The sequence below is a fragment of the uncultured Draconibacterium sp. genome (assembly GCF_913063105.1).
Classification (GTDB): Bacteria; Bacteroidota; Bacteroidia; order Bacteroidales; family Prolixibacteraceae; genus Draconibacterium.
In genome coordinates this window covers 173,015-230,685 of the sequence record NZ_CAJXYQ010000003.1, presented here as the reverse complement: position 1 = coordinate 230,685, position 57,671 = coordinate 173,015, and the positions used below count along the sequence as shown (strand labels likewise).

The 57,671-nt window shown below is 41.0% G+C and carries 48 protein-coding genes and 2 pseudogenes (2 of these 50 running past the window's edge); 28 read left to right on the top strand and 22 right to left on the bottom strand.

The genetic code is table 11. The annotated features are described in order from the left end of the window. The 6 genes and pseudogenes from QZ574_RS04265 to serS form a co-directional block, all read left to right on the top strand. Window positions 1-27 carry the 3' end of a hypothetical protein gene (locus tag QZ574_RS04265; RefSeq protein ID WP_297087128.1) on the top strand. It extends 699 nt beyond the left edge of the window, so the window shows 27 of its 726 coding nt (coding positions 700-726); the start codon falls outside the window, past its left edge; it ends in the stop codon at window positions 25-27. Window positions 28-160: 133 nt separating this feature from the next. Continuing rightward, window positions 161-346 (top strand): hypothetical protein, encoded by a 186-nt coding sequence (locus QZ574_RS04260; RefSeq protein ID WP_297087126.1) that lies wholly within the window; start codon window positions 161-163, stop codon window positions 344-346. Window positions 347-621: 275 nt separating this feature from the next. Further along, window positions 622-933, top strand: a complete 312-nt coding sequence (gene rplU, locus QZ574_RS04255) for a 50S ribosomal protein L21 (protein ID WP_297087124.1) — start codon at window positions 622-624, stop codon at window positions 931-933. Between the two features lie 19 nt (window positions 934-952). Further along, window positions 953-1,213, top strand: a pseudogene (gene rpmA, locus QZ574_RS04250) (50S ribosomal protein L27); the annotation flags it as partial. A 117-nt stretch (window positions 1,214-1,330) separates the two neighbouring features. Beyond that, window positions 1,331-1,510 (top strand): annotated as a pseudogene (locus QZ574_RS04245) (helix-hairpin-helix domain-containing protein); the annotation flags it as partial. Window positions 1,511-1,696: 186 nt separating this feature from the next. Further along, window positions 1,697-2,971, top strand: a complete 1,275-nt coding sequence (serS, locus tag QZ574_RS04240) for a serine--tRNA ligase (protein WP_297087122.1) — start codon at window positions 1,697-1,699, stop codon at window positions 2,969-2,971. A 72-nt stretch (window positions 2,972-3,043) separates the two neighbouring features. Here the strand turns inward: serS and QZ574_RS04235 are convergent, their stop codons facing one another. The 3 genes from QZ574_RS04235 to QZ574_RS04225 form a co-directional block, all read right to left on the bottom strand. Further along, a complete protein-coding gene (locus QZ574_RS04235) occupies window positions 3,044-4,654 on the bottom strand; it encodes a sodium/solute symporter (protein ID WP_297087119.1) in 1,611 nt (536 codons plus the stop codon). A gap of 79 nt (window positions 4,655-4,733) precedes the next feature. Then, entirely contained in the window at window positions 4,734-5,981 is a 1,248-nt protein-coding gene (locus QZ574_RS04230) for a uroporphyrinogen decarboxylase family protein (protein ID WP_297087117.1), read from the bottom strand. 29 nt (window positions 5,982-6,010) lie between these two features. Beyond that, window positions 6,011-6,976 carry a substrate-binding domain-containing protein gene (locus QZ574_RS04225; protein WP_297087115.1) on the bottom strand — a complete coding sequence of 322 codons (966 nt, stop codon included), beginning with the start codon at window positions 6,974-6,976 and terminating at the stop codon, window positions 6,011-6,013. A 190-nt stretch (window positions 6,977-7,166) separates the two neighbouring features. Between QZ574_RS04225 and QZ574_RS04220 the strand changes: the two genes are divergently transcribed. Further along, window positions 7,167-8,063: an AraC family transcriptional regulator gene (locus tag QZ574_RS04220; protein WP_297087113.1), complete on the top strand. Its 897-nt coding sequence runs from the start codon at window positions 7,167-7,169 to the stop codon at window positions 8,061-8,063. A gap of 54 nt (window positions 8,064-8,117) precedes the next feature. Here the strand turns inward: QZ574_RS04220 and QZ574_RS04215 are convergent, their stop codons facing one another. After that, window positions 8,118-9,128: an aspartate-semialdehyde dehydrogenase gene (locus tag QZ574_RS04215; RefSeq protein ID WP_297087111.1), complete on the bottom strand. Its 1,011-nt coding sequence runs from the start codon at window positions 9,126-9,128 to the stop codon at window positions 8,118-8,120. An 81-nt stretch (window positions 9,129-9,209) separates the two neighbouring features. Here QZ574_RS04215 and QZ574_RS04210 point away from each other — a divergent pair, with 81 nt between their 5' ends. The 8 genes from QZ574_RS04210 (at window position 9,210) to arsC (ending at window position 17,874) form a co-directional block, all read left to right on the top strand. Continuing rightward, window positions 9,210-10,649, top strand: a complete 1,440-nt coding sequence (locus QZ574_RS04210) for a lamin tail domain-containing protein (RefSeq protein WP_297087109.1) — start codon at window positions 9,210-9,212, stop codon at window positions 10,647-10,649. A 79-nt stretch (window positions 10,650-10,728) separates the two neighbouring features. Continuing rightward, window positions 10,729-12,195 carry a DUF5687 family protein gene (locus QZ574_RS04205; RefSeq protein WP_297087107.1) on the top strand — a complete coding sequence of 489 codons (1,467 nt, stop codon included), beginning with the start codon at window positions 10,729-10,731 and terminating at the stop codon, window positions 12,193-12,195. A gap of 170 nt (window positions 12,196-12,365) precedes the next feature. Further along, window positions 12,366-13,088 carry an ABC transporter ATP-binding protein gene (locus QZ574_RS04200; RefSeq protein WP_297087105.1) on the top strand — a complete coding sequence of 241 codons (723 nt, stop codon included), beginning with the start codon at window positions 12,366-12,368 and terminating at the stop codon, window positions 13,086-13,088. A 103-nt stretch (window positions 13,089-13,191) separates the two neighbouring features. Continuing rightward, on the top strand, window positions 13,192-13,662 hold the full coding sequence (locus QZ574_RS04195; RefSeq protein ID WP_297087103.1) for a regulatory protein RecX: 471 nt from the start codon (window positions 13,192-13,194) through the stop codon (window positions 13,660-13,662). Between the two features lie 92 nt (window positions 13,663-13,754). Continuing rightward, the gene (locus QZ574_RS04190; protein WP_297087101.1) at window positions 13,755-14,153 is read left to right on the top strand and encodes a hypothetical protein; all 399 of its coding nucleotides are present in this window, start codon (window positions 13,755-13,757) and stop codon (window positions 14,151-14,153) included. Between the two features lie 92 nt (window positions 14,154-14,245). After that, window positions 14,246-15,335 (top strand): peptide chain release factor 2 gene (prfB, locus tag QZ574_RS04185; protein WP_297087099.1). Its coding sequence is split into 2 segments (ribosomal slippage): window positions 14,246-14,308 and window positions 14,310-15,335, totalling 1,089 coding nucleotides; the frame shifts between segments, so codons are not numbered across the junction. 99 nt (window positions 15,336-15,434) lie between these two features. After that, window positions 15,435-17,495: a polyphosphate kinase 1 gene (ppk1, locus tag QZ574_RS04180; RefSeq protein WP_297087098.1), complete on the top strand. Its 2,061-nt coding sequence runs from the start codon at window positions 15,435-15,437 to the stop codon at window positions 17,493-17,495. Between the two features lie 40 nt (window positions 17,496-17,535). Continuing rightward, on the top strand, window positions 17,536-17,874 hold the full coding sequence (arsC, locus tag QZ574_RS04175) for an arsenate reductase (glutaredoxin) (protein WP_297087096.1): 339 nt from the start codon (window positions 17,536-17,538) through the stop codon (window positions 17,872-17,874). Window positions 17,875-17,989: 115 nt separating this feature from the next. Here arsC and sucD read toward each other — a convergent pair whose 3' ends face one another. Together sucD and sucC are read right to left on the bottom strand one after the other, a co-directional pair. Next, entirely contained in the window at window positions 17,990-18,862 is an 873-nt protein-coding gene (gene sucD, locus QZ574_RS04170; RefSeq protein WP_297087094.1) for a succinate--CoA ligase subunit alpha, read from the bottom strand. Between the two features lie 25 nt (window positions 18,863-18,887). Beyond that, on the bottom strand, window positions 18,888-20,021 hold the full coding sequence (gene sucC, locus QZ574_RS04165) for an ADP-forming succinate--CoA ligase subunit beta (RefSeq protein ID WP_297087092.1): 1,134 nt from the start codon (window positions 20,019-20,021) through the stop codon (window positions 18,888-18,890). 287 nt (window positions 20,022-20,308) lie between these two features. Between sucC and QZ574_RS04160 the strand changes: the two genes are divergently transcribed. From QZ574_RS04160 to QZ574_RS04150, 3 genes are all read left to right on the top strand, one after another. Next, entirely contained in the window at window positions 20,309-20,932 is a 624-nt protein-coding gene (locus tag QZ574_RS04160) for an SIS domain-containing protein (protein ID WP_297087090.1), read from the top strand. Between the two features lie 65 nt (window positions 20,933-20,997). Continuing rightward, window positions 20,998-21,540, top strand: coding sequence for an isochorismatase family protein (locus QZ574_RS04155; RefSeq protein ID WP_297087088.1), 543 nt, complete (start codon window positions 20,998-21,000; stop codon window positions 21,538-21,540). Between the two features lie 52 nt (window positions 21,541-21,592). Beyond that, complete coding sequence (locus QZ574_RS04150) at window positions 21,593-22,354, top strand: MBL fold metallo-hydrolase (protein ID WP_297087086.1); 762 nt, start codon at window positions 21,593-21,595, stop codon at window positions 22,352-22,354. A 62-nt stretch (window positions 22,355-22,416) separates the two neighbouring features. On the opposite strand, the gene QZ574_RS04145 is transcribed toward QZ574_RS04150, so the two are convergent. Next, window positions 22,417-23,733 (bottom strand): aspartate kinase, encoded by a 1,317-nt coding sequence (locus tag QZ574_RS04145; protein ID WP_297087084.1) that lies wholly within the window; start codon window positions 23,731-23,733, stop codon window positions 22,417-22,419. Window positions 23,734-23,931: 198 nt separating this feature from the next. Between QZ574_RS04145 and QZ574_RS04140 the strand changes: the two genes are divergently transcribed. Further along, window positions 23,932-24,819: a hypothetical protein gene (locus tag QZ574_RS04140; RefSeq protein ID WP_297087082.1), complete on the top strand. Its 888-nt coding sequence runs from the start codon at window positions 23,932-23,934 to the stop codon at window positions 24,817-24,819. On the opposite strand, the gene QZ574_RS04135 is transcribed toward QZ574_RS04140, so the two are convergent. The 3 genes from QZ574_RS04135 to QZ574_RS04125 all read right to left on the bottom strand — a co-directional run bounded on the left by QZ574_RS04135 (window position 24,809) and on the right by QZ574_RS04125 (window position 27,000). After that, a complete protein-coding gene (locus QZ574_RS04135; RefSeq protein ID WP_297087079.1) occupies window positions 24,809-25,711 on the bottom strand; it encodes an alpha/beta hydrolase in 903 nt (300 codons plus the stop codon). The two genes, QZ574_RS04140 and QZ574_RS04135, sit on opposite strands and share 11 nt — an antisense overlap. 58 nt (window positions 25,712-25,769) lie before the next feature. Beyond that, window positions 25,770-26,138 carry a DUF423 domain-containing protein gene (locus QZ574_RS04130; protein ID WP_297087078.1) on the bottom strand — a complete coding sequence of 123 codons (369 nt, stop codon included), beginning with the start codon at window positions 26,136-26,138 and terminating at the stop codon, window positions 25,770-25,772. Window positions 26,139-26,211: 73 nt separating this feature from the next. Then, on the bottom strand, window positions 26,212-27,000 hold the full coding sequence (locus tag QZ574_RS04125; RefSeq protein WP_297087075.1) for a M23 family metallopeptidase: 789 nt from the start codon (window positions 26,998-27,000) through the stop codon (window positions 26,212-26,214). A 196-nt stretch (window positions 27,001-27,196) separates the two neighbouring features. Between QZ574_RS04125 and QZ574_RS04120 the strand changes: the two genes are divergently transcribed. Beyond that, complete coding sequence (locus QZ574_RS04120; RefSeq protein ID WP_297087073.1) at window positions 27,197-27,859, top strand: transaldolase family protein; 663 nt, start codon at window positions 27,197-27,199, stop codon at window positions 27,857-27,859. A gap of 20 nt (window positions 27,860-27,879) precedes the next feature. Here the strand turns inward: QZ574_RS04120 and QZ574_RS04115 are convergent, their stop codons facing one another. From QZ574_RS04115 to hpt, 11 genes are all read right to left on the bottom strand, one after another. Continuing rightward, on the bottom strand, window positions 27,880-31,155 hold the full coding sequence (locus QZ574_RS04115) for a sensor histidine kinase (protein ID WP_297087071.1): 3,276 nt from the start codon (window positions 31,153-31,155) through the stop codon (window positions 27,880-27,882). A gap of 164 nt (window positions 31,156-31,319) precedes the next feature. Further along, window positions 31,320-33,764, bottom strand: coding sequence for a helix-turn-helix domain-containing protein (locus tag QZ574_RS04110; protein ID WP_297087069.1), 2,445 nt, complete (start codon window positions 33,762-33,764; stop codon window positions 31,320-31,322). An 80-nt stretch (window positions 33,765-33,844) separates the two neighbouring features. Next, window positions 33,845-35,482 (bottom strand): thiamine pyrophosphate-binding protein, encoded by a 1,638-nt coding sequence (locus QZ574_RS04105; protein ID WP_297087067.1) that lies wholly within the window; start codon window positions 35,480-35,482, stop codon window positions 33,845-33,847. A gap of 80 nt (window positions 35,483-35,562) precedes the next feature. Continuing rightward, window positions 35,563-36,060: a shikimate kinase gene (locus QZ574_RS04100; RefSeq protein ID WP_297087065.1), complete on the bottom strand. Its 498-nt coding sequence runs from the start codon at window positions 36,058-36,060 to the stop codon at window positions 35,563-35,565. Window positions 36,061-36,096: 36 nt separating this feature from the next. After that, window positions 36,097-38,766: a DNA gyrase/topoisomerase IV subunit A gene (locus tag QZ574_RS04095; RefSeq protein ID WP_297087063.1), complete on the bottom strand. Its 2,670-nt coding sequence runs from the start codon at window positions 38,764-38,766 to the stop codon at window positions 36,097-36,099. Between the two features lie 44 nt (window positions 38,767-38,810). Continuing rightward, a complete protein-coding gene (locus QZ574_RS04090) occupies window positions 38,811-40,646 on the bottom strand; it encodes a DNA topoisomerase IV subunit B (RefSeq protein ID WP_297087061.1) in 1,836 nt (611 codons plus the stop codon). Between the two features lie 279 nt (window positions 40,647-40,925). Further along, complete coding sequence (locus tag QZ574_RS04085; RefSeq protein ID WP_297087058.1) at window positions 40,926-42,704, bottom strand: hypothetical protein; 1,779 nt, start codon at window positions 42,702-42,704, stop codon at window positions 40,926-40,928. Further along, the gene (locus tag QZ574_RS04080) at window positions 42,705-43,397 is read right to left on the bottom strand and encodes a phosphatase PAP2 family protein (protein ID WP_297087056.1); all 693 of its coding nucleotides are present in this window, start codon (window positions 43,395-43,397) and stop codon (window positions 42,705-42,707) included. It lies immediately after the preceding gene. Next, on the bottom strand, window positions 43,397-44,386 hold the full coding sequence (gene obgE, locus QZ574_RS04075; RefSeq protein WP_297087053.1) for a GTPase ObgE: 990 nt from the start codon (window positions 44,384-44,386) through the stop codon (window positions 43,397-43,399). Before obgE ends, QZ574_RS04080 begins: the two co-directional genes overlap by 1 nt. 69 nt (window positions 44,387-44,455) lie before the next feature. Continuing rightward, window positions 44,456-45,028, bottom strand: coding sequence for an adenylate kinase (locus QZ574_RS04070; RefSeq protein WP_297087052.1), 573 nt, complete (start codon window positions 45,026-45,028; stop codon window positions 44,456-44,458). Between the two features lie 16 nt (window positions 45,029-45,044). Then, window positions 45,045-45,584, bottom strand: coding sequence for a hypoxanthine phosphoribosyltransferase (hpt, locus tag QZ574_RS04065; protein ID WP_297087049.1), 540 nt, complete (start codon window positions 45,582-45,584; stop codon window positions 45,045-45,047). An 87-nt stretch (window positions 45,585-45,671) separates the two neighbouring features. Between hpt and purE the strand changes: the two genes are divergently transcribed. From purE to QZ574_RS04040, 5 genes are read left to right on the top strand one after another with little or no spacing between them, the layout of a single operon-like run. Then, window positions 45,672-46,178, top strand: a complete 507-nt coding sequence (purE, locus tag QZ574_RS04060; RefSeq protein ID WP_297087046.1) for a 5-(carboxyamino)imidazole ribonucleotide mutase — start codon at window positions 45,672-45,674, stop codon at window positions 46,176-46,178. Between the two features lie 59 nt (window positions 46,179-46,237). Further along, a complete protein-coding gene (locus QZ574_RS04055) occupies window positions 46,238-47,056 on the top strand; it encodes a hypothetical protein (RefSeq protein ID WP_297087044.1) in 819 nt (272 codons plus the stop codon). Further along, window positions 47,053-49,095 carry a helix-hairpin-helix domain-containing protein gene (locus tag QZ574_RS04050; protein ID WP_297087041.1) on the top strand — a complete coding sequence of 681 codons (2,043 nt, stop codon included), beginning with the start codon at window positions 47,053-47,055 and terminating at the stop codon, window positions 49,093-49,095. Before QZ574_RS04055 ends, QZ574_RS04050 begins: the two co-directional genes overlap by 4 nt. A gap of 38 nt (window positions 49,096-49,133) precedes the next feature. Continuing rightward, window positions 49,134-50,276, top strand: coding sequence for a 1-acyl-sn-glycerol-3-phosphate acyltransferase (locus QZ574_RS04045; protein ID WP_297087040.1), 1,143 nt, complete (start codon window positions 49,134-49,136; stop codon window positions 50,274-50,276). A 1-nt stretch (window position 50,277) separates the two neighbouring features. Then, complete coding sequence (locus QZ574_RS04040; RefSeq protein ID WP_297087038.1) at window positions 50,278-50,910, top strand: HAD hydrolase-like protein; 633 nt, start codon at window positions 50,278-50,280, stop codon at window positions 50,908-50,910. Here QZ574_RS04040 and recJ read toward each other — a convergent pair. Then, window positions 50,907-52,634 (bottom strand): single-stranded-DNA-specific exonuclease RecJ, encoded by a 1,728-nt coding sequence (recJ, locus tag QZ574_RS04035; RefSeq protein WP_297087036.1) that lies wholly within the window; start codon window positions 52,632-52,634, stop codon window positions 50,907-50,909. The two genes, QZ574_RS04040 and recJ, sit on opposite strands and share 4 nt — an antisense overlap. Before the next feature lie 248 nt (window positions 52,635-52,882). Between recJ and lysS the strand changes: the two genes are divergently transcribed. The 3 genes from lysS to QZ574_RS04020 all read left to right on the top strand — a co-directional run. Further along, the gene (gene lysS, locus QZ574_RS04030) at window positions 52,883-54,589 is read left to right on the top strand and encodes a lysine--tRNA ligase (RefSeq protein ID WP_297087033.1); all 1,707 of its coding nucleotides are present in this window, start codon (window positions 52,883-52,885) and stop codon (window positions 54,587-54,589) included. Between the two features lie 399 nt (window positions 54,590-54,988). Further along, window positions 54,989-55,462 carry a hypothetical protein gene (locus QZ574_RS04025; protein ID WP_297087031.1) on the top strand — a complete coding sequence of 158 codons (474 nt, stop codon included), beginning with the start codon at window positions 54,989-54,991 and terminating at the stop codon, window positions 55,460-55,462. A gap of 983 nt (window positions 55,463-56,445) precedes the next feature. Then, on the top strand, window positions 56,446-57,671 hold the 5' portion of the coding sequence (locus QZ574_RS04020; protein WP_297087029.1) for a FlgD immunoglobulin-like domain containing protein. It continues 553 nt past the right edge of the window; only the first 1,226 of its 1,779 coding nucleotides appear in the window; it begins with the start codon at window positions 56,446-56,448; the stop codon falls past the right edge of the window.

Below are 57,671 nucleotides of genomic sequence, written 5' to 3'. Positions count from 1 at the left end.
CTCCTTGTGATTTTAGTAAAGCTTTAATCAAACAGTCGATATCAGCTAAGTGGCCTGCATCAGAAAAAATCATCAAAATCTGTAAAGAAATTGATGCAGGCCCTTATAAAAGTTAAACCTACAACAGCACTCAAAGTTAGGTAACCAAAAATCGGCAACCATGAAATACAAAATACACCATTTCGAGTTAAACATGAAGGAAGACCAGTTAAAACTCGAACAGTTTTTAAACCGTTTGCACGGTGACGTAGTCTCAATCGTTCCCAATGTAAAGCCCATATTCAGGCCGATGGGGGCAACCGCCAAGGTTGACTTTTTGTTTATTGTAGAGAAGATTATGAATTAAATTCTGATCCTACAGAAGCCTGTTCAAACCCCTTGACTAAAAATCAAAAGCAAAGCATAAATTCTTCAGCGAATGTTTTAAAATATTGCTTTATTTTGTGGTTCGGATTTCCCTCCAGATAAAAGAAATAAAACAATCCCAAATAAAACCCTTCATTATTTGCTAATTATCTAAAAATAACTACTTTTGCAGTCCGAATTTTGAATCGTTCAGGCTCAGATAAGTGAAATCCATTAGGAAATCCGCCTGACGGTGTAAACATTAAAAGTGAAATTATGTACGCGATTGTTGAAATTGCAGGACAGCAATTCAAAGTAGAAAAAGACAAAAAACTTTTCGTACATCACCTGGATGCAGAAGAAGGAGCATCGGTTGATTTCGACAAAGTTTTACTGGTTGATAACGATGGCACAGTTGCCGTTGGAACACCAACCGTAGAAGGTGCAAAAGTTACAGCCAAGGTGCTGGAACATGTGAAAGGCGAGAAAGTGATTGTTTTCAAAAAGAAACGCCGTAAGGGTTACAAAAAGAAAAATGGTCACCGTCAGCAGTTTACTCAAATTCAAGTAGAAACCATAGTTGGATAACGAATAAAAAAAATTTACCATGGCTCACAAAAAAGGTGTAGGTAGTTCGAAAAACGGACGCGAATCGGAAAGTAAACGACTGGGAGTAAAAATTTACGGAGGTCAGTTTGCAAAAGCTGGTAATATTTTAGTACGCCAGCGTGGTACTCAACATTTTGCAGGCGACAATGTAGGTATGGGTAAAGACCATACATTATTTGCATTGATCGACGGAACTGTTGTTTTCAGAAAAAGAAGAAATAACCGCTCTTATGTATCGGTAGCTCCGGTTGTTGATGCAGATGTTGCAGTTGCAGAAGCTCCTGTAAAAGCAGCTCCTAAAAAAGAAGCAGCTCCGGTTGTTGAAGAAGTAAAAGAAGAAGCGCCAAAAGCTGAAGCTAAAGGCGACGATCTTACTAAATTAACAGGTGTAGGTCCTAAACTAGCTGAAGTATTGGTTGAAGGTGGTTTTACCACTTACGCTGAAGTTGCTGCCGCTTCGGTTGAAGCAATTCAGAAAGTACTTGAAGCTGCAGGAAGCCGTTACGCTTCAAAAGATCCACAACCATGGATTGAAGAAGCTAAAGGTTTGGCTTAAGATATTGATAGACCAGAGGGTTTGCCCCTCAAAAAAAATAGGAAAGCTCCTGTCGGTTTCGGCAGGAGTTTTTTTGTTCTTTCAACTTTTCTTTAAACTTTAAAGGCCTTACTTCAAACTCTGAACCCGAATCATAAAAGTTTAAACTTTTACTATTACATTTGCGCTGCATAAAAACAGAAAGCTATGCTCAACTTAAAATTTATACAAGACAACCCGGAGTTAGTAGTTGAAAAACTAAAACGTAAAAATTTCGATGCTTCGGAAATTGTTTCAAACATCATAGATCTTTACGCTCAGAAAAACAAACTGCAAGGCGAAGCTGATTCGGCAAAAGCTGAGATGAATAAAATTTCGAAAGAAATAGGCCAGCTTTTCCGCGAAGGCAAACACGAAGAAGCCAATGCTGCCAAGGCCCGTACTGCCGAGCTAAAAGAAAGCATTAAAAACTTTGATACTGATTTTGCAGCTATTGAAGAAAAAGTTTACGATTTGCAGGTACAACTGCCCAACCTGCCGCACGAATTGGTTCCGGCCGGGAAAGGCGAAGAAGATAACGAAGTAATAAAATCGGTTGGCGAGATTCCTGAAATGGGCGACAAAGCATTGCCACACTGGGAACTGGCAGCCAAATACAACCTGATTGATTTTGAATTAGGCGTAAAACTTACCGGAGCAGGATTTCCGGTTTACCGTGGAAAAGGAGCGCAATTGCAGCGTGCCCTTATCAATTTCTTTTTGGCCGAAGCGTCAAAAGCCGGTTACGAAGAAATTCAGCCTCCGTTAGCCGTTAACGAAGCATCAGGTTTTGGCACCGGACAATTGCCTGACAAAGAGGGGCAGATGTACCACATTACCGAAGATAATTTATACCTGATTCCAACAGCCGAGGTTCCGGTAACCAATATTTACCGCGATGTAATTTTGGACGCCAAAGACCTGCCCTATAAAAACACTGCCTATAGTGCCTGTTTCCGTCGCGAAGCCGGTTCGTACGGTAAAGATGTTCGCGGTTTGAACCGCCTGCACCAGTTCGACAAAGTGGAAATTGTACAAATTGCACATCCCGAAAAATCGTACGGAATTTTAGACGAAATGGTAGCCCATGTTGAGGGCTTGGTTGCAAAATTAGGCTTACCTTATCGCATCCTTCGTTTGTGCGGTGGCGATATTAGTTTTACATCGGCTTTAACCTACGATTTTGAAGTATTCTCGGCTGCCCAGGAGAAATGGCTGGAGGTTAGTTCTGTTTCTAATTTTGAATCGTTCCAGGCCAACCGCTTAAAATTACGTTTCCGTGAAGAAGGGGTGAAAAAACCGCAAATTGCGCATACATTAAACGGTAGTGCCCTTGCACTGCCACGTATTGTGGCGGCCTTGCTGGAAAACAATCAAACTCCCGAAGGAATTAAAATTCCGGAGGTTTTGGTTCCGTACACGGGTTTCGATATTATTGATTAAATCTCAACATTATCATAAAACAAAAAACGCTGCTCTTACCCAGAGCAGCGTTTTTTTATGCGCATTATTTTGTTACCTGAAAAAATAATAAAGCGCAATCATAACCAGTGCCAGTATGCCGGCCATAATCCGGGGGTCGGTTATTCCTGTAATTTTGCCGTCGGTTAAGAATGACAATGGTTTTTTCATGGTCATTTTTTCCAACACTTCGGGGCTGGCCGCCGGGGTAAAAAAGCTCACTGTAAAATAAAATACTGTACACAATATAAACAGGTAGAAAGCCTTCATCATAAAATGAATGCCCCAAACATCGGTAATGATTCGTTGCCCGGCAATCATTTCAAAATCGAGGCAGAAAGCGATTAATGCCAAAGTCAGGCCAAATACCAAGGTGTAATGTCCGGCTTTGGGCGTGCCTCGTTTCGACATAATTCCGAAAATAAAAACAACAGAAATTGGCGGCGAGAACACGGCCAGCAAATCGTTAATGGCCTCGAAAATACTTGGAAATTTGGCAATTAAGGGCGACCAGGCAATGGCAATTACTATTACCAGCAAGATGGTAATTCGCCCGATATACAACAAGCGTTTATCTGAGAAGTCGGGCCGATGCTGTTTTACAATATCCATCGACACCAGCGTACCGGCACTGTTTAGTGCCGATGCAATTGTACTCATTAACGCGGCCAGCAACGCTGCCGACATTAAACCTTTTAAGCCAACCGGCAGTACATTCAGTATTAAAACCGGCAGCGTATGGTCTGCATCAGCAATTTTATCTTTTAAAATGATGTAGGCAAAAATCCCCGGGAAAATCATTATGAAAACAGGAAGGATTTTAATAAAACCCGCAAAGATTGGCCCGTTCTGTGCATCTTTTAATGTTTTGGCTCCCAATACTTTCTGCACTATGGTTTGGTCGGCGCACCAGTAATTTAGTCCTAACACCGGTATTCCCAGCCAAAACGCCCACCAGGGAAGCGGTGAGGCTTCGTGCGAATGAATCATACTTAACTGCCCGGGTTTTAAAGCAGCTTTTAGTTCAGTAAAATTGCTTACGCCATGCTCAGGTAGTGCCATCATAGCCAGAATAGTCATAATGCCGGCTCCGATAATCAGGATGCCCGATTGCAGCGCTTCGGTTAAAACAACAGCTTTTAATCCACCAATAATTGAGTAAATAAGCGTTGCACCTGCAATGACCACGATGGCGGTATATTTTTCAATCCCAAAAAAGTTTTCGAAAACCAAAGCCCCGGCAAATAAACTAACGCCAATGTGCATAAACAAGGCTGTAAAAAGAGAAATTACAGCCAGCATTGTTCTTGTTGACCGGTCGTAGCGGCGCTCTAAAAATTCAGGCAAGGTTGAAATGTGCGTTTTAAAATAAAAGGGGGCAAAAATTAAACCCAGCACAATTAACAGGAATGGTGCCGACCATTCAAAGTTCCCCCAAACCAGTCCATCGGAAAAGCCTTGTCCGGCCAATCCCACCATGTGGATGGTTGAGATATTTGCTGCAAAAAGAGCAGTTCCAATCAGTGGCCATTTTAGTGAACGGCCTGCCAGGAAGAAGCCTTCGCTCGATTTGGTTTTTCGTTTCATTCCTGAAAAAACGCCAATGCCCACAATTATTAGCATGTAGCCAATTAGGATGATGTAGTCTATGGTTGAAAGATTCATGATTCTAAAAAAGTAGGAAGACAGGAGACGGAAGACCGGGAAAAACAGCCAACCGAGAACTGTACTTCATGGTTAATATTTATTTTTCTCCGTTAAATTCTTTTACTGCATTAAACATGGCCACAATATTTTCGGGTGGAACATCGGGCATAATATTGTGCACGGTATTAAAAACATAACCGCCTCCTTTCGAGAGCAATTCAAGTCGTGTTAATACTTCAGCCCGTACCTCATCGGTACTTTTTGCATTCAACGTTCCAACGGTTTCAATGCCGCCACCCCAAAAAGTTACTTCTTTCCCAAATTCCTTTTTTAATTTCTCGGGTTGCATATCGGTGCACTGCGTTTGCATCGGGTTCAGAATGTCGTATCCCGCATCAATTAAATCGGGAATAAGCTGGTAAATTGAGCCACACGAATGCAGGAACGTTTTCATGTTACTGTTCTTTTTTGTGTAGTCGCAGAGTTGTTTGTGGCGTGGTTTAAATAACTGGCGGTAAATTTCGGGGTCCATAAACGGGCCGTTCATTGCTCCCAAATCGTCGCCAAAACGAATAATATCTGCTACATCACCAACCGCCTCACAAACTTTTGCCAGCGTTTCCATGTGGCGCTCCATTAAAGCATCCAGCAGCCTTTCAACATTGTGTGGCTCCAGGTACAAATCCATCATAAAATTATCCATTCGGCGGATAAAAGTGCCCCATTCAAACAGGTTGCAGCCTACCACAATCATTAGTGCTTTGTCGGAAGTTTCTTTTAAACTAACGGCGCGTTTTCGGAGTTCCTCCCAAAAGCCGGGCATAGCGGAATTGTCCCAGGGGCTGTGAGTAAACGCTGCCCAAAGTACTTTCGACATGGCATCGTCGAGCGAACTAAAATCATCGGGATAAGCATCTACCCACGGAAAATGAATTTGGTCGAAAAAGGTTGCACCGCCCGGCATTTTTGCAATGGGTAATCCCGAGGAATGGTTGGCAATCCAGTCGCCTGCTTCATTTTGCCGAGGATTAAACCACTTTGGGTAATAAGCTTCGTTGCCGTTTGCCAAAGTAGTTGGGTGCCAGTGCGCAGGTGTTTCGTTAAACGTGCGGCCAATATCCAGTACATCAATACCAAATAAATCAAGTACTTCGTTGTGTGGTTGTGCCAGTTGCTGCACCACATCGTAAACCTGCACGGGCAAATGTTCCTTCCCTAAATATTTTAACAAATTGGAATAGGCAATGGCTGAAATTCCGGAACTTGGGTTGCTCCCCAAATCAACCGGTACTTTTGTGGGCTCTTTATGAGCGATTGCCGTTAGTACTCTTTCTCTTGAATTCATATGTTTTGTATGGTTTAGTATCTTCTTACTTATCTGTAACCTTCGTGAATCAGCTTTTCTACTTTATCCACATTGTTTTTGTCGACAAAAGAAGCGCCGATTTCGTTGTTGCTGGGTACAATTCCAAAGCGGATGTAATGCGTTAGTTGAACAACCGGTAAAAATCCCTGCATGTATGGTTGTTGGTCGATGGTAAAAGCCAGGTGCCCTTTTTTTATATGATGAAGAACTGTTGGCGAAAGGTCGAAACCCGCGGCTACCAGATTTTTGGTTTCATCCTCTTTTTCAATGGCTATTCCGGCTCCTTCGGTATCAGCCAATCCTGTACACAAAATTGCTTTGGCATCAGGATTTTCTTTTAAAGCATCGGCAATTACAAGCGCCGATTCTTCTCCAAAAATTCCGGTAATTGGTTCAATCCATTTAATATTTTTATGCTGAAGTGCTTTCTTAATTCCATCGCGGCGGTCTTCCAAAGCCGAAATTCCTTCAGAGTGCATGGTAAGGATTACGGTACTGTTTTCCGGGATTTTATCGGCAACTTTTTTTCCCAATTCTTCGCCTGCTACAAATAAATTCTGGCAAACGCGGCTTAATCGGGCATTGGGCGTTTTGTTATCGTCAACATTAAAAGCAACCACCGGAACGCCTGCGGCAATGGCATCTTCAACCACTTTATCAAACGCAATTGGATCAATTATATTAAGAGCAATTCCGTCAACTCCATTTTTAACTGCATGCGTTACCATGGCAGCCTGTGCTTCGGCGTCAACATCTTCGGTGCCAGTAAAGCTGCATTCAACATTCATTAGTTCTGCGGCTTCGGCCATACCTTTTTTTAATGGTTTAAAAAAATCTTCGTGTACACAGGTGGTTATAAAAACAAGTTTTAGCGGTTTCTCTGTTGTGTTTTTACTTTGTGTAAATGCCCAATTTGGAAGAAAAACAAAAAGTAGAAACAAAACAGGTATTACGTTTTGATTTCGTTTTTGCATGGTTTAAATGTTAGTGAGAATCCGGCTTTACATACAAGTCTGAATCCGAAAACCCTGGTCTATTATGATTGTATGCAAAAATAACAGCTGACACGCTGATAAATAATAGCCAAATTTATAAATATGATGGATTATTTTATACTTTTAAAAATGCACTAAAATCATACTGATTGTATTTATAGAACTTATTATGAAAGACAAAAAGGGAATAGACTACGTAATAGATGGATTTATCGGTCAACGAATGGTGTATCTTCCCGGAATTGTAAAAAAGAAAATTTTAAAAGATCCACGGGTGTATGATTTATATATTACGCACATTGGAATCTTTCCGAAGGCACTGGGACATTTAAGAAATCGTCCCACCGGAAGCAGTCAGTACATTCTTATATATTGTGTTGACGGAGAAGGCTGGGTAGAAATAAAAGGCCAGCGAAAAATTTTAAGGGCCAATCAGTTGATAATAATTCCGCGTAAAACAGCATGTAAATATGGAGCTGGCACCGAGCGGCCATGGACAAATTACTGGCTGCATTACACCGGAAAACATGCCGGATTGTATTCTCCGCCCCTGGGGCAGGTTATTGAAATACCGCCAACAAATAACTCGAGAATTGAAGAACGACTTGTGCTTTTTGAAGAGATGCTACAAAACCTGGAGGACTATTTTCAACCCGAGAAAGTAGTCTACGCAAATATTTGCCTGAAACAGTTTTTAAGCTCGGTAAAATACCTGGAAGTCTATCGATCGGTAAAAACCCATGTTGAAAATGATGTATTAAAAAAAGTAATTGGATACATGAAAAATAACCTGAGCAACAATATAAGAATGGCTGACCTGGCAACGATTTGCAATTGCTCATCATCGAATATCTACAAGTTGTTTAAACAAAACCTTGACAGTGCCCCGCAGGATTTTTTCATTCATCTGAAAATGGAACGGGCCCGGAAATACCTGATGCAAACCAATTTAAAAGTAAAAGAAATTGCTGCCCGTCTGGGCTACGACGACCCTTATTATTTTTCACGAATTTTCAGAAAACATATTGGACTGTCGCCGGCAAATTACCGAAAAGAAGAAAAATAAAAAACCCGACAGAATTCATTCCATCGGGCTTTTAATTATAATCTTCTCTCTATTTTATTTTACTTCTCCGTTGGCTACCAGCCACTCAGCAATCTGAACTGCGTTAAGTGCGGCACCTTTTTTAATCTGATCGCCAACACACCAGAAAGTAATGCTATTCGGATCGGTAACATCCTGGCGGATACGGCCTACGTAAACATCATCTTTACCCGATACGAACAAAGGCATTGGGTATTCGTTTTTGGCCGGGTTATCAATTACTGTTAAACCTTCAAATTCTTCAAAAGCTTTTGTTACAGCCTCTGCAGAAAGTGGTCCTTCAGTTTCTACCCAAATGGCTTCAGAGTGTGCCCGGGCAACCGGAATACGCACACAAGTTGCACTCACCTCTGCATCGGTGTGCATTATTTTTTTGGTTTCCCAGTTCATTTTCATCTCTTCCTTGGTGTAATCGTTATCCAAGAAAACATCAATGTGCGGGATAATATTCATGGCCAACTGGTGTGCAAATTTATTTACAGTAACCGGCTTACCTTCAACAACTTCTTTGGTTTGCTCTTCCAGTTCGGCAATTCCCTGCGCCCCGGCACCACTAGCCGCCTGGTAAGTGGCAACGCGCACACGCTTAATCTTCGACATGTCTTCAATTGGCTTTAGTGCCACTACCATTTGTATGGTTGAACAGTTTGGGTTGGCAATAATATTGCGCGGACGATTTTTTGAATCCGCTGCATTTACCTCAGGCACAACCAATGGTACATCATCATCGTAACGAAATGCGCTTGAGTTATCAATCATAATTGCACCGTGTTTGGTAATGGTTTCGGCATATTCTTTCGAAACGCCTGCCCCTGCAGATGTTAATGCAATATCAATATCTTTAAAATCGTCGCCATGTTTAAGCTCCTTAACTGTTAGCTGTTTACCCTTAAATTCGTAAGTTTTGCCCGCACTACGTGCCGAACCAAAAATTACCAACTCGTCCATAGGAAAATCTCTCTCGGCCAACACTTTCAGGAACTCTTGCCCAACAGCGCCGCTCACGCCAACAATTGCAACTTTCATCTTTGAATTTTTAAAAAATTTATAGTCTTTTCTGTCTAAATGTGCGCCAAAGTTAGTATTTTGCTTCTAATTGTAAACGCGATGAAACCCAATCTTCTAAAATTATTAACATACTCTTTTATCCTGTTTTTTAGCCCGGTACTCGCACAGGAAATCTGGCACGAAAGTTTTTCTGTTCCCGACAAAGGCGTTTGGGGTACTGGTGATGAAAACGTCATTTTTTCTGACTTTGAGGGCATCAGCAACTGGTCGTTAAATTATGAACAGGTGATGCTCGATAACGAAGACGATTATGCCAAAACGGTTTCAACATCAGGCGGACGGTTTGAATGCCGCGACATTAATGGCGAAGTGATCTGGCAATCAGAGGTGATTGATATTTCAGCTTACAAAAATATTACTATTCAACTTGATGCTAACGAAACCGGAAGCGGTGCCAACGAAACCACCAAATACCTGAAAGCATTTTATGTGCTCGATAATGGCGAAGAACAAGCTTTTGAAACCAATGGCGATAATCGGGGAAACTGGGGGCAGGCTGTTGCCCAACAATCCGGGATTAACGGAACAACCCTTCAAATTGTAGTTTATTTAAATAACCATTACGCCTCCGATAAGGTAATTCTTGACGAAGTGATTGTTTCGGGTGAAGAGAAAAACCCGGTAATTATCAAACCTGGAGACCTTGTTTTGAACGAGGTACTTTTTAACCCGGTACCGGATGGTGAAGATTATGTGGAAATTTATAACAATTCGGAAAAAGAAATACCGCTGAACAAACTTTACCTTGCCTCGCGCGACAACGACATGGAACTTACGCAAGTGTATGCGCTCACCAGCGAACGGAAAAAACTCCCTCCAAACAAATACCTGGCGCTTACCAAAGATACGCTTGGTGTTTTTCCGTGGTTCGAGATAAAGTGCCCGGAATGTTTTCTGCAAATGGAAAAATTTCCATCGTTCAATAACGATGATGATTACGTGGTTCTGCTATACAGCGATATGGAAATTATAGATGAATTTTACTACTACGAAAAAATGCATTCACCTATTTTTTACGATCGCGAGGGGATTGCGCTCGAACGTATTTCATTTACACAGCCAACAAACGAAGCACAGAACTGGCATTCGGCATCAACACAATCGGGTTACGGAACACCCGGTTACCAGAACTCACAAATCATGAATGAGGAAGCACAAAAAATATCAGTTACTTTTCAGCCGGAGGCTTTTTCGCCGAACAATGATGGTTACAACGATACATACTCTATCGATTTGTTAATGGATAGCCCCGGGTATTTTTGTAACATTTTGATTTTTGATACCGCCGGACGACGCCTGTGTAAATTGGCTGACAATTCGGTTTTGGGAACGCACGAACAAATCTCATGGAATGGAGAAGATGACGCAGGAAACAGCTTGCCAATCGGCCCCTATATTGTTATGGTTGAAGTTTTTAATACCGACGGAACAGTGGAGCGTTTTAAAGACGGAGTGGTTTTAACCGATCGATTTGAATAATAATCTGTAACTTTTTCACCTTTAACCTTACCAACAAAACAAAAACAACATTCAACTAGTAAATACATAATTGTGCTGTATGAAAAAAAACTTCTTCTACTTTGGCTGGCGCGAATTTCTGCGGTCGGCATCGAAAAACAAGAACATGGCCACCAAGGGCATTTTGATCTTTTTTGCCATTTACTTTTCGCTGGTGGCTTTTTTTATGGGCTTCCAGCTTACCGAAAAACTAAAAGACCTCGAAAATCCGATTCAGGCTTTTAACGCCTTGCTACTGGTGTACTTCGGTTTCGAGCTGGTTTTGCGAATCATGATCCAAAACCTGCCCACCTTTGGGTTTCAGCCCTTTTTACTGTTGCCGGTAAAACGCAAACGTATTGCGCGATACATGCTTAATAAATCGTTGCTGCACTTTTTTAATGTACTACCATTAATACTTGGGCTGCCATTTGTTATCCGTATTGCAGCACCAACATTGGCACCTCCCGTATTTTGGGCCTGGCTGGCAGCGCTATTTTTTATGATCTTTGTAAATCATTTTCTGGCACTTTACATTAAATGGCGCACCAACGAATCGGACATCCTGTTTTACAGTTTCCTGGGATTAGCTGCCGGTTTAACTGCCATTGATTATTTTAATGTTGTTGACCTGACAGGAGGCTTTGGCAAGATCTTCCATTTTATTGTGGCAAATCCATACGCCGCTGTGATTTTCCCATTAGCAATAGTTGCACTATACTTTTTAAACCAATCGTATATCAACAGCCGTTTTTACCTCGACGAACTCAGCAAAAAGAAAAAAGAAGGCTCGACACACGATTTTTCGTGGCTAAATAATGTTGGCGACTATGGTAAAATGTTGTCCTTAGAGGTAAAAATGATTATGCGCAACAAACGGTCAAAAAATACAGCCATGATGTCGGTGCTCTTCCTTTTTTACGGACTTTTAATTTATAAACCCAACGGCGATGAAGCAGTGCCTGAGTTTATTATTGTTCTAGGAGGCATGTTTATGACCGGAATTTTCAGTATGATGTACGGTCAGTTCTTCCCGGCATGGCACGGAAAATATTACCCTTTGCTAATGGCACAAAACGTGCGGATGAAACAGGTTATTCAATCGGCCTTCTTCTTAATGGCGGTAACAAATGTAATTTTCTACCTGCTCTCGTTAGGTTACATGTACATTTCGCCAAAAGTGCTTTACATTCATTTTGTGGTAATGCTTTATAATATTGGTGTAAACTCGTGGGTAATTTTTGCGCTTGGCCTCAACAGCAAAAAAGCCATCGAGCTCAATCAAAGGGCAGCATTTAACTATCAGGGTGTTGGAGCTACACAGTGGCTAATGTCCTTCCCCGTAATTTTTGGCCCGCTGGCATTTTTCGGGCTACTTTCGTGGGCATTTGGTAATACCGTTGCCTACATCGTTCTGGCATCTTTAGGTTTAATCGGAATCATTCTACACCCTCGTTTAATCGACTATTTTACCGGTCAGTACCTAAAACGAAAACATAAAATGATATACAATTATAAGTCAAGCTAAAAATTAATTGCACGCAGATGCCGCTGATTTCGCAAAGTAAACTTAGAATTAAAAATCTGCGACTATCCGCGCAATCGGCGAGAAAACAATCCGAGTTAGAAAAAAAATAACCATATGCCGGAAGCACGAATCTTCCAACTTCGTTCTTCCAGCTTCAAACTTTTAAAATCATGATACAAGTAAATAGCTTACAAAAAATATACAACGGAACAACAGTTCTGAATTTAAACGAACTGAACATTGCCAAAGGCGAAGTATTTGGCTTGGTTGGTAACAACGGAGCCGGAAAAACAACTTTCTTTTCATTGGTTCTCGACCTGATTCGGGCCAGCAAAGGAGAAGTAGTTATCAACGGAATCCAGGTTTCGAAAACTGAAGAGTGGAAAGAGCTGGTAGCTGCATACATCGACGAAAGTTTTACGATTGGCTACCTCACCCCCGATGAGTATTTCGAATTTATTGGCGAACTCAGAGGAATGAATGCAAAAGATGTTACCAATTTTCTGGAAGATTACACCGACTTCTTTAAGGACGAAATTTTGGGTAAAAAGAAATTTATTCGCGACCTGTCGAAAGGAAACCAGAAAAAAGTTGGTGTGGTTGGGGCACTGATGGGAAACCCCGAAGTGATTGTTCTGGACGAACCTTTTGCTAATCTCGACCCATCATCGCAATACCAACTGCGGAATATTATTAAAGCCTATGCCGAGCAAAAAGAAAAAACATTACTGATTTCGAGCCACGACCTGGACCACGTTGCCGATGTTTGCTCGCGCATTGTAATTTTAGATAAAGGTGAAATTGTTCGCGATGTGGAACGAACCGATTCAACACTGGCCGAACTGGAAGAGTTTTTTACCGGTGTACGAAAAGAAGAATCGCTTCCGGAATAAAAGCCATCTTCCAGAAAACCCGAATTTAGTAGCATTGAAAAGGAGTATAGGAATACGCGATATTTTTCACTATTTTTATTTTCCTTTTTTAATGCTACAACGAATGGAAAATCAAAATCAACAAATCGAACAGGCTTATTCAAAAATGGCTCAATTGTGCAGCCGTTCAGAGCAGTGTTCTTCCGACATCCGTAAAAAAATACTAACCTACGAAATTGTAGACGAGATTGTAGATGAAATCATCGAAAAACTGATTGCTGAAAAATACATTGACGATGAACGATACGCCAAAGCATATGTGAACGACAAATTCAAGTTTAACAAATGGGGCCGCGTAAAAATTCGTCATTACCTGCGCCAAAAAGGACTTTCGGATACTACCATTGAAAAAGGACTTGAAAAAATTGACGAAGAACAATACATTAAGGTGCTGGTAAAAACCATGAAAGACAAAGCCAAAACAATTAAAAAGAAAGACAAATTCACAAAAATGGGACAAATAATCAGGTACACACAAGGTCGTGGGTTCGAGCCTGAACTGATTCACCGACACATGAATCTCGTTCTCGATTAATCACCAGCAACCCTTTTACCAAAACTCAAAACAAGCCTGCCACATACGCAACCCCTGCATCCTGAACTGCATCTAAATACAAACAAAACACAATGTATAAATATTTTATGGCGGCATGCCTTTTATTGCTGATAAGTTTTTCGTGCGTTGATGACTCTCCTGAAGCAAACGATATAATGGGTAGCTGGAACTGGCTAAGCAGCACCGGAGGAATTGCAGGAATTACATTTACACCTGAAGACACAGGAGAAAACATTGTTTTTGAGTTTACCACCGATTCGGTTTTCAGGCAGTACCGAAACGACACATTGGTTTCCGATACAAATTTTAGCATCATAACCTCAACATCAATTTACAATCACGAACAAACAAAAATGATTGAAATCAGCGGTAGTTTCAGGCGTTCTTTCTCATTTTCAACGTCTGGCGAACTTATTCTGTCCGACGAAGTTTACGATGGTTATATCAGCAGGTATAAACGCATTAGATAATTTTTTTTGGCATAAGCATCGGGTGGTGTTTACAAAAAGCTGCGCCCAAAAAAATCTTGTTAACTTTGCCGTCCGTACAAAAACAATTACAAATGATTTTAAAGGAACAGGTAAAAGACCTTGTTGAGCGCCGGGATGCGCTGAGGAGGCATCTTTGACTACGATGCAAAACTGGTAGAACTTGAAGAAGAAGAACTAAAAACCCAGGATCCTGAATTTTGGAATAACCCAAAAGACGCCGAGGCCCAAATGAAACTTATCCGCACCATAAAAGTGTGGACCGACGGTTTTAAGAAAGTACATGGAGCTACCGAAGATTTTTTGGTGCTTTACGAGTTTTTTGAAATGGAAGAAGCCAGCGAAGAAGAAGTGGATACTGCTTTTGCTGAAACCCTTCAACTAATTGAAGACCTGGAAACCCAAAACATGCTTCGCAACGAAGAAGACCGACTGGGAGCAGTACTGCGGATTAATGCAGGAGCAGGCGGAACGGAAAGTAACGACTGGGCCGATATGCTGTTTAGGATGTATACCCGCTGGATTGAAAAGCAAGGCTATAAAATGAAAATAGCCGACATGCAGGCCGGCGACGAAGTTGGGGTAAAAAGCTGCACTATTGAGATTGAAGGCGAGTTTGCCTACGGTTACCTAAAAAGCGAAAACGGCGTACACCGCCTGGTTCGTTTGTCGCCGTTTAATGCACAAAATAAACGAATGACATCTTTTACCTCGGTATATGTTTCGCCACTGGTTGACGACACCATCGAAGTGGAAATTAATCCGGCAGATATTAGCTGGGACACTTTCAGAAGTGGTGGTGCCGGCGGACAAAATGTAAATAAAGTAGAAACCGGTGTTCGTTTGCGCCACGCCCCCACCGGAATTACCATTGAAAATACGGAAAGCCGCTCGCAACTGGGCAATAAAGAAAATGCACTTCGGCTATTAAAGTCGCAACTTTACGAATTGGAATTGCGCAAACGCTACGAAAAAACGGCTGAAATTGAGTCGCAGAAAAAGAAAATTGAGTGGGGATCGCAAATCAGGTCGTATGTATTGCAACCCTACAAGATGGTGAAAGACCTGCGTACTGGCTTTGAAACCGGAAATGTTAATGCCGTTCTGGATGGCGAACTCGATGGCTTTATAAAAGCGTACCTTATGGAATTTGGAGGACAATAATTAACAGAATTGCCCGCTTTTATCTTGCAATTTTCACCGGCTTTTTACATCTTGTAAGAGTTGATAATTTAATTTCTAACACTACAATATTGCGCACTCATGTATTCAAAAGAAAAATTTATAAATCGGGAAATAAGTTGGTTGTCGTTTAACGAGCGGGTGCTGCAGGAAGCACAGGATCCGAACACACCCCTGTTCGAACGAATTCGTTTCATTGGAATTTTTTCCAATAACCTCGATGAATTTTTCAGGGTAAGAGTTGCTGCTGTGCGCCGGATGGTTTCATTGGGAAAAGACGAAGAAAACCTTCTCGGCCAATTGACTCCCGGGGAGCTGCATAACAACATCCAGAAAATAGTTAACGAACAACAAAACAAAGTACAGGAAATTTATTCAGGCATATTAACCGAGCTTGAAGAAAATAACATTTTCATTATAAACGAAAAAGACCTAAGCGAAAAGCAAGGTGCTTTTGTACGTAGCTATTTTTACGAAAAAGTTTTGCCCAACCTGGTTCCTATTATGTTGAGCAAAAAAAATAAATTTCCGTACCTGCGCGACCGTTCGGTTTACCTGGCAGTTAAACTGTGGAGCAGCAATGACCCAACAGAATTTGCCTATTCGCTTATTCGAATACCCGGACGCTCGGTTCCGCGTTTTTTAGTATTGCCATCAGAAGGAGAAAAACAATTCGTCATCTTTCTTGACGACATCATTCGTTTCTGTATGAACGATATCTTTTTCTATTTTGATTATGACGTGCATGAAGCTTACACCATAAAAATTACCCGCGATGCCGAACTCGACTTGGATGATGACATTTCGAAAAGTTTTGTAGAAAAGATGAGTCAAAGTTTGAAAAAACGTAAAAAAGGGAAACCGGTTCGTTTAATTTACGACCGGGAAATGCCCGATGACTTGTTAAAATTTCTGCTAAAAAAAATGAAAATGGCAGAAGGGAGCGATGCTGTTCCCGGCGGGCGTTACCACAACCATAAAGATTTTATGAACTTCCCGGAGATTGGGAAAAAGGAACATTTTTACCCCAAACTTCCGCCTTTCCGCCACAAGGATTTGCCACCTTTTACCAGTATAATGAAAATGATGCGACAAAAAGACATTATGCTTCATTATCCGTACCAAACATTTAACCACCTAATTGATTTTATACGCGAAGCTGCTATCGATCCGTCGGTTAAAGAAATTGGACTAACCATTTACCGGGTGGCACCGGCCTCAAAAGTGGTTAATGCCCTTTTAAATGCCGTGCGCAACGGGAAAAAAGTTACAGTTGTTGTTGAACTTCAGGCAAGGTTCGACGAGGAAGCCAATATTTTTTGGTCGAACAAATTGCAGGAAGAAGGAGCCGACGTTATTAACGGAGTGCCTGGAATGAAAGTACACAGTAAGCTGGCCTGGGTGCAACGAAAAGAAGAAGGAGGTATGCGCAATTACGCCTACATTGGCACCGGAAATTTTCATGAAGGAACTGCACGTGTTTATGCCGATGACGGATTACTTACCGCTGATGCCCGACTTGCCAATGAAGTAGAAAAAGTGTTTGAATTTTTTAAACAAAACTACCAACACTTCGATTACAAACACCTTGTTGTAAGCCCGTTTAATATGCGAAAACAGTGGGAAAAAAACATTGACCATGAAATAGAACTGGCTAAACAGGGCAAACCCGCATGGATGATATTGAAAATGAACAGCCTGATAGATCCGAAAATGATGAAAAAAGTGTACCAGGCAGCTCAAGCCGGGGTAAAAACAAAACTCATTGTCAGAGGTATCTTTGGCTTACAAATTGGGCTAAATGGTTTTAGCGAAAATATTCAGGCAATTAGTATTGTTGACAAGTACCTCGAACATTCACGCATTTTTCTGTTTGGAGCCGGTGGAGAAGAAAAAATGTACATCTCATCGGCCGATTGGATGCCGCGCAACCTGAACCGGAGGGTAGAAGTGGCTTGCCCTATTTACGATGAGAGTATAAAAAACGAATTAAAACAAATGCTGGAGATTCAGCTAAAAGACAATACCAGGGCCCGAATTCTTGATCCGGAGTTGAGTAATAATTACGCAAAACATAACGGAGAAAAAAACTACAGGGCACAGGAAGATTATTACAATTATATTAAGTCGATTACCAGTTAAAGCATTAATACAGAAAGCATAAACCAGAATTATTAGAAATATGAAAATATACCATAATCCACGATGCTCGAAAAGCCGTAAAGGCTTGCAATACCTTGAAGATAAAGGCTGCAAAGTTGAAGTTATAAAATACCTTGCTGATGGTTTAAGCCAGGAAGAGCTTACAGAAATAATTGCTAAGACCGGCAAAAAACCTTTCGACTTTGTTCGGCAACATGAACAAGATTACAAAGAACAGTACAAAGGGAAAATTTTAAGCGATGAGGAATGGATAAAGGTATTGGTTGAAAACCCCAAATTGCTGCACCGACCAATTGTGGTAAATGGCGACAAAGCCGTTTTGGGCAATCCGCCTGAAAATATTGATGACATTCTATAAATAACAAAGCCGGGCGTTACGTGTTTCGCGTTTAACACCGCTTAAGGCATTAGGCAAAAAAAAGAGGCTGTACAAAAATTTGCACAGCCTCTTTTTTATATTTTCAAACCCGATTTTACAATCCTAATTTTTCTTTTACCAATCCCGGAATTTCGCGTGGTTCTTTAGCCACCGGAACATTGGCAGCTTTAAAAGCTTTTATTTTTTCTTCAGCAGTACCCGATCCACTCGAAATAATTGCTCCGGCATGCCCCATCCGTTTTCCCGGAGGTGCCGATTGGCCGGCAATAAATGCCACCACAGGTTTTGTCATCTTCTCTTTAATAAAACGGGCTGCCTGCTCTTCTGCATCGCCGCCAATTTCGCCAATTACAACCACCGCTTCTGTTGCCGGATCATTTTCATACATTTCCAGTAAGTCGATAAAATACAGACCTGAAACGGCATCGCCACCAATACCCACACAAGTTGTTTGGCCAAGCCCGCTTTCGCTAAGCATATTAACCACCTCGTATGTTAATGTACCCGAACGCGAAATTAAACCTACATTTCCTTTTTTAAAGATCATTGCAGGCAAAATACCAATCAAACATTCATCAGGGGTTATTAATCCCGGACAGTTGGCTCCAACCAGTTTTGTTCCGTTTTTTTGTAATACCGGTGTAACACGAATCATATCCTGAACCGGTACATGCTCGGTAATACAAACAACTAACTTTACCCCGGCGTAACTGGCTTCCATAATGGCGTCCGCCGCAAACGGCGCCGGAACAAAAATTACCGACGCATCGGCACCGGTGGCTTTCACTGCATCTTCAACGGTGTTAAAAACCGGAACTCCTTCAACCTGTTGCCCGGCCTTTCCGGGCGAAGTACCACCCACTACCTGGGTACCATAAGCTTTCATTTTGGCCGTATGAAATGCACCGTCGCGGCCGGTAATCCCCTGAACGATTACTTTTGTATCTTTATTTATTAGTATGCTCATTTTCTTCCTCTTTAAACGTTTACGCCTATTTTTTACTTAACTCGATGGCTTTTTGTGCTGCTTCGCGCATGGTTTTTACAACCGGCAAACCTGTTTGTTCAATAATTTCAAGTCCTTCTTTGGCATTGGTCCCCGAGAGGCGAATTACAATGGGCACATCAGTATTTATCTGGTCTAGTGCTGCAACCAATCCACGGGCAACATCATCGCAACGGGTAATTCCACCAAAAATATTTATCATTACTGAGTTTACATTTTTGTCGCTAAGCAATATATTCATGGCATCGATAACCTTCTGCGGATTCGACGAACCACCAATATCAAGGAAATTGGCAGGTTCTCCACCGTAAAGTTTTATCATATCCATGGTTGCCATTGCTAAACCGGCCCCATTTACCATGCAACCAATATTGCCATCCAACTTAATATACGACAGGCCCTTGGCATTGGCTTCAATCTCCTTTTGTTCATCTTTATCCGCTTCACGCATGGCAATAATATCTTTCTGGCGGAATAAAGCATTATCATCAAAATTCATTTTACCGTCAATGGCCAGCACTTGCTTATCGGGAGTAAGAACCAGCGGATTTATTTCAGCCAGCGACGAATCTGTTTCGATGTACAATTGATATAATTTTACCAGAATATCAGCACATTGGCGAATTTGCTTCGGATCGCTAAATAACTGCAAGGAGATTTTCCGTGCTTGCCAGGGCATCAGTCCCATAGCCGGGTCGATGGTCAATTTTATAATTTTTTCAGGCGATACTTTTGCAACTTCCTCAATTTCAACACCACCTTCGGCACTGGCCATTAGTGTAACGGATTTGGTATTGCGGTCGTTAATCAGCCCCACATAAAACTCTTTTTCAATGTCAACAGCATCGGCAACCAGTATTTTTTCTACAGTAATTCCTTTAATGTCCATTCCCAGAATCTGCTTTGCCTTTTCAATTGCTTCGGCTTTTGTGGTGGCTAGCTTTACTCCACCTGCTTTACCTCTACCGCCTACATGTACCTGGGCTTTTACCACACGCAGCTTGTCTTTGTCCGATACTTTCTTTTTTACTTCATCAACCGAATGGCACACAACACCTTCCGGCACAGGAATCCCGTACTTCCTGAATAAATTTCGGGCTTGATATTCGTGAATCTTCATCTTATTAATTGTTTACAGCTAACAGCCGGATAAAGTTTGGCCACAGCAGAATGACAATTTTACTGCAGTTAGTTTACTTTCGACTTTCAGCTTTTTTTAAAAATTATCGTTAAATGTAACGAATATTTAACCGTTGAGCCCCGCATTTTGTTCTGAAAATTTTATGACCTACAACACATTTTTTGTGTAACAGAAATCACTTGATTGTAAAAATCTGCTAAAACAGACATCAGGCACAGAGCCACTTCATTTTTTTAACTTAGATTTGCACCACCAAGACAGTTATAATGAAAGAGACCATAAAACAAGTTATTGCACACGAAGCACAGGCAATACTGAATATTCCTGTTGAAGACGGCATGTTAGAGGCCATTGAATTAATTCACCGCCAGGTACATTTAAAGAAAGGCAAACTGGTTACCAGCGGAATGGGAAAAGCCGGGCAAATCGCCCTTAATATTGCCACCACATTCAGTTCAACCGGAACTCCTGCAGTATTTCTGCATCCGAGCGAATCGCAACACGGCGATCTTGGCGTGGTGCAGGAAAACGATGTTTTACTGGTTATCTCGAACTCGGGGAAAACGCGTGAAATTATTGAACTTATTGATTTGGCTGAAAATTTATATGCCGGACTTCCGTTAATTGTAATTTCGAGCAACCCGAAGGGGGTTTTGGCCCAAAATGCCGATGCTTTTATTTACACCGGTAACCCAAAAGAGGTGTGCCCCCTTGGCTTATCGCCCACAACATCAACAACCGTAATGACTGTAATTGGCGATGCCCTGGTTGTTTCGATGATGAACAAGATTGGTTTTACCAACGACGACTATGCCAAACGCCACCATGGTGGATACCTGGGAAGCAAATCGCGCTTACAAGCCAAAAACGACACAAAAAACAACCATTAGAACAAGTTAAACTAAACACTGAACTACCTTGTTACCTGCAACTTTTAACGATTAAAAACTGAAAAATGAGAATTACAAAAAAAAACACGGTAGGATTAATTATTGACATTCAGGAGCGTTTAATCGCTGCCATGCACAACAAAGACGAACTACTAAAAAATTGCGAGGTGCTAACCCAGGGATTGAAAGAACTAGAAGTTCCAATGCTGGTATCGCAACAATATACAAAAGGCCTTGGCGAGACTGTATCTGAAATTCAGGCAGCATTTGATGCGTTTTCTTACTTTGAGAAAAAAGATTTCAGCTGTTTTGACGTACCCGAAATTGCGGCAAAGCTAAAAGAAACTGGCGCCAAAAACATTATTATTAGCGGAATAGAATCGCATGTTTGCGTTTTACAAACTGCCATCGACCTAAAAGCAGCAGGTTTAAACCCGATTGTGGTAATTGACTGTGTATCGTCGAGAACACCTGCCAATATTGAATTAGCAAAAGAACGTCTTCGTTTTGAAGAAATTATGATGACATCCTATGAATCCATCCTTTTTGAACTAACGCGTTCGGCTGGAGATCATGCGTTCCGGGCTATTTCAAAACTGGTAAAATAAATCAACTAACCATTGCCTGATCATGTTGGGCAATGGCTTTTAACCTTGTTCTATGCTCGAAATTTGCGCCATAGCTTCAGGAAGTAACGGAAATTGTTATTATATCGGTAACGAAACCTCGGCCATACTAATTGATGCGGGTATTTCTACCAAACAAATCCTGCTACGGATGCAGGAACGCGGCCTCGATGCAAGCAAAGTAAAAGCCGTTTTTATTACACACGAACACAGCGACCATTTGCGTGGCGCCCGCGTGTTTGGGAAACGCTTACAGGTGCCAATTTACATGAGTGCCAAAACATTTGACGGCGCCTACAAAAACCTTCGTCCCTATTCTCCACGATTCTTTAACCACGAGGAAAATATTCCGATTGACGATTTTACTGTATACCCGGTATCCAAAAGCCACGATGCTGCCGATCCGTATTCGTTTAGAATTAAATACAACAACCTAAATATTGGTGTTTTTACCGATATTGGAGAAGCCTGCGAACAGGTAAAAGATCACATCAGTTATTGCCACGCTTTATTTCTTGAATCGAACTACGATGAAAAAATGCTTTGGGAAGGCGCTTATCCTTATTTTCTTAAGCAAAGGGTGGCCTCTAATGTCGGACACCTCTCAAACGACCAGGCTTTTGAGCTGCTCGACCAGCACACCAATGGCAACCTGGAGTGTGTTTTTCTGAGTCATATTTCGAAGGACAACAATACACCGGGAAAAGCCCTTGCCCGAATGGAAAGCCTTAAAACACGTTTCGACCTTAAAATTGCACCACGCTACGAAGCCAGCGAAGTGGTAAAAATTGGATAAAAAAAAGGATGCCAACCTTGCAAATGTTACCATCCTTTCTCCCTAATTATCAGTAGTGTTTTCTAATGATTCAGCAATTTACTGCTTAAGGTTTGTAAGGTCTCCTTTTTATTAACAGTTGGCACCAACACCGAAATATTATGCCGGCTGCCACCGTACGAAATCATACGGATTGGAATACCATCCAGCGCGTTAAATACCTTCGAGGCAAATCCCTTTTCCTCTTCAATAATATCGCCAACAATGCATACAATCGACATATCCTCATCAACCTCTACGGTACCAAACTTACCCAGGTCTTCTTTTATCTTGTTTAAATTGAGTGTATTATCAATGGTTAGCGAAACTGCGACCTCTGATGTCGAAATCATATCGATTGGAGTGCGGTACTTTTCAAAAACCTCAAAAATATTTTTCAGGAAACCATAGGCCATAAGCATTCGGCCTGACCTGATTTTTACTGCAGTAATACCGTCTTTTGCAGCTACCGCCTTAATTCCGCGTCCGTCTGAATCAGAAGTAATCAGCGTTCCTCCATCAGTTGGGTTCATGGTATTTTTTAAACGAACCGGAATATTTTGTATACGTGCAGGCAATACGGTTTGTGGATGTAGAATTTTTGCCCCGAAATAGGCCAGCTCGGCCGCTTCATTAAACGAAAGCTGCTCAATTTTTTGAGTATTTTCCACATATCGCGGATCGTTATTATGGAAACCATCAATATCTGTCCAAATTTGTATCTCGTCGGCATCAATGGCAGCTCCTATTAACGATGCTGTATAATCGCTTCCACCGCGTTGCAAGTTATTAATTTCGCCATTGGCATCTTTGCAAATAAAACCTTGTGTAATGTAATAATCAGCTTCGCCAATTTTCTGAAACACGGCTTTAATATTATCGCGAATAAAATGAAGATCAGCTGCTTTGTCTTCATCAATTTTCATAAAATCAAGCGCCGGCAAAAGCTTGGTGCGGTGGCCATTTTCGTTCATTAACAGGGTTACCAGGTTGGTTGAAATTAGCTCACCCTGCGCAAGTATTGTATTTTCGCCCACCAGGTTGAAGGTTCCTGAAGTAAATGACTTTATGGTAGTAAAGGCTTCATGAACCACTTGCAAACCTTTCTTCTTATTATCATCGGAGGTAAAGAGTTCTTCAACTACCTGTTTGTATTTGTCTTCGAGCTTCCCAATAAAAATACGTGCTGTATCCTTGTTCTTTTTATACAAATAGTTAGCTATGTCAACCAACGAATTTGTAGTTCCCGACATGGCTGATAGTACCACAATCTTTTGCTCGCCATCGGTTACCAGGTTCATTACAGCCCGCATATTTTCGGGTGAGCCTACCGATGTTCCTCCGAATTTTAAAACTTTCATTCTCTTTTTATTTCAAAAATTTAGTGGTGCAAATATGAAGATTTTTTAACTGATAAGAAAAGCTTTTTCACTGATTTGTATATTTATTCATTTCTTTTGAATATATATTAACATTCAGGCTATGATATGTATCATAGCCAGGCCATTGAGCAAGCAAGAGGCAAAGGTTACATTTACGCGAAATAAAATCAGAATAGAATGAAACCAATAAGTATCCTAATCAGTATCCTTCTTTTATCTTTTTCGTTGGCATTTGCACAGGAAGAACCTGCATATCTTCTTATTAGCAAAAAGAATGAAACCCTGTCCGATGCAATTCATCGTACAAAATCGGCTCTTAGCGAATCAGGTTTTACCATTATCGGGGAGTACGCACCTGCCCAATCGGAAAATTTGGCCGTGGTATGCTATACACATCCCGAACTGGAAAAAATTGCACTTGGATTTAACGACCGAGGCGCTTTAGCTGCAACACTAAAAATTGGCTTTAAAAAAGAAAACGAGGCGCTGCAAATAAGCATGCTTAATCCGATGTATTTGTTCTATGCCTATTTCGTTAAGGATATAAACCAACAGGAAGATGCATTACGCAAAATTTCGGATGCTGCACTTGAGGCCATGCAAAATGTTGGACCTTTGAATCAGGTTTTTGGTGGCACACTCGACAAGAAAAAGTTGCAGAAGTACCATTATAAAGTTATGATGCCCTACTTTACTGATGCTGAAGAACTGAAAGTTTTTAATTCATTTGAAGATGGACTTGCTACTATCCAAAAGAATCTACAGGCAGGAAAAAGTGAAACACAACAGGTTTATGAGTTGATTTACAAAGAAAAGGAAGTAGCTGTTTGGGGCGTTGCACTAAATAGCAGCAACGATGGCGAAGCCCACTTTTTGCCAATTATTGGCGATAACCATGTGGCGGCTATGCCTTATGAAATTATTCTGCAGGGAAATACGGCCTCCATCCTGCCCGGAAAATACAGAATTGCACTGCACTGGCCAGAACTTACCATGGGAACTTTTATGAAAATTATGAGCACTCCGGGCGACATTAAAAAGACGATGGAGCAACTCACCGAATAATTTCTGCTGGCTTCTGCCTAAGCTTTTCAATAAAAAACTCCACCACATCTTTTCCTGACGGGTTGGCAATACCAAGGGCCGGAGCATACACAAATGCTTCGGCGCCAACATCATCGGCTCTGTCTTTTAGTGCTTTGGCATGAAGCGGATGATGGTGAAGTTCATCTTCGTTGGCAGGAATGCCCCCTTCATAATGATTAAAAACAAAAAAAGGTGGCGCATCTGATGACATTTTAGCCAAAAAATCGAGCTCACTTCGGATTTGTTTTTGGGCATACACATCAATGCCTTCTGCCGATTTGAAACCAAAGACCCGCGCAATGGAAAGCAACTGTTCTTCTCCCTGATAAGGCGGAAAATGCAATAGTCCGGGCCACTGCAGAATGTCGTAGGTTGATTGTGTTGAAAATGCAGCAGCACATGCAATGCGAGTTGATTCGCGCAAAACAGGATCATCGTTTTCTGCATCGGCCATATCAGCTGAAAAAGCCAGCCACAAAGAGGTACCTGCACCTGCCGACCCCCCACAACAAGCAATACGTTTTTTATCGATATTGTAGCGCTTAGCCTGGCGTTTAATGTATTGCAAACAACGTTTCGAGTCGTTCATACTTCCCAAAATGCCATACGGAGGTTCGTTCATAAAACGGTAATTTATGCTTGCAACCGATATGCCGGCATCCAATAAACGTCCCCAGTCTTGCGAATCATAATACCGGCTTTTGTCTCCCCCAACAAAACCACCTCCATGAATATAAATTACCAAAGGCGTTGGTTCAACGGCATCTGCCAACCAAATATCGAAAGTATTCCGTTCATGTGCTCCATAGCGTTCGTTGGCGAAACTGGCCGGGGCTCCCTTGCAGTTGATTGCTTCAGGTAGTTCGTTCATTTTGATGTTTTAATTATTGGGCAAGGGCAAAGATAAGGGTTCAAATCTGTTCAGAAAATTATATTTTTTTAGCCGCCAAAAATAAAAGTATCCACCCGGCAATAAAACTAACACCGCCGAGCGGTGTTACAGCCCCTAACCATTTTATTCCCGAAATTGCCATAACATACAAACTTCCCGAAAATAGAACAATTCCTGTGGTAAGCAGTATTCCCGACCATTTTAAATAAACACCAGGCTTGTGCAAAGCAAAAACTCCAACCAGCAACAGTCCCAGTGCATGATAAAAATGATATTCGACTCCGGTTTTGTACACCTCCATCAATTCTGATGAAAGATGCGGTTTTAAGCCATGGGCTCCAAAAGCGCCAACACTTACCGCTATGGCCAGTAATACTGCGGCAATCAAAATTATTGTTCTTCCCATTTTTGTTAAACTAAGCTATCAGTCAACAACAAAATAAATTGCCTGATGTTCTCTCTGCATAACACACCGGCATTTAATACATACGCAGTGGTTGCCCTATTCGCAAGGTTGAACTCTCAGAAATTCGGTTTAACCTGCAAATTTCATTAATTGAAGTTTTAAACCTTCGAGAAATGGTCCACAACGAATCGCCCGAGCGTACTTTGTAATACTCCGGAACAGCTACATTGGTAGAGTAACCTTTAGGTTTTAGTTTTTTGTGCAGAGCCATTAAACTTTCCATTTCAGCTGCCTCGTCGCGAATTTTTTCTTCTTTAAAATCAAAAACCAACTCAGGGTCAAAAGGCTGTCCGTTTTCACGCATTTCAAAATGTAAATGTGCACCACGGGCCCGTCCGGTACTTCCGGCCAAAGCAATGGGCTCTCCTTTTTCAACGTGTTCGCCTTTCTTTTTTAAGAATTTAGACAGGTGTGCATAATAGGTTTGAATATTATTTCGGTGCTGGACAATGATTAAATTCCCAAAACCATATCCCCAGTTCGACCGGGCAATTATACCACTTTGCGAAGCAACTACCGTATCGCCTTTATACATTTTTATATCCGTACCGTAATGCATTCTTCCCGATCGGGGGCCAAAACGACTGATGATATAACCATCGTTTCCGGGAATTAAAAATTGTCCGAGATAGCCTTCAAGCGTATGCTCCGGAAAACTGTCGAGGGCAGTGCGGTACCCCGAGATACTGATTTCTTTATATACCTCGGGGAATGCGGTAATTTTTTTGCTCACAACCTGCCCTGTTGCCTGCCCCATTACAAAAACAATTGCTGTAAAAATAAATATGCAGTGTTTAAACATCCCACAAAAAAAGTCAAAAGATTTGAATATGTAAACGCCTAATCAGAGAAGAAATTACCTGCACGTGCAATTTCATGTTAACAAATGACTGAAACAATTAAAAAAAAAGGTAGCAGAAAAAAGCTTCTTTATCTTTGCAAAACACTACAGAACCAACAACAGCTTAAGCTTTTTCATTCATCAAAAAACAAAAAAAATGATTTATCTGGCAGATACTGCTGACATTGAGGCATTAAAGCAATTGTACGATTTTTTCCCTCTGGAGGGTGTTACAACCAATCCTACTATTTTAAAGCAATCGGGATTAAAACTTTCGGAAGCCATTAACACCATTGCTGAAATTGTAGGGAAAGGTACTATTCACGTACAGGTAATGTCGGCCAATGCTGATGAGATGGTTAAAGAAGCGAAAAGGTATAAAGAGTATTTTGATCTTGGAAATAACTTTTATGCAAAAATTCCGGTTTCGGTTGAGGGCTACAAAGCCATGCGTATGTTAAAAGAAGCAGGCATAAATGTAACAGCCACAGCTATTTTCACCCAACAGCAGGCACTTGTGGCATCGCGTGCCGGAGCGGATTTTGTTGCGCCTTACGTTAGCCGCCTCGACAATATTTCGTCGCATGGTATTGAAGTGGTTTCTGATATTGTTAAGAATACCAAAGAATTTAACCTGCCTACAAAAGTTTTGGCAGCAAGTTTTAAAACTGTCGATCAAATTCATCGGGTAAGTATGAACGGTGCACAATCGGCAACGATAAGCCCCGATTTGCTATTCCAGTTAATTAAGCACCCAATGACCGACATTAGTATTGCGCAATTTGAAGAGGACGGCAAAGAACTTTACGATATTTTATAAAACACAAATCATCGGGTGAATTAATTCTCATCCGGTGATTTTCTCTTTTTTACCATTGCTTGCTGAATTGGCAGGGTAAACGTGAACTCACTCCCTTTTCCCGGCTCACTTTTTAAACTGATTTCACCCCTGTGTTTTTCAATAAATTCTTTGCAAATTATTAAACCCAAACCGGTACCTTTTTCGCCCCGCGTACCTTTGCTGCCCACGTTGCTATCAAGCTGAAAGATTTTTTGCTGATTTTCTTTAGTAATGCCTATTCCATTGTCTTTAACCTTTACTACACAACAATTATTTTCGCGTAATACCGTTACCGAAATCTCTCCATCAACATGTGTAAATTTAATGGCATTGGCAAGCAGGTTTCGGATAATGGTTGCAAACATATTTTCATCAACACAAGCCTCCAGTTCTTCCCTGGCAAAAACTTCAATTAGTATATTTTTTTTAAGCGCAGCCTCTTCATGAAAACGCAGCAAATCCCTGATTTTATGCGGAATATTAATTTTTTCGGGCTGAAAAACAATCACATTTCGCTGCAAACGCGCCCAGGTTAGCAAATTGCCCAAAAGGTCGTTAGCCAGAACCGAAGACTTGTAAATATTAGCAATGTGATGCTCCTGCCGGAGTGGATCCATCTTTTTAAAACTTAGCAGCAGGTTTTCGGAAAAGCCAATAATTATATTAAAATGGTTGCGCAAATCGTGCCCAATAATGGAGAAAAATTTATCCTTGGCGCGGTTTAGCTCGTTTAGTTCGTTATTTTTTGCCCTGATAACCTGGTTCTGTTTCTCAATCTGAATGGTACGCTCCAGCACCTTTTTCTCCAGCTTTACCTTATCGAGCTGCAATCTCCTTTCTCGGAAATAAATAAACACCCAAACCACGAGCATTAAAATAAAAAAGTAAGCCAGATAGGCATACCTACTGGTATACCATGGTGGAAGAATTGAAATAGCTAAGCTTATTCCGTTTTCGTTCCACGTTCCGTCGTTATTTGACCCTTTAACCGCAAATGTATAATCGCCCAGAGGCAGGGCAAAAAAGGGCACAAACTTTCGGTTTCCTATTTCAATCCACTCGTCAGCAACGCCTTCCATTTTATAGGCGTATCTGTTTTTTTGCGGGTTGGTAAATTCAAGTGCGGCAAACTCAATGGTAAACGACTGCACCTTGTGGGACAGTACAATTTTCGTGGTTGTTGCAATATTTTCTTCTTTCTGTATGGCTCCTGTATTGGTTCGAAAAGCAGTAAAAACCATGTTTGGCAAATACGGATTTCCTCTCAACGAATCGGGGTAAAAAGTATTAAATCCATTCATCCCGCCAAATAACAATTCACCATCGTTGGCACAATAAGCGGCACGCAGGTTAAATTCAGGGCTTTGCAAACCATCTTCAGAAGTAAAAGTTTGAAGGCGCTTTTCATCAAGCAGAAAACGGCATAAACCATTCCCCGTTGCCAGCCACAAATCGTTGTTTTTGTCTTCAATAATGGCGTAAATATAATTGCTGGGCAAACCGTCTTTTTCATCAAAGTAACTGAATTTCTGATTTTGCTTATCAAAAATATTTATGGCTGCATTGGTGCCAATCCATATCCTGTTTAGGCTGTCTTCGCATAACGAAATTACAAAATCACTACTCAAGCCACCAACAGTTTTCCGGTAATGCTTCAGTTCATTGGTTTCGGGATTGTATAAATCCAGGCCACCGATAGTGGCAATCCATATTAAGCCATCTGAATCTTCAAGCAGACTGTAAACCAGATTAGAGCCAATTTGCCTTTTATCGGGGCCGTGCTGGTTAAAATGGATGAACTCTCCGGTTTTAGGATTAACATTGAAAAGTCCATTTGAAGTGCCTATCCAAAACTGTTCTTTTTTATCCTGAATGATGTGATAAATGCGGGTGTTTGTAAAAGCAGGCCAATTTGGCCGCTTAAAAATATCGCGCCAGTCTTCAAACCGTTCGTTTCCTTCGTCCCAGATAAAAATACCATTGCGGGTACCTAACCAAATTCTTTCGGAGTTATCTTTAAAAATTACGTGAACAAAATCATTAGACAAATGGTGGTTTCCCGGGTGTTGCGACGAATAATGAACCACCTCGTTGGTTTCGGGATCTACAATATTTAATCCTTGCCCCCAGTTACCAATCCATAATTTACCATCGGAATTTTTTAACATACCGGCAATAACATTTCCCATTAAGTTAACCGAGGCTGGCGAGTTGCTGTTACGGTATAGCCGGAATTTATCACGTTTTAAATCGGCTTTACTAACGCCCGACAAAGTACCCACCCACAGATTCTCCGAGCTATCGATAAGCAAACTTTGTACAATATTATGTGCCAAACCACTGTTGTCAGAAGTAAAATTTTGAATGGCATACCTGTTTTCAGCAAGTTCGGTTAGCAGAAAAATCCCCTCACCCTCAGTACCAACAATCAGTTGATTGTGTTTCGTTTCAACCAAGCTTCGTATACAGCTTGAAAATTTAAAAGCCTCCCCATTTTCCAGTTGAAACTGGTGTTCTTCAAAACACTGTGATTTAGGGTTGAAGCTAAACAGTCCGTTTGTACATCCTACCCAAATTCGGTATTTATTATCCTGAAACAAGGCGGTTACGTTTGCCGTTGCGAGGGTATCGCCAGGTTTTCGAACAAAATTATAACATTCAAAACCGCTGTGCGGCCCCTCCCAGCCACCAATTCCGTTTGTGCATCCTGCCCATATTTTTCCGGTGTGGTCTTGCAAAACGGGTTGTTTTACATCTTTAACCGCCGGATCAAAAGGGGCCTGACTTTGGTAGTGAGAAAACTCGTTTGAGTTATTATTAAAAATGGAAATTACCGGCGGCGTATGAATAAGCATACGTCCATCGTTAAGCTGCAGGTTGTCGTAACTGTGCAAAGTAATATCAGACGGATAATTGGTTTGATAACAAATGCGCACAAAACGATTATCGGCTACCACATATTTATTTAATCCACCTTTTGTGCCTATCCAAAGGTTACCGTCCTTATCTTCCGAGATGGCATAAATCCAGTTATTTGAAATAGAGGCAGAATCATTTGGCTGAAAACGAAACACCTTAAAAGACTCCCCGTCGAAGCGATTTAATCCGTTTTGCGTGCCCAACCAGATAAAGCCCTGCGAATCCTGAAAGAGGCAATTTACCACACTTTGCGACAAGCCTTCGGTAATGGAATAATTACTAAAAGTGAATTGCTGCGGGAAGGCAACAAACAGCAGCGCAAAGTTAATAATCAGCAAACAGCACAATCGTTTCATGGTAAGTTTTGTATAATAACTATTCAAATTAACCAGCGCAATGCGAAGTTGGTGATAAGTTCGGTTATATCAAAATTTGTCTTTGTTCGCAACAAATCATTACAAAACGATCTCCCGCTTAGTATTTGGGTGGAAAATAAGGTGCCTTTTCTGCTGTATTTCTGCTACTGATTTTTAGACTCAAAATAACTCAATCCGATACGCAACTCTCCGTAGCTGACCTCATTTCCGAAATGACCTTTGGCGGTTCCGAACGATTTGTCGTCAGTTTTTTCAAAATAAGCAGCTATTTTTTTTAATTTTTGCTCGTCAACCAATTGTGTTGCATCCAGTTCTCCGAGCTTAATGTAGTGGGCTAAATGCCCTTCAATTGTATTGGCTGACAATGCACGTTCCTTTGCGATATCATCAATGGATTTCCCGGCAACAAACAGTTCGTAACTCAGCAGCTTAGTATCTTTTTTTTCTTTCTTCTCCTGTTTTGGTTCCTGCAGCGGAATCTCCCCTTTTTCAATATTATTTTCAGCGCAGTAATGTTGGATTATCCCTGAAATATCGGCACCAAACTGGGTAATCTTTCGTGGCCCCAAACCATTAATCAGTTTTAAAGATGCTGTGTTGGTTGGCAGGTAAGTAACCAGGGCATACAATACTTTTTGCGAGAAAATCATGAAGGGAGGAATTGCAAGCTCACTGGCTTTTTCAGTTCGATAGTTGCGCAACTGTTCAAACAATTCCGGATGAGGAATATTCTCGAAATCAGTAATCTCTTTTGCTTTTTGTTGCCCTGAAGATTTGCTTTGTTTTACCAGCGTTTTGGCGCGCGAATCCATCAACCGTTTAACGTCAAATCCCTCCATGCACGACTCAAACGCTGTTAATTTTAATTGAACATCTTCTCTCAAATCGCTTACATATCGTTTCAACTGGCGTTTTATCTCCTTATTATCAATATCCAAATCGGCCTTTTTAATTCCATCGGCCATAATGTGCTGTACTTTCTCGCCAAAATAGGCAGCAGCTTTTTTTACCCGTTCCTGCAAATTATCGTTCTTGTAAACATCAGGCTGTTGCCGCAATAAGTCAGTAATTTGCTTATGAAATCTGGCCGCCACTTCAACAATCTCACTTTCATGGCTGTTTCGTAATTTTTCCAGCTGCGCAATGGTTACTTCCGGGAAACTCCCTTTATTTTCGTTAACCAGTTTTGCTATGTTTCGCAACAAGTGTTCCGAGCGGTAAAAGCGAAAAACCTCGGCAAGTTGTTCTTTCTGAAAAGCCAATCGGGCAGCATTCAATTCCTGTTCTCCTGGCTGGTTTTCTTCTACCTCGCGAATAAAACTGCTAACAGTTTGATCATTTACAATGCTTCTGCCGGCAATTGGTGTAGACAGCACCATTCCTTCGAGCGACTTGCACCGGCTTAAAGCCACATAAACCTGTCCGTGGGCAAACGACGCCTCTGCATCAATAATTGCCTTATCAAAAGTTAAGCCCTGGCTTTTATGAATGGTTATTGCCCAGGCCAGTTTCAAAGGTATCTGGGTATAAACGCCTTCAATTTCCTCACGTATCTCTCCGGTTTCTTTATCAATAGAATACTTGTAGTTTTCCCAGTTTTGTGCTTCTACTTCTATTTCTTCATCCTCGCCGGGGCAAAGCACAAAAATCTGGTTGCCGTTAATAGTTTGAATTTGCCCGATTTTGCCGTTAAAAAAACGTTTTTCAGGATTCGAATCGTTTTTCACAAACATAACCTGCGCACCAACTTTTAATTCCAAATCAAAATCAGTAGGATATGAATATTCGGGAAACTTACCTTCTACTTTTGCGGTAAACACTTGTTTCTTTCCAGCCAATGCATGCAGTTTAGATTCGTTAATACGCTGTGCATTAACGTTATGCGTACAAAGCGTAATATAACCTTCCTCGTCGCCGGGTTTAAAATCGGGCTGATGACGGGCATTTAAAACGCTACGTGCCTCATCATCAAGCTTATTCTCGCGAACTTTGTTTAAAATAGAAATAAACTTTTCATCTTGCTGCCGAAACACTTCGGTAAGTTCAATACTCACATGCGGGAATTCTTTGAGTGCCTTGCTGCTAAAAAAATAGGGCGTATCGTATTCGCGACGCAACAAACCCCACTCCTCGTTTCTTACCACAGGTGCCAATTGCTGCAAATCGCCAATCATTAAAAGCTGTGCGCCCCCAAAGGGCTTTCGTCTGTTTTTAAAACGTCGCATTGTTCGGTCAATAGCATCAAGAATATCGGCCCTCACCATACTTATCTCATCAATGATAAGTAAATCAAGGCTACGCATAATATTAATTTTCTCTTTTGAGAAACGCTGCTCTCCACTGTGTTTACTTTCCTGACCGATCTGGGGTGCAAACGACAGCTGAAAGAATGAATGAATGGTAACACCGCCGGCATTTATAGCTGCAACTCCTGTAGGCGCTACTACCACCATCCGTTTAGGCGAGCGTATTTTCAGGTTGCGTAAAAAGGTAGTTTTTCCGGTACCGGCTTTCCCGGTTAGAAAAATATTTTGCCCGGTGTATTGTACAAAGTCAAAGGCTAATTGAAGTTGTTTGTTGGTTTTCATTTGTCTCAGATTGATTGTATTCAAAATAGCCAGAAATTATTAATTATCAGTGGCAGTATTATTACGACGATTAAATATAATCAGAATTTTTTATTTGCACACAGCAACAATTCATCGTAGGCCTGGCCGTCAACCACAGCTTCAATCACCACCGGCCCATTTTGGTTAAAAGCTTCATTTAATGCATTAACGTAGGCTGTTTTATTCATTGCTCGAATTACAGGTACTCCAAAATAATGGTTTGTTGCCTGTTCTGTCCGAATTTCCAAATCTGTTCCGTAAGCGGCATTAAAACCTTTTTTTTGTTGTTTTATACGAATTAACGACAAGCTATTGTCATAAATTACCACAAAAACAATTTTAAGCTTGAGGCGTTTTGCGCTTGCCAATTCTCCGGCCATCATTGCAAAACCTCCGTCGCCCATTAATGCAACCACCGGCAAATCGGGCTTGCACAACTTTGCAGCCAGAGCCGCCGGAATGGCAAATCCCATGCTCGACCATCCGTTGGTCATCAGTAAATTCTCTGGTTTAGGCGTACGCCACAGCTGCCCCACCAGGTGTAAATGAGCGCCTACATCAACGGTTAAAATTCCTTCGTCGGGTAAAATTTTGCGCAATTCATTAACCACTGCCAGCGGCCCAAAACAGTCTGGTTCAGGCCTCAGCTTTTCGAAAATTTGTCGTTTATTCTCCTGCACAAACTTTACATCCCAATGTTTTGGTTCAATTTCCAGTTGAAGCAATTCATTCAGTGCAACATCAAGAGCTCCAAGCACATTACATACCTCCCGAATTTGTCCGGAAGCCACATCGGCTTCTATGCAATCGATATGAATTAAGGGGACTTCGGGCATCCAGTCTTCGTAATTAAACTCAACCGGATCGTAACCTATGCCAATAACCAAATCGGCCTGTCCATATACCTCAGCAACTGCATCTGATAAAGCATGAAAAAGCACGCCGGCATACAAAGGATGATCTTCGGGAAACAGTCCCTTTGCCATTGGAGTTAACACCACCGGCACCTGAAACTTTTGGGAAAGTGCAACAAGTTGTTCACCAACCTGCGCGTGCACGGCTGACAAGCCAACAGCCAGAACCGGTTTTTTACTTGTTTGAATAAGCTTCTCAACTTTAGCCAATTGCTCGGCAAGCAATGGCGCCCATCGTTTTTTCTCCAGGCGCAGGTAATCTACTTCCGATTTGGTTTTCGGCACCGGGTTTTGCCCTATTCCAGCCGGAATTCCTATGTGCACAGCACCAGGCGTTTTGTCGCTTGCAATGCCTGCCCCTTTTAATATAATTTCCTCAAGGTTATGTTGGTTAAGGCGGGTTGTCCATTTGGTTATGGGAAAAAACAGCTGTTGTTGGTTGATGTTCATTTGCACGGTTCGAGCGAGCAGCTTATCAGGCATTTCATCGGTAAAGGCCAAAAGCGGAAACCTATCGAGCTGTGCACCACCGACCCCCGTGCTTAAGTTGGTTGCCCCCGGGCCAAAAGTAGCAAAACACACACCCGGAACTCCTGTTAGTTTGCCACAAACACCTGCCATAAAAGCTGCAGTAGCTTCGTGTCCTACCAAAACAAATTCAATTCCCTCTTCCTTGCGAATTGCTTCGATATAATCAATCATATTTCCGCTGGGAACCCCAAAAACGAATGTAACTCCGATTTTTTTTAAGGTGTGGGCAAATACTTGTGCAACTGTTGACATGCTTCTCTATTTTCAGCTAATTTAAAGCCAATTTTAGGAGAAAACAAAAGCAAAATTAATAGCTGTGGCCAGTGCGTGATTCAGGAAATCATTTCCTGAAGTTTATCGAGGTCAAAATCAGGTTCGCTTATTATAAACTGTGCCTGCGAGTAAAATTGCTTCCTCTTTTTTAGTGTTTCATCAATAAATGCTACCAATTCTTCGCGCGATTTTCCTTTTATTAACGGCCGTTCAGTTTTAGAAGAAAGCAACCTGTCGGCAAGAATTGCCGGATCAATATTCAGAAAAACTGTTTTTCCGGTTTTATTCATTAAATCGATATTATCAAAAAAACACGGGGCACCTCCACCGGTAGCAATAACTACATCGGTAAATTCCGATAGTTCTTCCAGTGCTTTACGCTCTTTTTCTCTAAATCCGTCTTCTCCATAGTCGGCAAAAAGCTGAGGTACTGTTTTACAGTTTCGTTCCTCAATGTAATCGTCCATATCAACAAACTGCACACCAAGGTGTTCCGAAAAGCGTCTTCCCAGTCTTGATTTTCCACAGCCCATATATCCAATTAAATATACTCGCATTCTTTAGTTTTTTAATACCGTAAAAGCACTATTTTATTAAAATAACGACATCTGGCTGGTGTCTCCATCTTTTTCATCATCATCCTTTTTGGGGCGTTTTATTTCAAAAGGAATATCTTCAATATCTTTCTTTTCAGCCGTTTTTGTTTCTTTTTCCTCATCTTCCGGTTCCGGCTCTTCATCCCGATGATCGTAGTCGTCTTTTATTATCGGCTCAATTTCTTTAATATTATTCACCTCGTAATTCGACAAGCGCTTACCTTTTGCCTTCCATGACTTTACACCAATAAATTCGGCAACTTCAATAATTTCAGGATCGCGCTCGGCATTTTTCCCTCCAAATGTTAGCTCGAGGCGTGGGTAATGCACCCAGGTTAAACTTATTAGTTTATTGTCTTTGTTATCGCCGATAAAACGTATGAGCTTGCCTTCGGGTTCATCAATTTCAAATCGTTTTACATAGTAATAATCCTGGTCGGCATCGTAATAAACTACCGATAATATTTTGCGTTTATCAAATTTCTCGATCACCAGAATATCTTGTTGAAAGTGGTTGCTCAAGTCGTAGTTATACAACTGAAACTCTCCGTTTTTGTAGATTACCAGAATCTGTTCTTCACCCGAGAACTCGCCCAGGAAAGTACCCCGGCTATCGGCATTAAGTCGTAAAACATCAGGGTCGAACCAGATTTTTCGTCCGCCAAGCGTTGACACGCCTTTTTCTTTCAGGGTAATTTTATGAACATCGTTTTTGGTAAGAATGTTCCCCATCGACTGGCGACCTTTTATGGCCAGTTCTCCCAGGTCTTCTTCAAAAATTAGCTTTTTTAAACGCGGCTTTGGCTTCAGCACCACTTTTAGCACTTCTGCTTCGCCATTCGGGTTGGCAGAGAAATACACAATGCGCGAGCCTTTTGTTTCTTTGGTAAGGTTGTATTCTTTGTCGCGGGTTACGCCCGTTACAAAAAAGCGTTTCATGTAATAAAAACCGCTTTCGCCGTCTTTGTATACCACGTTGTAAATCGTACGCTTGTCGTTTTTCTTAAAAACGGCCAGGTGTAAAATGTTTTTCCCGATAAAGGCTTTATCCGTTACTTTTGTGATAAAGTAAGACCCGTCGCGGCGGAAAATAACAATATCATCGATATCAGAACAATCGCAAACAAATTCAGCTTTTTTAAGCGATGTGCCCATAAATCCTTCTTTGCGGTCGACAAAAAGTTTTTCATTTTTCACAACAACTTTGGTAGCCACAATATTTTCAAAACTCCTGATTTCGGTTTTCCGCTCTTTACCCTTACCATATTTTTGCTTCAAGTGCTTAAACCAGGCAATTGTAAAATCTACAATATTTTCGATGTTGTGCTCCACCTCGGCAATTTCGTCTTCAATGGCCTGCAAATGGTCGTTCGCTTTGTCTTTATTAAATTTCAGGATTCGCGCCATCCGAATTTCCATCAGGCGTAAAATATCTTCGCGGGTTACTTCTCTCCTCAGTTTGGGTTTCCATGGTTCAAGACGCTTATCGATATGTGCCACGGCCTGATCCATGTTTTCGGAATCTTCAAACTTTTTATCCTTGTAAATTCGCTCTTCAATAAATATTTTTTCCAACGATGAAAAGTGCCATTGCTCTTCCAACTCCGATTTTCGAATCTCTAATTCGAGCTTTAGCAGTGCCTTTGTTGAATCGGCTGATCGCTTCAAAATTTCGGAAACACCAATAAAGTGGGGTTTATCGTTTTCGATAATACAGGCATTGGGCGATAAGGACACTTCGCAATCGGTAAATGCATAAAGGGCATCAATGGTTTTATCTGACGATACTCCGGGCGACAGATGCACCAGTATTTCTACATTTTCGGCTGTATTATCATCAATCTTTTTTACTTTAATTTTGCCTTTGTCGTTGGCTTTAATTATCGATTCAATTAAAGTTGAAGTTGTTTTTCCATAGGGAACCTCATTAATAACAAGGGTTTTATTATCGCGTTTTTCAATTTTTGCCCGAACTTTTACCGACCCTCCGCGCAAACCATCATTGTATTTGCTAAAATCAGCCGATCCTCCTGTTGGAAAATCCGGAAACAGTTCAAAATCTTTTCCTTTTAAGTAAGCGATTGAAGCATCAATTAATTCGAGAAAATTGTGCGGAAACATTTTAGATGCCAGCCCCACGGCAATACCATCAACTCCCTGGGCCAACAACAATGGGAATTTAACGGGTAGGGTAACCGGCTCTTTTTTACGGCCGTCATACGATAATTTCCATTCGGTGGTTTTGGGATTAAATAAAACCTCCAACGCAAATTTAGTGAGCCGTGCCTCAATGTATCGGGGAGCTGCCGACCCGTCGCCGGTTAAAATGTTTCCCCAGTTTCCCTGCGTGTCAATCAGCAAATCTTTTTGCCCCAATTGCACAATGGCATCGCCAATAGATGCATCGCCATGTGGATGATACTGCATGGTTTGCCCGATAATATTGGCCACTTTATTGTACCGGCCATCATCCATTTCGCGCATGGCATGCATAATACGACGCTGCACAGGTTTTAAGCCATCGTTAATGTATGGCACTGCCCTTTCGAGTATTACATACGAGGCGTAATCCAGAAACCAGTCGCGGTACATCCCCGACAGGTAGGTTACTTCCTCTTTTATATTATCATCCTGAATTTCTTCGTGATTTAAATTCTCTTCTGACATGCTACTTTTTGAAAATTATCGTGCTCCCTCTCGGGATAGCTGTGTTACATTACTTCGTCTTTCTCAACATACAGGTTATCAATAATAAACTCCTGCCTTTCGGGAGTGTTTTTACCCATGTAATATTCCAGCATTTGCGACACCGATTCATGCTTTTTCATTTGCACCGGATCGAGTCGTATATCTTTTCCAATAAAATGTTTGAATTCATCAGGCGAAATTTCTCCCAAACCTTTAAATCGTGTTATTTCGGGTTTGCCGCGCAGTTTATTAATCGCTTTTTGTTTTTCTTCCTCAGAATAACAGTAGTAGGTTTTCTGCTTATTTCTAACCCTGAAAAGCGGCGTTTGTAAAATATAAACGTGCCCTTTTTTAATTAACTCCGGGAAAAACTGCAAAAAGAATGTTATCAGCAACAAGCGAATATGCATACCATCCACATCGGCATCGGTAGCGATAATTACGTTATTGTAACGCAAATCTTCCATACTTTCCTCGATGTTTAAGGCGGCCTGCAAAAGGTTAAACTCTTCGTTTTCGTAAACCACCTTCTTGGTTAGCCCAAAGGTATTCAGCGGCTTCCCTTTCAAACTAAATACAGCCTGGGTGTTTACATCGCGTGATTTTGTAATGGAACCACTTGCCGAGTCGCCCTCGGTAATAAAAATACACGAGTCTTCTTTTCGTTCATCCTTACCATTAAAATGGATACGGCAATCGCGCAATTTTTTGTTGTGCAGATTGGCTTTTTTTGCCCGTTGGCGGGCGAGTTTTTTTACTCCCGATATTGCTTTGCGTTCGCGCTCCGACTCAACAATTCGTTTTAACAACACTTCAGCAGTTTCCTGGTTTTTATGCAGGAAGTTATCGAGTTCTTTTTGAAGAAAGTTACCCACATGCGCCCTCACGGAAGGGCCGTCGGGGCCAATATCCTTTGAGCCTAATTTTGTTTTGGTTTGCGACTCAAATACAGGCTCTTCTACTTTAATGCTAACAGCTGCCACAATTGACGCACGGATATCCGATGGGTCAAAATCTTTCTTGTAAAAATCTCTGATTGTTTTCACTAAAACCTCTCGAAAAGCCTGTAAATGAGTCCCTCCCTGGGTGGTGTGTTGTCCGTTAACAAACGAATAATAATCCTCCCCATATTGGTTTCCATGCGTTATGGCAACCTCAATATCCTCGCCTCTTAAATGTATAATTGGGTAAATTGGGTCGTGATCCATATTTTCCTCGAGCAAATCACGTAATCCGTTACGAGAGTAATACCTTTCGCCGTTGTACTCAATGGTTAATCCGGCATTTAAGAAGGTATAATTTTTCATCATATTCACGATATAATCGTTCATATAACGGTACTTCTTAAAAACCCCTTCATCAGGAACAAAAGTTACCTGAGTGCCATTTTCTTCTTCACTATTTTTATAGTCTTTTTCATCTTGTTTTACCCCCTGGCTAAATACTACTTCTTTGGCAACGCCTTCGCGCACTGCTTTTATGGTAAAGTTAATCGACAGTGCATTTACGGCTTTAATACCAACCCCGTTAAGCCCTACCGATTTTTTAAAAACTTTATTGTCGTATTTCGCTCCGGTGTTCATTTTACTTACAACATCAACCAGTTTGCCCAATGGAATTCCCCGGCCAAAATCGCGAATTGTAACCTGATCCTGATCAACTTTTACAATGATTTTCTTTCCGTGCCCCATCATAAATTCGTCGATAGAATTATCCATCACCTCTTTTAGCAACACATAAATTCCATCATCGGCAGAGGTTCCGTCTCCCAATTTCCCGATATACATTCCCGGACGCCGCCGGATATGCTCCTGCCAATCTAATGTTTTAATTGTACCTTCGTCGTAATTTGCGCTCATACTTCCATCTCAAGAATAAACCTTTCGAAATTTTGCAAACCCTGTTTCCCTTAATGATTGCGCTTGCGAGGGATTGTTTTTTCAAGAAAATACAGAATTTACCCAATTGTCACAAATATAATTAAATCATCAACTTTTCAAGAGAATTCACCCGGGCAATAACTAACAATTCATCGTTGAAAAATAGAAGATAAGTTTTAGAGCAGAAGTAAGCGAAGGCGACTATGCACAATTAGTTTGTTGCTGCAATTCGCAAGTGGAAATTTTCTTTAGCGGACATCAGATTATACCCATCTTTTTCATCAGAAACGTTGCATTCATTGTTTGAGTAACTCCCTCTGAAAGTTTGTAATCAAAAATCAGCTCATTGTTTTCTATTTTAATCTCGAAGCAACGATTAAATACCTTCCCCGGCAACTCATCCTGCATTTGACTCAATTTCAAATCATGCGTTGCAACTAAGGCTGCACACTTGTGTTGTGCCAGTTTTCGCAGTAATTCTTTTGAGCCGTTTAGCTTGTCAACCGAATTGGTTCCTTTTAACATCTCGTCAAGAATTACAAAGATTTGCTCGCCTGTGGCAAGCCTGTCAAGCACATTTTTTATCCGCTTTAACTCGGCAAAAAAGTACGACTCATCTTTTAACAAAGAGTCGGTGGTGCGCATGTTGGTATACAAATCGAGTGGAGAAATCTGCATGCGGGTTGCACATACCGGCGCTCCTATTTCGGCCAGCAGAATATTAACACCAACCGTTCGCAAGAATGTACTTTTCCCGGCCATATTGGCGCCGGTTACAATCATTATTTGCGACCACCCCCTCATTTCCAAATCATTGCACACTCGCTTATCAGGTTTTAACAAGGGGTGCCCCAGGCCCTGTGCATTAAAAACAAAACCGGCTTCAATTAATTCGGGATATTCAAATTCGGGATGATTATTGGCATAGTTTGCCAAACTTACCAATGAGTCGATTTCAGCCAAAACATCAAGCCATACTGCCAGTTGTTTACTATTTGCCTGATGCCACTTCCAAAGTTGGTATACGCAACGGATATCCCAGGTTAAAATGCCGTTTAAAGCAATCCCAACCAATATATTCTGACGGAATTCAAAAACCTTCACCAGGCTGGCCAGTTGATTAAATAGTTTTCCGGCTGATGGTTCTGAAATTTTATTCTGAAGACGAAGAAGATATGATGAAGTAAATTCAGCTTCTTCCACCTGTTCTAATAATTGCATATACTTGGCCAGGAGCTCCGATTTTCGGCCAAAAAAACTGAAATACTGATTAATTTTTTTCGTCCACGAAAACAACAACCCGAACTGCGCAACAAGCATACCCCCGAGAAAAAAGCCACTTCCGCCTATCAAAGCAAAAATAGCAGCAAGCAATGTTATTGCTGGCAGCAACCACAGCAACCATTTTATCGGCTTTTCATTTTTCAGCAACAGCTCCATTTCAGCCCACGCATGAATTTCTTTAAACTGTTCTTCCGATTCATGAAATAGATTTCCTTCCGTTAAAAACTCCAAACGCCAAAGGGGATGTGCCGCCAACTCCTGAACAGCCTGTTGCCTTTCCCGAATCTTGCTCGGATTCTTTATCGGATTTAATAAACAATCAGCTAATTTCTTTTTCCCTCCAACGGTTGTGGTACGGTTTAAAAACTGAAAAAGCGACCCTTTGCCAAACAAATCAAGATCGTAGGAATAAGGATGATTGATGCTTAAAAACTCTTCACCACAATAAAAATGCAGAAAGGAATGATCGAGCGCTTTTAGTTCATCTTCCAACAGTTTTTTCTTTACAATTAATTTTTGCTTCCTTTTTTCGAGCTGAACATTCTTTTTTATCAGGTAAAAGAACAAGACAATTAAGGGCAACATCAGACACAATGAAATGATGCTCCATCCGGCAACAAAAATCGGAATAAAAATGGCAACAAAGGTAACGAAACGTAACCAGGCCATACGTTTTACTTTTGTCGTAACCTGTAACAGTTGGCTGGTATAAACCAAAAGTTTTTGTTTATAAATTTTGGAGGGACTGCCCATTTACAAATAGTTGTAATGATGAAGCAAGTACGAAACAATAAAAGCTGTTGTTAGTAAAACAACAAATACCAATAAAAGCGTTCCGGCATCTTTTACTGGCAAGGCCGTTTTTTCAATTTTTGGTGATCGCGCAAAAAAGAAATGATTTTCGATAAACATCAGTAATTTGTAGACACTAAAACCAACACCCCATCCTAAAAGTGCACCGCCAAGCAAATCGAGCGGATAATGCACTCCCGAATAAATACGCGAATAACAAAACATTAACACCCAGCCAAGCATTAATAAGTAAAAACTCCGGCTTTTGAAAATGCGCGAGGTAAATACCATTATTGCTACAGAGTTGGCTGCGTGCGACGAAACAAAACCAAAGCGGCCTCCTTTTCGCAACACATTATGCACCAGATGTTCGATTGACGGCTCGTAAACGGGCCGAAGGCGTTGAATCGTGTTTTTTAACAATACCGAAAGCTGATCGCTTGCCAAAACCACCAATGCCAGCGCCAGAATAATTAAGATAGCTTTGGTTCGGTAATTTTTTACAATAAAAAAAAGAATACAAAGAAAAAAAGGAATCCATGTTTCTTTGCGGGTTATCAGCAACATCATGGTATCCCAAAAGTCGTTGTAAAAACCATTAAGAAACAAAAACAACTCTTTATCCAGTTCCAGTATTTGTTTAAAAAACTCCATCAACTATTTAATATTTCCCAGATTTTGTCTTTTAACTGTTGAATGTTTATTCCGGATACCGACGAGAAAAACAAGTGAGGAATATCTTTTAACTCCCGGCTTATTTCAGCCATAAGCTCCTCGTCCAGCATATCGGCTTTACTTATAGTTAAAAAACGCTGTTTATCAAGAAGTTCCGGATTGTATTTCTCCAACTCGTTCAACAATATTTTATACTCTTTTAAATGATCCTTACTATCGGCCGGTACCATGAACAACAACATCGAGTTTCGCTCGATATGCCTTAAGAAACGTAATCCCAGCCCCCGGCCTTCGTGGGCACCTTCAATAATTCCGGGAATATCGGCCATAACAAACGACCTTTGTTCGCGATGCCCAACAATACCGAGATTGGGCACCAGGGTAGTAAACGGATAATCGGCAATTTTTGGTTTTGCTGCTGACACCACCGAGAGCAAGGTTGATTTGCCTGCGCTAGGGAAACCAACCAGACCAACATCGGCCAGTACTTTTAGTTCCAGAATTTTCCAGCCTTCTTCGCCTTCTTCGCCCGGTTGCGCATAGCGTGGTGTTTGATTGGTTGACGATTTAAAATGATCGTTACCCAGGCCTCCGCGACCGCCTTTCATTAACACCTGCTGTTCGCCATGTTTGGTAATTTCAAACAAAAACTCGCCGGTTTCTACATCTCTGGCAATCGTTCCAAGAGGTACTTCCAGATAAATGTCTTCTCCATCAGCACCTTTACTGCGTTGTTTTCCACCAGACTCGCCATGTCCGGCTTTAATATGTTTCCGGTATTTTAAATGCAAGAGCGTCCACATTTGCTCATTACCTTCAAGAATAATGTGCCCTCCACGGCCACCATCGCCACCATCGGGGCCACCTTTGGCAACATATTTTTCTCTTCGTAAATGTGCCGAACCAGCACCACCATTCCCCGACTGACAATGAATTCTTACGTAATCAACAAAATTGGTTTCTGCCATTTAATCCTGTACTTCCTGTTTGCAACTAATAACACATGGGGCATAACTTTTCTCCCCCTATACTTTTTCCTATAACTTTTCTACTACTTTTTTTAAGCGGCCTGCAATATCTTCAATGGTTCCCATCCCGTCAACATCAAAATGTTTCCCCTGAGGTTCGTAATAATTGATTAAAGGCAATGTTTTTTCGCTGTAAACAGCTATTCTGTTCTCAATTATTGATTGGTTCTGATCGTCAGACCTTCCTGATATTTTTCCACGGCTTAATAAGCGGTTAATCAGTTCTTGCTTTTCAACCTGCAAACAAAGCATACCCGAAACCGGTGTTCCGTTTTCGTTTAACAAAGCATCCAGTGCCTTTGCCTGATCAACGGTACGCGGAAATCCGTCAAAAATAAATCCTTTGGCGTCTTTATTGGCATCAAGTTTTCCTTTTATCATACCAATCACCATTTCATCAGGAACAAGCTCGCCTTTATCCATTAAACGCTTGGCTTCGTTGCCAAGTTCTGTTTGTGCTGCAATTTCGCTACGCAATAAATCACCGGTGGATAAATGAATCAATCCAAATGATTCGATAAGGTATTCGGCCTGGGTTCCCTTTCCGGCACCGGGAGGGCCAAACAATACAAGATTCAGCATAATTTTTGGTTCTATTTTATTTAACTACGGTAAAAATATCAATCAAATTGCGACCGTAACCGTCATAATCCAGTCCGTACCCAACAATAAAATCGTTCGGAATTTCCATTCCCACATATTTTAAGTCTACTTCTTTTTGAAGAGCATCAGGTTTTAATAGTAAAGTTGCTACCTGTACTTCTTTTGGTTTCAGAATGGCCAATTGATCCTGAATATTATTGATGGTTATTCCGGTGTCAACAATATCTTCCAAAACAACAACCGTTCTGCCTTCAATTTTTTCATTTAAACCAATTAACTGTTTCACTTTTCCGGTGGTTTTATCACCGTCGTACGAAGCCAGTTTTACAAACGATATTTCAGACTCAACAAAATCAATTCGTTTAAATAACTCGGCGGCAAACATAAACGATCCGTTAAGAATACAAAGAAACAGCGGGTCTTTACCGGCCAGTTCCTTATTCATGTTTTCTGCCATTTGTTCAACAACCGATCGAATCTTCTCGTAGGGAATAAATAACTCAAATTCTTTATCCAGAATTTTAACCTTTTTCATATGTGGATTTGATTTTTATTAATTGCTAAATTCCTGTATTTTCGTATTGAAAATAAAGAGTACAAAGTAACAAATAAATTATAAAAGATGACTCCAAAAGTTAGTATTATTATGGGCAGCACATCGGATTTAAGCGTGATGGAAAAAGCTGCTAAACTATTTGATGAGTTTGAAATTCCGTTCGAGATCAATGCTCTATCAGCGCATCGTACTCCGGAAGAAGTGGAAACTTTTGCCAAAGGGGCCAAAGACCGGGGCATAAAAGTGATTATTGCAGGCGCCGGAATGGCTGCTCACTTGCCAGGTGTTATTGCGGCAATGACACCACTTCCAGTTATTGGCGTACCAATTAATGCAAGCTTATCAGGCTTCGATTCAATTCTGGCGATTCTTCAAATGCCTCCGGGGATTCCGGTTGCCACAGTTGCTGTTAATGGCGCAATGAATGCAGCCATTCTTGCTACTCAAATGATGGCAACAGGTGACGAAGCATTAATGAACAAACTGATTGCCTACAAAGAAAACCTGAAACAAAAAATTGTTAAGGCCAATCAAGATCTTTCAGAGGTAAAATACAGGTTTAAAACAAATTAACCGTATTTAAAATATTTTACTTAATTTTAAAGAGGTATTCATTCAATACCTCTTTTTTTATGAATAAACCCTTGTACATACTGCTGGCCTTTTTCTTAACATTACCAGCCATTGCCTCCTCGCAAAACTATTTGGCCGGGGCTCGTTTTATTGCACTGTCGAATGCTTGTGTTTCGGTAAGTGATACCTGGAGCACCTTTCATAACCAGGCCACCTTAACACAGCAAAAAAGTGTTACAACCGGGCTTTTTTACGAATCGAAATACGGCATTAACGAATTTGCCCTTGCTGCCACATCAGTTGTTTTGCCAACAAAAACCGGAAACTTTGGCCTTGGTTTTTACCAGTTTGGCAAAGGAAGTTTTAAAAATCAAAAAATTGGCCTTGCCTATGCCAAACAATTGTCGAAAACCATAAGTGCTGCTGTACAGTTTGATTATTTTTTGGAACGCCTACCTGAAAATCCTGATGCATTTTCGTTTTTTACATTTGAACTTGGCGCTATCTATAAAGTAAACCATCAGGTAACACTTGGAGTGCACAGCTTTAATCCGGTTAAAAACGGGTTTAGCTACCCTGAAGGGAAGAAAAACCTGCCATCGGTGTACCGATTGGGAGCACACTATGTTTTTGAGGAACACATTTTACTTAGCCTCGAAACTCAAAAAGAAACAAATAACGATTTTGCAGTGAGAAGTGGCTTGGAATTTATGCCACTTTCTAACCTGGCAATTCGTTTTGGCATTTCGGGCAGGCCCTTACAATACACTGCCGGCTTTGGTTATCAATTAAAAAACATAAGCACCGATATTGCTTTTAGCTATCATGGCAATCTTGGCTTCACACCTTCGGTTGCGCTGCAATACCATTTTAAATGAACTGCCACATCAAACATATCCTATTGGTATTTTGCCTGCTAACAGTTTTTACGGCATCCGGACAAAAGGCCAATCCCGATAAATTAATCGAATCGATATTAGAATCTCATCTCGACAAAATTGAAGCAGGTACGGATGTAGCCCTGATCGTCGAAGACCTGGAGTATTTTCTCGACAATCCTATCAATATCAATTCAACCAGCCCAGGCGAATTGGCCAGGCTCTATCTTTTAAACGAAGTTCAAATCAGGCTCCTAATGGCTTACATTTCAGCATACGGCCCGGTTTTAAGCTTGTTTGAACTAAAAAGCATCGATGGATTCTCAAGTGAATTATTGCAAAAAATGCAACATTTTATTGAAATTGGCCCCGCCAACGCCGAACATTTGCCATTTAAAGAACAATTTAAACAAGCCGACCACCAACTGTTGTTACGCTCGGTGGGCAACCTGCAAAAAGCACGCGGATACCAAACAAAAGATGATGGCACAATACCCTATGAAGGCAACCGCTTCAGGTATTACTTGCGGTATAATTTTTTACTAAGCGACAAAGTTTCGTTCGGAATTACTGCCGAAAAAGATCCGGGCGAAAGTTTCTTTAGCGGATCTAACAAAAATGGCTTTGATTATTATTCGGGGCACATGAGCTTTAAACTAAATAAAACCTTCGAGAACATTTCGCTTGGCGACTACCTGGTACGTGCCGGACAAGGGCTGGTTTTATGGCAGGGCTACACCACCGGAAAATCGGAAAATGTGCTTGGTATTTTAAAAACCGGCCAGGGCGTGCGTGGGTACACTTCTGTTGACGAGAATTTCTATTTTCGGGGAGCTGCCACAAGTATAAAATTTGGTGCATCGGCAGTTAGCTTTTTTTATTCGAAAAAAAATGCCGATGGAAATCTGGTTTTCAGCGATTCGCTTGCGACACATTTTTCCAGCTTACAAACATCTGGTTATCACCGTACCAGCAGTGAAATAACCGATGAAAAAACCATTAACTTCACAAATGCAGGAGGCTTTTTTACCCATCATTTTAAACATTTAAAAATTGGGGCAACTTTTGTCTATCAGCATTTTAACAAACCTTTTATAAGAAGCACACAACTTTACAATCAGTTCCGGTTTACGGGAACGGAAAACTATACTGCCGGAGTTGACTACCTGCTAAACAGAAATAAATTTGTTCTTTTTGGCGAGGCAGCTTTTTCCAAATCAAAAGGCAAAGCCATTACCCAGGGCCTCATTTTGCACTTAAACGATCAACTTGGTTTTTCAACGCTTTTTCGCCATTTCGATAAAGACTATCATGCCTTTTGGGCCAATACCATGGCCGAAGGCAGCACGATCAGCAACGAATCAGGCCTTTATTTTGGAATGCGTTTTTTGCCGGCCAGAAGTATTATACTATCAGCTTATTCCGATATTTACCAATCGCAGTGGTTTAACTATTCTACAGCAGGCCCGGCACATTCATGGGACATTTTCACCCAGGCCGAATTTCAATTATCACAGAAGTTGAATGTCTACCTAAGGTTTAAAAACGAAGAAAAAGAGCAAAAATTTAAAGCCAACAGTCGATACATTAACCTACCCGAACGGGTGCAAAAAACACGTCTGCACGTGCAGTTTCAGGCCAGCGAAACAGTTTTGCTAAAAACCCGGGCTGAACATGCGGGCTATAATGGCCAGGTAAACGAAAACGGTTTTCTTATTTTTCAAGACATTCAGTTTGCGCCAAAACAACTACCAGTTAAGCTGGCCGCACGCCTTGCCTGGTTTAATACTGATGGGTACAACAGTCGGATTTATGCCTACGAAAACGATGTGCTGTACGCCTTTTCCATACCCGCATATTACGGAGAGGGCTTTCGAACATATTTGAATTTAAAAATTGAGGCTACAAAAAAAATGGAATGCTGGTTAAAACTTGCCGACACCTTCTGGATCGACCGCGAAACAATAAGTTCGGGCTACAACGAGATTAGTGGAAAGCATAAAACCGAGTTAAAAATTCAGCTGAGGTTGAAATTTTGATTTTGAATGCCTTACTTTGCCGAGTTAAATTTTAAACCATGCAAGACCTTAATTTCGATGATATTCGCCCTTACACCGACAAAGAAGTAAAAGAAAAAATTCGCTTACTACTAAAAGACAAAACCTTTGACTCGGTGCTGATGCACCTTTTTAAATACCGTCCAAAGGTAGAGATGGTAAAATTTCAACTACGGCGAATAAGCAGCATTAAACAATTGCAAGGCGTGTTTATTTACGACCTTTTACACTGGTTAATTGATAAAACCTCTGATGGGTTAAAGGTTACCGGCATTGATAAACTGGATAAAACAAAACCTTATCTATTCATTTCCAATCACCGCGATATTATTTTGGATGCGGCGTTATTGAATTTCCTGATTTTTGAACACGGGATGAATACCACCCAAATTGCCATTGGCGATAACCTCCTGCAATATGAGTGGATTAAGCATACCGTAAAACTTAACCGTTCGTTTGTAATTAAACGCAGTTTGCCGCCACGCGAGCTCATAGTTGCATCAAATAAAGTGTCGCATTTTATTCGTAAATCCATTACCGAAGATAAGATGTCGGTATGGATTGCACAACGCGAAGGCCGGACAAAAGATGGCAACGACAAAACACAAGAAAGTGTGCTGAAAATGTTGAACATGAGCAATTCCGGTGGCATTTCTGATGGGTTTAATGAATTAAATATCGTTCCGGTTTCCATTTCGTACGAAATTGAACCCTGTGGTTTGGCCAAACTTCGCGAGCTGATTAAAAAGGAGCATTACGGTAAAGCCAAAAAAAGCAAGGATGACCTGAAAGCCATGTCGATGGGAATGTTTACGCCAAAAGGGAGGATGCGTTTTGCTTTTGGCACCCCAATTGAAACGCATTTTGAACTGGCCAAAAACAATGAACAACGAAACAACTATATTCGGCGACTGGCTGAATTGGTGGACGACCAGATTTATAAAAACTTTAAATTGTGGCCCAGCAACTTTGTAGCCTACGATATGCTTATGCAGGAACACCGGTTTAAAGACCGTTACACTGCAGACGAACAAAAGAAATTTGAAATTATGGTGGAACAGGCGATGGTTCATATCGATTTTCCGATAACCGATATCCAGGAGCGCTTTCTGAAACTGTATGCCTACCCGGTAATTAATAAATTCGACAGACCTAAATCATAATATGCCATCAATTATCTGGGACTGGAACGGGACCCTGCTTAACGATCTCGACTTTTGCATCGCAACCATCAATGTACTTCTAAAAAAACGACAACTCAACCTGCTCGACCACTATTCTTACAAGGAGATTTTTTCTTTTCCGGTTAAAGATTACTACGCGGCCATTGGCTTCGATTTTTCAAAAGAAGATTTCTCAATCCCTGCCCGTGAATTTATTGAATTATACAATAGCGGCGTGGATAAATGTAGCTTGCATACTGCCGCCATCGATGTCTTAAACCACTTTAAACACAAAGGAATAAAACAGTTTGTATTATCGGCAATGAAACAAAATATGCTGGAACAAACCTTAATGCAGCAAAACATCTTTGATTATTTTGAGGGAGTTGCCGGACTAAACGACCACTATGCAGTTTCGAAGATTGAGCGCGGTGAGCAGCTAATTGAAAAATATGGAATAAAGAAAGAATACGCCACTATAATTGGCGACACCGACCACGATTTTGAGGTAGCCAGTCAACTAGAAATCGATTGCATTTTAGTGGCTGATGGACATCAGTCGAAAGACCGCTTGCTACAAACGGGAGCAACAGTTATTGACGGATTACAACAATTAAAATCGTTAAAATACTAATCAAGAAATTCGCGTTTTTTTATGTCTCGCACAAATAGCTGCAGGTTGGTTTTTCCGCGGTATTCATTTTCGTTAATCGAATAACAAACATCAAATGGCGAACCGGAAGTAATAACGTCGTATGCCTCGGATTGGTTAAAGGCAATGCCCGGAAAGATGCCCGAATTAACGTCCGGCTCAACCAGGTCAAGTTTCAGGTGCTCCTGGTTTTTCCCAACCAACCGACTTGTTCCGGCGTCAAAAACATCTTCCGTTACAAAAACAGGAGTCATATTATGCGGCCCAAATGGTGCAAATTGTTTCAGAATACGATAAAAACGCGGGGTAATTTCGCTCAAGGCAATTTTAGCATCTACCTCAATAGTTTGTATTTGTTGTTTGTCGGTAATCTGGTTGGTTACAATCTCTTCAAAACGGCGCTTAAACTCGGGGATATATTCAATTTTCATAGTTAAGCCTGCAGCATACATGTGTCCACCGTACGATTCCAGCAAATCGCTGCACTGACCAATTGCTTCGTAAAGATCAAAATCGCGCACCGAACGTGCCGAGCCTGTTGCCAAACCGTTTGATTCGGTTAATATTATTGTTGGCCGATAATATTGTTCGGTAACTCTTGATGCAACAATTCCAACAACCCCTTTATGCCAGTCGCGGTTATATAGCACCGTGCTGTTCATAGCCTTTAACTCCGCACTGTTTTCAATGGTATCGAGTGCTTCCTGGGTAATATCACGGTCGAGTGTTTTTCTGATTTCATTAAATGAGTCGATTTCTTCTCCCAAAAGATCCGACTTATCTTCGTCGTTAGAAACCAGAATTTGCACCGATTTTTTACCATGCTCAATTCTTCCCGAAGCATTTAAACGAGGCCCGATTTTAAATACAATATCGCTGATTGTTATCTCGGTGCCGTTAATACCTGCAAAATTAATAATAGTTTGCAGCCCAATTCCCGGGTTCGAGTTTAACTTTTTCAAGCCATAATAAGCAAGAACCCTGTTTTCTCCGGTTATAGGAACAATGTCGGCAGCAATGCTTACTGCCACCAAATCAAGCAAATCGTATATTTCCTCGTAATCAATTTCGTGCTTTTTGCAATAGGCTTGAAGTAATTTAAAGCCCACTCCGCAACCTGATAGTTCTTTGTATGGGTAACTGCAATCGGTTTGTTTTGGGTCTAAAACGGCAACTGCCGGCGGCACCTCGTCGCCCGGATTATGATGGTCGCAAATAATAAAATCGAGGCCACGCTCTTTGGCTTTGCCAATTTTTTCTACCGCCTTTATACCGCAATCCAACGCAACAACCAATGTAACCCCCTTATTTACAGCATAATCAATGCTCACCGGCGAAATCCCATACCCTTCGCTGTACCTATCCGGAATATAATATTCAATATCTTTTATCCTTTGTTTTAAGAACTGATACATTAAAGCTACCGATGTGGTACCATCCACATCATAATCACCATAAACAATAACTTTCTCCTGGTTTTCAATAGCCTTATCAAGACGTTCAACGGCTTTACCCATGTCTTTCATCAGGAAAGGATCGTGCAAATCACTCAGGCGCGGGCGAAAAAATGCTTTTGCTTCGCTAAAGGTTTTAATACCTCGTTGCACCAGCAAACGAGCAATTACCATGTTCACATTTAACGCCGCCGAGAGGTGCTTTACCTCGTTTTGGTCGCCTTGTTTTTTTAAGTTCCAAATTCTATCCATGCTGCGTTTTTGTGTTTCTCAAGCCGTGAATGCGCAAAGATACAAAATGCAATTGCATATGGAAATAAAACATTCACACTCAACATTATTTTTTGTTTGTTTCCATGTTATAACAACAATTACAACTAATCAGTTTTATTATCTTTGCGCAAATTTTTTACCTGTCGTTTCAGAAAAGCCGCAACGAGAAAACTCTTTGCCGGGGATTTATTCCTTCGTTAGAAATGACAAATTAATTAGTAGACAAAATGAGTCATCAGGAATTAAGCGAACAAGAAATTATCAGACGAAATTCGTTGCAAAAAATGCGCGAACTGGGGATTGACCCTTACCCTGCAGCACAATATCATGTGAATACCAACTCCAAAGAAATAAAAGAAAATTTCAAGGAAGAGGAAAAGAATTTTCAGGACGTAGTTATCGCGGGCCGTTTGATGAGCCGCAGAATTATGGGGAAAGCGGCGTTTGCTGAAATTCAGGACCACGAAGGACGCATTCAGATTTACGTTAACCGCGACGAAATTTGTACCGGCGAGGATAAAACCATGTACAACGAGGTATTTAAAAAACTCCTCGACATTGGGGATATTATTGGTGTTAAAGGTCATGCCTTTATCACTCAAATGGGCGAATTAACCATTCATGCTACCGAATTTACAGTGCTGAATAAATCGTTACGACCGTTGCCAATTGTAAAAGAAAAAGATGGTAAAACTTTTGATGCCTTTACCGATCCGGAACAACGGTACCGCCAGCGTTACATTGATTTGATTGTTAATCCTGAGGTAAAAGAAACGTTTAAAAAACGGACAATTATATACAATACCATGCGCCAAATGTTTAACGAGTATGGTTACCACGAGGTGGAAACGCCAATTCTGCAGCCGATTCCGGGAGGAGCTGCTGCGCGTCCGTTTATTACGCACCACAACGCATTAAACATGCCTTTGTATATGCGTATTGCCAACGAACTCTACCTAAAGCGATTAATTGTTGGTGGTTTTGAAGGCGTTTACGAGTTTGCAAAAGATTTCCGTAACGAAGGCATGGACAGAACCCACAATCCCGAATTTACGGTAATGGAAATCTACGTAGCGTACAAAGACTACAAGTGGATGATGAGTTTTACTGAAGAAATTTGCGAACGCGTGGCAATGGCCTTACACGGCACAACCAAAGTTCAGTTAGGCGATAATATTATCGATTACAAAGCACCTTACCCGCGCGTAACAATGGCCGAAGCAATTATAGAACATACCGGTTACGATATTAGTGGCAAGTCGGAAGACGAACTGCGCGAGATTTGCAAAAAGCTCGATATTGAAATCGATGAAACCATGGGTAAAGGCAAGCTGATTGATGAAATATTTGGCGAGAAATGCGAAGGCAACTACATTCAACCAACTTTTATTACCGATTACCCGAAAGAAATGTCGCCGCTAACCAAAATGCACCGCGACAACCCCGAGCTAACCGAACGTTTCGAGTTAATGGTTAACGGTAAAGAGCTGGCAAATGCCTACTCCGAACTGAATGACCCAATCGATCAGCGCGAACGTTTTGAGGATCAGCTAAAACTTTCGGAAAAGGGTGACGACGAAGCAATGTTTATCGATCAGGATTTTCTGCGTGCCCTGGAATATGGGATGCCGCCTACATCAGGAATGGGAATTGGAATGGACCGATTGACGATGTTTATGACCAACAGTCCATCGATTCAGGATGTACTGTTTTTCCCGCAAATGAAACCGGAGAAAAAAGCGGTTGAACTAACCGACGATGAAAAAGCAGTTTTTGAATTATTGAAAGCTGAATCGCCGGTTGAATTACCAGCACTAAAAGAAAAAGCCGGACTGAGCAATAAAAAATGGGATAAAGCCATAAAAGGCCTCACCAAAAAGAATGTGGCTAAAGTTGAGAATACTGATGCCGGTTTGTTGGTAACACTTTTATAGTACATAGAACAAAGTAGTGAGTAATGAGATATTGGAGCCTCTTCGTTTTTCGGAGGGGCTTTTTTGTTGTTGAATGCCCGATGCCCAAGCAATTTAAATTACGTGTATTTATCTTCCCTTAAACATTTGCTGAAGCACAAAAATATAATTTGACATTCCCCATATTTAAATATGAAGCAACAATAACCAAGTTTTCATAACCTTAAGCTACCACACTTTTCTTTCGAGTAGCATTTAGAATGCATCAACAAATACCGTAATAAAAATCGATGATGTAAGTTGCACCCAACAAATGCCGCAACATGCTTTACACCATATTTAATTTTTTTGACGCAAGGTTGTTTTCGCTTATTTTTAATTGAAATAAAATCTTTTTATCCACTTTAGTGTTATGTGAATATGGAACAGCAGGATTTCGATAAAGATTTTCACCTGAAACTCAGTGCCGAATTCGAGCGGATTGATAAATTTCTGGAAAAATTTCAACAAGAATTTGTACGCAGGCAGTTGCTTGTTATATCGCAGCAAGAAATAGTACACCTGCCTAACGATACACTTGCTGAACAATTACAGGAATATGCCAGCCGGATGTTTAGTTGTGCTGATTCGATAGCCGATAAAGATGAAAATTACAGCGATGCCCGCTTAGCACTTGAACTGGAGGCCATGACTCAGGCAATTGACAGGTATCCAAAACACTTAAAACATTCCGAACTGGGTAAGCAAACCCACATGCAAGCAAAAGAGCTTTTAATACAATTTTTCCCCGAACTGATAAAACTCTCGGCCAATGGTTTTCGCTTATTGGAAAAGTATTGTTTGCTGTACAACTATGAGTTTGTATCCATTGATTTCACAACAGAAATGCCATAGCAAACACCACAACTATTCAATAAAAACAATTGGCAATACTCAACTTTGAATTGAATCCTAAGCTAACATATTACCTAAATTTTAATTAACACTCAAGAATATACAAAATGACTGGGGGCAGCAATTCCCTTTCAAGAGGCCAAGAACCTCAGGCACTAAACAATGAATTTGGAGCATCAACTGCTAAAACTTGTCTAATGATCTTGCTTAGCATCCTGGTAACTACGATATGCAATCACCGAAATCGCCATCATAAACAAGACACCATAAATAATTACTGCCATAACTTGTTTTTTTAAGTACGCCTGAAGTTACAAGTAAAATAGACCGATCGCTATTTATAGAGTAAGTACTTATCAAATATAAGGTGTTGATATGTGTTGTCTCTTTATACTAATAATGAACATTTTATGCAGCTAAACGAAACAGATATGGTTTTTCTGAAAAATTAATGATAACGATTTAGCCTATCCCAAACAAACACATATTTTCCCACTAATGGCCAACTAACCATTCAATTTTGGTACTTCACGGGTGCAGCCCCTACCAAAAATAGCTTAACTATGTTTTAAATCGCGATAGCACAAAATCAGTTCTGCAACAATTATGGCTATCATTACGATTGCATATAAAAACACCACCATAACAACAGCAATTTAAGATTTTTATATAATCAGCAGCGCTTGCAAACATAAGTATTTGCTTTGCTGCAATCTTTCTATTTCTCCTTATTTCACTCATAAAATTTAGTTCATGTCAGACAATTTTTTATACGTATTAACGCTCAAAAAAGATTACCTTTTTGCCTTTTTCGGAATATTACTATAGGACGCAAACAAATATTTTATAGTCAATTTGGCAATTTCAAATGTACGGCACTTCAGTACGCTTTGATTTTATTGATGTATTCCGTAACTTATCATGCTTTTCCCAATCGGGCAATATGAGGTAATTCAATTGACAGAACATTTAAAATTCTGCTTATGAAAAAATTTTACACCATTACAAAATTAGCACTACTACTGCCTTTCTGTTTTGCAGCAATAGTGGCCACTGGTCAGGAATCGCTTACCATAGTCGGAGATGACCTCACCTTAAACCCTGACACTGTGTATGAAGTTAGTGCTGTTTACACCGACAGCACCGGCAATGCTGTTGACAATGCAAAAATAAAATGGAATACCGAACCTGGCTATCTTGGAAAAGTTGATAAAGACGGTTTTTTAATCACCAACCATCCGGGCGAAGGTTACCTTATTGCCAAATACAAGGAACTGCGCGATTCAGTTATGCTTAAGGTTAATGGTGTGGTAAAAAACGACGACAACGAGGATGATGAAGACGAGGATATGGACGACGAATATCCGAAAATAAAGATTGTCCCGGATCACATTAAAGTGGAACTTAACGATTCAGTTGAGCTTCGTGCTTTTTATATCGACTCAAGCGAAACAAAAATTGACACCACATTTGCCTGGATGGTTAAACCAGGCAATTTGGGCGCGTCTATAAATCCGGAAACCGGCATATTCTATTCTGCCGACACCACGGGGAAAGGGTTAATTATTGCTACTCTGGGCGAGCTTTCCGACACGGCCAAAATCACGGTTTATGAGAGCAAAGCCAAAAAAGAGAAAAAAGAAAAACAGGAGCAGATTGAAAATAACCGGGGCAAACAGCTCTCTATTAACCCGGGAGACCAGATGGTTTATACCGGCCACGATCCCATTCAATACAGTGCCGTTTACAAAACAAACGGGCAAAAACACCAGGATGCCGAATTCTTATGGAGTGTTTCTGACACCAGCGTTGCCTCCATAAACGATGCAGGACTATTGACACTAACAGGCACAACAGGATTGACTCTGATACATGCCGAATACAGCAACTTTAAAGCCTCTGTTGAACTTCTCGTAGTTGATTCGATGGTTGATATGAATGTAAACACCATTTCAATACGAAGAGTACTGCCTGATGGGCAAGAGCTGAAAGCAAAAACAATTAAAGAGGGTGAGAGTTATAAAATTGGAGGGCTGCCCTATCCGCTAAATATTCTGAATGCAGGTATGCTTCATTTCCCTTTCGGATGCATCGATGAAGATGTTGAAATATTTATGTTTATACCGGAAGAATACGCAGAGCATAACGACAGCAGCACCGAAGTAACTTTTACCGACGATGTAATTACCGGAGTAAAATTTAGCGTAAA

Coding starts and splice junctions, on each gene's coding strand:
- recJ (WP_297087036.1), bottom strand. CDS start 52,634: ATGGATAGAATTTGGAACTTAAAAAAACAAGGCGACCAAAACGAGGTA.
- QZ574_RS04110 (WP_297087069.1), bottom strand. CDS start 33,764: ATGAAAACCAACAAACAACTTCAATTAGCCTTTGACTTTGTACAATAC.
- QZ574_RS04025 (WP_297087031.1), top strand. CDS start 54,989: ATGGAACAGCAGGATTTCGATAAAGATTTTCACCTGAAACTCAGTGCC.
- QZ574_RS04095 (WP_297087063.1), bottom strand. CDS start 38,766: ATGTCAGAAGAGAATTTAAATCACGAAGAAATTCAGGATGATAATATA.
- QZ574_RS04145 (WP_297087084.1), bottom strand. CDS start 23,733: ATGAAAGTTTTAAAATTCGGAGGAACATCGGTAGGCTCACCCGAAAAT.
- obgE (WP_297087053.1), bottom strand. CDS start 44,386: ATGGCAGAAACCAATTTTGTTGATTACGTAAGAATTCATTGTCAGTCG.
- QZ574_RS04135 (WP_297087079.1), bottom strand. CDS start 25,711: ATGAACGAACTACCTGAAGCAATCAACTGCAAGGGAGCCCCGGCCAGT.
- lysS (WP_297087033.1), top strand. CDS start 52,883: ATGAGTCATCAGGAATTAAGCGAACAAGAAATTATCAGACGAAATTCG.
- QZ574_RS04140 (WP_297087082.1), top strand. CDS start 23,932: ATGAAACCAATAAGTATCCTAATCAGTATCCTTCTTTTATCTTTTTCG.
- serS (WP_297087122.1), top strand. CDS start 1,697: ATGCTCAACTTAAAATTTATACAAGACAACCCGGAGTTAGTAGTTGAA.
- QZ574_RS04070 (WP_297087052.1), bottom strand. CDS start 45,028: ATGCTGAATCTTGTATTGTTTGGCCCTCCCGGTGCCGGAAAGGGAACC.
- QZ574_RS04235 (WP_297087119.1), bottom strand. CDS start 4,654: ATGAATCTTTCAACCATAGACTACATCATCCTAATTGGCTACATGCTA.
- QZ574_RS04190 (WP_297087101.1), top strand. CDS start 13,755: ATGTATAAATATTTTATGGCGGCATGCCTTTTATTGCTGATAAGTTTT.
- QZ574_RS04115 (WP_297087071.1), bottom strand. CDS start 31,155: ATGAAACGATTGTGCTGTTTGCTGATTATTAACTTTGCGCTGCTGTTT.
- QZ574_RS04045 (WP_297087040.1), top strand. CDS start 49,134: ATGCAAGACCTTAATTTCGATGATATTCGCCCTTACACCGACAAAGAA.
- QZ574_RS04225 (WP_297087115.1), bottom strand. CDS start 6,976: ATGCAAAAACGAAATCAAAACGTAATACCTGTTTTGTTTCTACTTTTT.
- QZ574_RS04155 (WP_297087088.1), top strand. CDS start 20,998: ATGAGAATTACAAAAAAAAACACGGTAGGATTAATTATTGACATTCAG.
- QZ574_RS04090 (WP_297087061.1), bottom strand. CDS start 40,646: ATGAGCGCAAATTACGACGAAGGTACAATTAAAACATTAGATTGGCAG.
- QZ574_RS04195 (WP_297087103.1), top strand. CDS start 13,192: ATGGAAAATCAAAATCAACAAATCGAACAGGCTTATTCAAAAATGGCT.
- QZ574_RS04100 (WP_297087065.1), bottom strand. CDS start 36,060: ATGCGAGTATATTTAATTGGATATATGGGCTGTGGAAAATCAAGACTG.
- hpt (WP_297087049.1), bottom strand. CDS start 45,584: ATGAAAAAGGTTAAAATTCTGGATAAAGAATTTGAGTTATTTATTCCC.
- sucC (WP_297087092.1), bottom strand. CDS start 20,021: ATGAAGATTCACGAATATCAAGCCCGAAATTTATTCAGGAAGTACGGG.
- purE (WP_297087046.1), top strand. CDS start 45,672: ATGACTCCAAAAGTTAGTATTATTATGGGCAGCACATCGGATTTAAGC.
- QZ574_RS04205 (WP_297087107.1), top strand. CDS start 10,729: ATGAAAAAAAACTTCTTCTACTTTGGCTGGCGCGAATTTCTGCGGTCG.
- QZ574_RS04260 (WP_297087126.1), top strand. CDS start 161: ATGAAATACAAAATACACCATTTCGAGTTAAACATGAAGGAAGACCAG.
- QZ574_RS04230 (WP_297087117.1), bottom strand. CDS start 5,981: ATGAATTCAAGAGAAAGAGTACTAACGGCAATCGCTCATAAAGAGCCC.
- QZ574_RS04040 (WP_297087038.1), top strand. CDS start 50,278: ATGCCATCAATTATCTGGGACTGGAACGGGACCCTGCTTAACGATCTC.
- QZ574_RS04215 (WP_297087111.1), bottom strand. CDS start 9,128: ATGAAAGTTGCAATTGTTGGCGTGAGCGGCGCTGTTGGGCAAGAGTTC.
- QZ574_RS04125 (WP_297087075.1), bottom strand. CDS start 27,000: ATGTTTAAACACTGCATATTTATTTTTACAGCAATTGTTTTTGTAATG.
- QZ574_RS04210 (WP_297087109.1), top strand. CDS start 9,210: ATGAAACCCAATCTTCTAAAATTATTAACATACTCTTTTATCCTGTTT.
- QZ574_RS04055 (WP_297087044.1), top strand. CDS start 46,238: ATGAATAAACCCTTGTACATACTGCTGGCCTTTTTCTTAACATTACCA.
- rplU (WP_297087124.1), top strand. CDS start 622: ATGTACGCGATTGTTGAAATTGCAGGACAGCAATTCAAAGTAGAAAAA.
- ppk1 (WP_297087098.1), top strand. CDS start 15,435: ATGTATTCAAAAGAAAAATTTATAAATCGGGAAATAAGTTGGTTGTCG.
- sucD (WP_297087094.1), bottom strand. CDS start 18,862: ATGAGCATACTAATAAATAAAGATACAAAAGTAATCGTTCAGGGGATT.
- QZ574_RS04200 (WP_297087105.1), top strand. CDS start 12,366: ATGATACAAGTAAATAGCTTACAAAAAATATACAACGGAACAACAGTT.
- QZ574_RS04130 (WP_297087078.1), bottom strand. CDS start 26,138: ATGGGAAGAACAATAATTTTGATTGCCGCAGTATTACTGGCCATAGCG.
- QZ574_RS04085 (WP_297087058.1), bottom strand. CDS start 42,704: ATGGGCAGTCCCTCCAAAATTTATAAACAAAAACTTTTGGTTTATACC.
- QZ574_RS04080 (WP_297087056.1), bottom strand. CDS start 43,397: ATGGAGTTTTTTAAACAAATACTGGAACTGGATAAAGAGTTGTTTTTG.
- QZ574_RS04120 (WP_297087073.1), top strand. CDS start 27,197: ATGATTTATCTGGCAGATACTGCTGACATTGAGGCATTAAAGCAATTG.
- QZ574_RS04105 (WP_297087067.1), bottom strand. CDS start 35,482: ATGTCAACAGTTGCACAAGTATTTGCCCACACCTTAAAAAAAATCGGA.
- QZ574_RS04160 (WP_297087090.1), top strand. CDS start 20,309: ATGAAAGAGACCATAAAACAAGTTATTGCACACGAAGCACAGGCAATA.
- arsC (WP_297087096.1), top strand. CDS start 17,536: ATGAAAATATACCATAATCCACGATGCTCGAAAAGCCGTAAAGGCTTG.
- QZ574_RS04220 (WP_297087113.1), top strand. CDS start 7,167: ATGAAAGACAAAAAGGGAATAGACTACGTAATAGATGGATTTATCGGT.
- QZ574_RS04150 (WP_297087086.1), top strand. CDS start 21,593: ATGCTCGAAATTTGCGCCATAGCTTCAGGAAGTAACGGAAATTGTTAT.
- QZ574_RS04050 (WP_297087041.1), top strand. CDS start 47,053: ATGAACTGCCACATCAAACATATCCTATTGGTATTTTGCCTGCTAACA.